At 62.4% G+C, this 57,507-nt stretch carries 50 protein-coding genes and 1 pseudogene (1 of these 51 only partly in view); 28 read left to right on the top strand and 23 right to left on the bottom strand.

The window, feature by feature from the left end; genetic code table 11:
- Both QRN45_RS00250 and mobF read right to left on the bottom strand, forming a co-directional pair.
- Positions 1-112, bottom strand: partial view of a hypothetical protein gene (locus QRN45_RS00250; protein ID WP_284762071.1) — the 5' end (the start) only. It extends 995 nt beyond the left edge of the window; only the first 112 of its 1,107 coding nucleotides appear in the window; it begins with the start codon at positions 110-112; its stop codon lies off the left edge, out of view.
- 45 nt (positions 113-157) lie between these two features.
- Positions 158-4,774, bottom strand: a complete 4,617-nt coding sequence (gene mobF, locus QRN45_RS00245; RefSeq protein WP_284762124.1) for a MobF family relaxase — start codon at positions 4,772-4,774, stop codon at positions 158-160.
- Positions 4,775-5,212: 438 nt separating this feature from the next.
- Here mobF and QRN45_RS00240 point away from each other — a divergent pair, with 438 nt between their 5' ends.
- Positions 5,213-5,620 carry a hypothetical protein gene (locus QRN45_RS00240; protein ID WP_284762070.1) on the top strand — a complete coding sequence of 136 codons (408 nt, stop codon included), beginning with the start codon at positions 5,213-5,215 and terminating at the stop codon, positions 5,618-5,620.
- A 341-nt stretch (positions 5,621-5,961) separates the two neighbouring features.
- On the opposite strand, the gene QRN45_RS00235 is transcribed toward QRN45_RS00240, so the two are convergent.
- The 5 genes from QRN45_RS00235 to QRN45_RS00215 all read right to left on the bottom strand — a co-directional run bounded on the left by QRN45_RS00235 (position 5,962) and on the right by QRN45_RS00215 (position 10,743).
- Entirely contained in the window at positions 5,962-7,314 is a 1,353-nt protein-coding gene (locus tag QRN45_RS00235) for a ParB/RepB/Spo0J family partition protein (protein WP_284762069.1), read from the bottom strand.
- A gap of 535 nt (positions 7,315-7,849) precedes the next feature.
- Positions 7,850-8,002, bottom strand: a complete 153-nt coding sequence (locus tag QRN45_RS00230) for a hypothetical protein (protein WP_284762068.1) — start codon at positions 8,000-8,002, stop codon at positions 7,850-7,852.
- 200 nt (positions 8,003-8,202) lie between these two features.
- Entirely contained in the window at positions 8,203-9,213 is a 1,011-nt protein-coding gene (locus QRN45_RS00225) for a DUF4192 domain-containing protein (protein ID WP_284762067.1), read from the bottom strand.
- A gap of 630 nt (positions 9,214-9,843) precedes the next feature.
- A complete protein-coding gene (locus QRN45_RS00220; protein ID WP_284762066.1) occupies positions 9,844-10,275 on the bottom strand; it encodes a hypothetical protein in 432 nt (143 codons plus the stop codon).
- A 249-nt stretch (positions 10,276-10,524) separates the two neighbouring features.
- Entirely contained in the window at positions 10,525-10,743 is a 219-nt protein-coding gene (locus QRN45_RS00215) for a hypothetical protein (protein ID WP_284762065.1), read from the bottom strand.
- 34 nt (positions 10,744-10,777) lie between these two features.
- Here QRN45_RS00215 and QRN45_RS00210 point away from each other — a divergent pair, with 34 nt between their 5' ends.
- From QRN45_RS00210 to QRN45_RS00200, 3 genes are all read left to right on the top strand, one after another.
- Positions 10,778-11,086, top strand: coding sequence for a hypothetical protein (locus QRN45_RS00210; RefSeq protein WP_284762064.1), 309 nt, complete (start codon positions 10,778-10,780; stop codon positions 11,084-11,086).
- Between the two features lie 457 nt (positions 11,087-11,543).
- Positions 11,544-12,050, top strand: a complete 507-nt coding sequence (locus QRN45_RS00205; RefSeq protein WP_284762063.1) for a DUF5684 domain-containing protein — start codon at positions 11,544-11,546, stop codon at positions 12,048-12,050.
- Positions 12,051-12,172: 122 nt separating this feature from the next.
- Complete coding sequence (locus tag QRN45_RS00200; protein ID WP_284762062.1) at positions 12,173-12,862, top strand: quinone oxidoreductase family protein; 690 nt, start codon at positions 12,173-12,175, stop codon at positions 12,860-12,862.
- 913 nt (positions 12,863-13,775) lie between these two features.
- Here QRN45_RS00200 and QRN45_RS00195 read toward each other — a convergent pair.
- The 3 genes from QRN45_RS00195 to QRN45_RS00185 are packed head-to-tail and all read right to left on the bottom strand — an operon-like array spanning position 13,776 to position 18,752.
- A complete protein-coding gene (locus QRN45_RS00195) occupies positions 13,776-14,816 on the bottom strand; it encodes an Eco57I restriction-modification methylase domain-containing protein (protein ID WP_284762061.1) in 1,041 nt (346 codons plus the stop codon).
- 2 nt (positions 14,817-14,818) lie between these two features.
- Positions 14,819-18,106 carry a DEAD/DEAH box helicase family protein gene (locus QRN45_RS00190; RefSeq protein ID WP_284762060.1) on the bottom strand — a complete coding sequence of 1,096 codons (3,288 nt, stop codon included), beginning with the start codon at positions 18,104-18,106 and terminating at the stop codon, positions 14,819-14,821.
- Positions 18,099-18,752 carry a DNA methyltransferase family protein gene (locus tag QRN45_RS00185; protein WP_284762058.1) on the bottom strand — a complete coding sequence of 218 codons (654 nt, stop codon included), beginning with the start codon at positions 18,750-18,752 and terminating at the stop codon, positions 18,099-18,101. Before QRN45_RS00185 ends, QRN45_RS00190 begins: the two co-directional genes overlap by 8 nt.
- Positions 18,753-19,268: 516 nt before the next feature.
- Between QRN45_RS00185 and QRN45_RS00180 the strand changes: the two genes are divergently transcribed.
- Both QRN45_RS00180 and QRN45_RS00170 read left to right on the top strand, forming a co-directional pair.
- A complete protein-coding gene (locus QRN45_RS00180) occupies positions 19,269-21,452 on the top strand; it encodes an AAA family ATPase (RefSeq protein ID WP_284762057.1) in 2,184 nt (727 codons plus the stop codon).
- Positions 21,453-22,930: 1,478 nt separating this feature from the next.
- Positions 22,931-23,101, top strand: a complete 171-nt coding sequence (locus QRN45_RS00170; protein WP_284762056.1) for a hypothetical protein — start codon at positions 22,931-22,933, stop codon at positions 23,099-23,101.
- A gap of 304 nt (positions 23,102-23,405) precedes the next feature.
- Here QRN45_RS00170 and QRN45_RS00165 read toward each other — a convergent pair.
- Positions 23,406-24,841, bottom strand: a protein-coding gene (locus QRN45_RS00165) for an IS3 family transposase (RefSeq protein ID WP_284762055.1) whose coding sequence is annotated in 2 segments (ribosomal slippage) — positions 23,406-24,472 and positions 24,472-24,841 — 1,437 coding nt in all. Because the reading frame shifts where the segments join, the coding sequence is not laid out codon by codon here.
- 399 nt (positions 24,842-25,240) lie between these two features.
- On the opposite strand from QRN45_RS00165, the gene QRN45_RS00160 reads away from it, so the two are divergent.
- The 4 genes from QRN45_RS00160 to QRN45_RS20860 all read left to right on the top strand — a co-directional run bounded on the left by QRN45_RS00160 (position 25,241) and on the right by QRN45_RS20860 (position 28,335).
- Entirely contained in the window at positions 25,241-26,797 is a 1,557-nt protein-coding gene (locus tag QRN45_RS00160) for a competence protein CoiA (RefSeq protein ID WP_284762054.1), read from the top strand.
- Between the two features lie 52 nt (positions 26,798-26,849).
- Complete coding sequence (locus tag QRN45_RS00155; protein WP_284762052.1) at positions 26,850-27,023, top strand: hypothetical protein; 174 nt, start codon at positions 26,850-26,852, stop codon at positions 27,021-27,023.
- Complete coding sequence (locus tag QRN45_RS20865) at positions 27,020-27,418, top strand: 8-oxoguanine DNA glycosylase OGG fold protein (RefSeq protein WP_350309747.1); 399 nt, start codon at positions 27,020-27,022, stop codon at positions 27,416-27,418. Before QRN45_RS00155 ends, QRN45_RS20865 begins: the two co-directional genes overlap by 4 nt.
- Before the next feature lie 275 nt (positions 27,419-27,693).
- On the top strand, positions 27,694-28,335 hold the full coding sequence (locus QRN45_RS20860) for a DUF4145 domain-containing protein (RefSeq protein ID WP_350309745.1): 642 nt from the start codon (positions 27,694-27,696) through the stop codon (positions 28,333-28,335).
- A gap of 38 nt (positions 28,336-28,373) precedes the next feature.
- On the opposite strand, the gene QRN45_RS00150 is transcribed toward QRN45_RS20860, so the two are convergent.
- The 5 genes from QRN45_RS00150 to QRN45_RS00130 form a co-directional block, all read right to left on the bottom strand.
- Positions 28,374-28,634: a hypothetical protein gene (locus QRN45_RS00150; protein ID WP_284762051.1), complete on the bottom strand. Its 261-nt coding sequence runs from the start codon at positions 28,632-28,634 to the stop codon at positions 28,374-28,376.
- 120 nt (positions 28,635-28,754) lie between these two features.
- The gene (locus tag QRN45_RS00145; protein ID WP_284762050.1) at positions 28,755-29,012 is read right to left on the bottom strand and encodes a ParB family protein; all 258 of its coding nucleotides are present in this window, start codon (positions 29,010-29,012) and stop codon (positions 28,755-28,757) included.
- Entirely contained in the window at positions 29,009-29,614 is a 606-nt protein-coding gene (locus QRN45_RS00140; RefSeq protein WP_284762049.1) for a DNA-binding protein, read from the bottom strand. Before QRN45_RS00140 ends, QRN45_RS00145 begins: the two co-directional genes overlap by 4 nt.
- 142 nt (positions 29,615-29,756) lie before the next feature.
- On the bottom strand, positions 29,757-30,431 hold the full coding sequence (locus QRN45_RS00135; RefSeq protein WP_284762048.1) for a single-stranded DNA-binding protein: 675 nt from the start codon (positions 30,429-30,431) through the stop codon (positions 29,757-29,759).
- Positions 30,431-30,715, bottom strand: coding sequence for a glutaredoxin family protein (locus tag QRN45_RS00130; RefSeq protein ID WP_284762047.1), 285 nt, complete (start codon positions 30,713-30,715; stop codon positions 30,431-30,433). Before QRN45_RS00130 ends, QRN45_RS00135 begins: the two co-directional genes overlap by 1 nt.
- A 633-nt stretch (positions 30,716-31,348) precedes the next feature.
- On the opposite strand from QRN45_RS00130, the gene QRN45_RS00125 reads away from it, so the two are divergent.
- The 4 genes from QRN45_RS00125 to QRN45_RS00110 all read left to right on the top strand — a co-directional run bounded on the left by QRN45_RS00125 (position 31,349) and on the right by QRN45_RS00110 (position 36,084).
- Positions 31,349-32,359, top strand: a complete 1,011-nt coding sequence (locus QRN45_RS00125; RefSeq protein WP_284762046.1) for an ATP-dependent DNA ligase — start codon at positions 31,349-31,351, stop codon at positions 32,357-32,359.
- A gap of 176 nt (positions 32,360-32,535) precedes the next feature.
- A complete protein-coding gene (locus tag QRN45_RS00120) occupies positions 32,536-33,267 on the top strand; it encodes a hypothetical protein (protein WP_284762045.1) in 732 nt (243 codons plus the stop codon).
- A 626-nt stretch (positions 33,268-33,893) separates the two neighbouring features.
- Complete coding sequence (locus QRN45_RS00115; protein WP_284762044.1) at positions 33,894-34,598, top strand: SOS response-associated peptidase; 705 nt, start codon at positions 33,894-33,896, stop codon at positions 34,596-34,598.
- Positions 34,599-35,112: 514 nt separating this feature from the next.
- Positions 35,113-36,084 carry a hypothetical protein gene (locus QRN45_RS00110; RefSeq protein ID WP_284762043.1) on the top strand — a complete coding sequence of 324 codons (972 nt, stop codon included), beginning with the start codon at positions 35,113-35,115 and terminating at the stop codon, positions 36,082-36,084.
- Positions 36,085-36,235: 151 nt separating this feature from the next.
- Here the strand turns inward: QRN45_RS00110 and QRN45_RS00105 are convergent, their stop codons facing one another.
- The 3 genes from QRN45_RS00105 to QRN45_RS00095 all read right to left on the bottom strand — a co-directional run bounded on the left by QRN45_RS00105 (position 36,236) and on the right by QRN45_RS00095 (position 38,529).
- Positions 36,236-37,534 carry a Y-family DNA polymerase gene (locus QRN45_RS00105; protein WP_284762042.1) on the bottom strand — a complete coding sequence of 433 codons (1,299 nt, stop codon included), beginning with the start codon at positions 37,532-37,534 and terminating at the stop codon, positions 36,236-36,238.
- Positions 37,527-37,958 (bottom strand): LexA family protein, encoded by a 432-nt coding sequence (locus QRN45_RS00100; protein ID WP_284762041.1) that lies wholly within the window; start codon positions 37,956-37,958, stop codon positions 37,527-37,529. The genes QRN45_RS00105 and QRN45_RS00100 overlap by 8 nt, the downstream gene beginning before the upstream one ends.
- A gap of 64 nt (positions 37,959-38,022) precedes the next feature.
- The gene (locus tag QRN45_RS00095) at positions 38,023-38,529 is read right to left on the bottom strand and encodes a hypothetical protein (RefSeq protein WP_284762040.1); all 507 of its coding nucleotides are present in this window, start codon (positions 38,527-38,529) and stop codon (positions 38,023-38,025) included.
- Between the two features lie 135 nt (positions 38,530-38,664).
- Between QRN45_RS00095 and QRN45_RS00090 the strand changes: the two genes are divergently transcribed.
- Both QRN45_RS00090 and QRN45_RS00085 read left to right on the top strand, forming a co-directional pair.
- Positions 38,665-38,814 (top strand): hypothetical protein, encoded by a 150-nt coding sequence (locus tag QRN45_RS00090; RefSeq protein ID WP_284762038.1) that lies wholly within the window; start codon positions 38,665-38,667, stop codon positions 38,812-38,814.
- A 64-nt stretch (positions 38,815-38,878) separates the two neighbouring features.
- On the top strand, positions 38,879-39,544 hold the full coding sequence (locus QRN45_RS00085; protein ID WP_284762037.1) for a hypothetical protein: 666 nt from the start codon (positions 38,879-38,881) through the stop codon (positions 39,542-39,544).
- 395 nt (positions 39,545-39,939) lie between these two features.
- Here the strand turns inward: QRN45_RS00085 and QRN45_RS00080 are convergent, their stop codons facing one another.
- On the bottom strand, positions 39,940-40,722 hold the full coding sequence (locus QRN45_RS00080; protein WP_284762036.1) for a DUF5677 domain-containing protein: 783 nt from the start codon (positions 40,720-40,722) through the stop codon (positions 39,940-39,942).
- Positions 40,723-40,905: 183 nt separating this feature from the next.
- Positions 40,906-41,469, bottom strand: coding sequence for a recombinase family protein (locus QRN45_RS00075; protein ID WP_284762035.1), 564 nt, complete (start codon positions 41,467-41,469; stop codon positions 40,906-40,908).
- 1,179 nt (positions 41,470-42,648) lie between these two features.
- On the opposite strand from QRN45_RS00075, the gene QRN45_RS00070 reads away from it, so the two are divergent.
- Both QRN45_RS00070 and QRN45_RS00065 read left to right on the top strand, forming a co-directional pair.
- Positions 42,649-43,419, top strand: coding sequence for a ParA family protein (locus QRN45_RS00070; RefSeq protein WP_284750799.1), 771 nt, complete (start codon positions 42,649-42,651; stop codon positions 43,417-43,419).
- Positions 43,416-43,895, top strand: a complete 480-nt coding sequence (locus tag QRN45_RS00065) for a hypothetical protein (protein ID WP_284762034.1) — start codon at positions 43,416-43,418, stop codon at positions 43,893-43,895. The genes QRN45_RS00070 and QRN45_RS00065 overlap by 4 nt, the downstream gene beginning before the upstream one ends.
- 88 nt (positions 43,896-43,983) lie before the next feature.
- On the opposite strand, the gene QRN45_RS00060 is transcribed toward QRN45_RS00065, so the two are convergent.
- Positions 43,984-45,825: a MarR family transcriptional regulator gene (locus QRN45_RS00060; protein ID WP_502870685.1), complete on the bottom strand. Its 1,842-nt coding sequence runs from the start codon at positions 45,823-45,825 to the stop codon at positions 43,984-43,986.
- Positions 45,826-46,691: 866 nt separating this feature from the next.
- Positions 46,692-47,024, bottom strand: coding sequence for a helix-turn-helix domain-containing protein (locus QRN45_RS00055; protein ID WP_284750796.1), 333 nt, complete (start codon positions 47,022-47,024; stop codon positions 46,692-46,694).
- A 256-nt stretch (positions 47,025-47,280) separates the two neighbouring features.
- On the opposite strand from QRN45_RS00055, the gene QRN45_RS00050 reads away from it, so the two are divergent.
- The 10 genes and pseudogenes from QRN45_RS00050 to QRN45_RS00005 all read left to right on the top strand — a co-directional run.
- Positions 47,281-47,760, top strand: a complete 480-nt coding sequence (locus QRN45_RS00050) for a hypothetical protein (RefSeq protein ID WP_284762033.1) — start codon at positions 47,281-47,283, stop codon at positions 47,758-47,760.
- Positions 47,753-48,835, top strand: a complete 1,083-nt coding sequence (locus QRN45_RS00045) for a CHAP domain-containing protein (RefSeq protein ID WP_284762032.1) — start codon at positions 47,753-47,755, stop codon at positions 48,833-48,835. Before QRN45_RS00050 ends, QRN45_RS00045 begins: the two co-directional genes overlap by 8 nt.
- 5 nt (positions 48,836-48,840) lie before the next feature.
- Complete coding sequence (locus tag QRN45_RS00040) at positions 48,841-49,356, top strand: hypothetical protein (RefSeq protein ID WP_284762031.1); 516 nt, start codon at positions 48,841-48,843, stop codon at positions 49,354-49,356.
- A 49-nt stretch (positions 49,357-49,405) separates the two neighbouring features.
- On the top strand, positions 49,406-50,608 hold the full coding sequence (locus QRN45_RS00035; protein WP_284762030.1) for a MinD/ParA family ATP-binding protein: 1,203 nt from the start codon (positions 49,406-49,408) through the stop codon (positions 50,606-50,608).
- An 11-nt stretch (positions 50,609-50,619) separates the two neighbouring features.
- The gene (locus QRN45_RS00030; RefSeq protein ID WP_284762029.1) at positions 50,620-50,964 is read left to right on the top strand and encodes a hypothetical protein; all 345 of its coding nucleotides are present in this window, start codon (positions 50,620-50,622) and stop codon (positions 50,962-50,964) included.
- Between the two features lie 3 nt (positions 50,965-50,967).
- Complete coding sequence (locus QRN45_RS00025) at positions 50,968-51,750, top strand: hypothetical protein (RefSeq protein ID WP_284762028.1); 783 nt, start codon at positions 50,968-50,970, stop codon at positions 51,748-51,750.
- Entirely contained in the window at positions 51,737-53,533 is a 1,797-nt protein-coding gene (locus tag QRN45_RS00020; RefSeq protein WP_284762027.1) for an MFS transporter, read from the top strand. The genes QRN45_RS00025 and QRN45_RS00020 overlap by 14 nt, the downstream gene beginning before the upstream one ends.
- 45 nt (positions 53,534-53,578) lie before the next feature.
- Positions 53,579-55,144, top strand: a complete 1,566-nt coding sequence (locus tag QRN45_RS00015) for a hypothetical protein (protein ID WP_284762026.1) — start codon at positions 53,579-53,581, stop codon at positions 55,142-55,144.
- Positions 55,141-56,823 carry a putative type IV secretion/conjugal transfer ATPase gene (locus tag QRN45_RS00010; RefSeq protein ID WP_284762025.1) on the top strand — a complete coding sequence of 561 codons (1,683 nt, stop codon included), beginning with the start codon at positions 55,141-55,143 and terminating at the stop codon, positions 56,821-56,823. Before QRN45_RS00015 ends, QRN45_RS00010 begins: the two co-directional genes overlap by 4 nt.
- Positions 56,820-57,507 (top strand): annotated as a pseudogene (locus QRN45_RS00005) (type IV secretory system conjugative DNA transfer family protein); the annotation flags it as partial. The gene QRN45_RS00010 and the pseudogene QRN45_RS00005, both read left to right, overlap by 4 nt.

The raw sequence follows: 57,507 nt of genomic DNA, 5'->3' as shown, positions 1-57,507 counted from the left end.
AGCTGTTCCCTGGCGCACGCACGCTCTCGTCCACGAAGACGACCGGCCCGGGGGTACGCGCGTAGAGGGTCTGCAGGCGTTCTTGTGCTGCGCGGCCGCGAAGACTCCCCATGCTCACCTCTTTGCTGTTCTGACCGGTCCCGCCGGTCTGAACAGCCTACAGGCGCGGGCCGCGGTGCCCGGTGGACGGTCCCCCGGCAGCGGGACCGTCCTGCTCGCGACGGCGCTGCTCATCCTCGGCGGCAGCTTGCTTTGCGCGTTGCCGGCGGAGCCGTTCCACTGCGGAGGAACCGTCCTTGCCGGCCCCGGCCGCACGTGACGCGGCGAGGCGTTCGGCAAAGGTTCCCGCCTGCTGGACGGCTGCGGTCTTGTCTGCTTCCTCGCTGCGTCGACGGGCCGCGATGTCCTCCAGTGCTTCTTTGACCGATTCCGGCCGGTCCTCCGTATCATGGCCGGCTGTGGACCGGTTCCCGCGTACTTTGCGGGCCAGGGCGGCGATGCGTTCGGCGCGTTCCTGGGCCGGGCTCAGCTGCGCCTCGGCGCCGCGGGTTGCCTGCAGGTGGTCGACAACGTGTTCGGCCGGGGTGGGGGTTTCCTTGACAAGGGCCTCGATCTGGGCGGCTTCGGCCATGTGTGCAGCGTCCGAGGCCGTCAGGGGTTCTTTGGCCGTCTGGGCACTGTACTTGTGCATGGCCGTGACCCGGGTGGTCAGCTCCGCGCCCGTGCCGCTCTCCCGGTGTTGGGCGGGAACGGGCGATGTCTCGGACACCGGCACGCGGTAGGTGTCGCGGTAGGTGGAGATTTCCACGGCGAGCTGGCGCCACTGCTCTTGCCGTGCAGGGTCCGAGGGTACCGGGCCCAGGGCAGTAGCCCAGGCCGGTGGCTCGGCGGCGAGCTGTGCGCCCAGCCTTGTGGCTTCGTTGGCCATGAGCTCACGCCGTGCTGCGAGTTCCTTCCGCCACAGTGCCGGGGTGTCCTGGTGGTTCACGACGTCGGCCGGTGCCATCCAGGCCGGCAGCCTGTCATCTGCTGCTTCCCGGGTAACCGGGGCCGGCAGTTGACGGCGCAGTTCGATTTCGGCACGGATCCTGGACTGGATCTGTGCCGCGGCCTGGATCCGGGAGGCGTGCTCATCCCGGGCGTAGTTGGTCACTGCGCCGCGCTCGTAGGCTTCATCGGCCCGGGCTTCCGGGTTCATCAGCTCACGCAGCGCCTGTTCCTTCTGCAAGGAGGATGCACGCCACCGGGCTTTGCTGGTTGCGGCGGTGTCGTTGATCGTCATATCGGTGCGCAGCTGCTGCGTCGCGGCGGTGATCCGGGCGGCCAGGTCATCGTCGCTCAGGTGGCCGTGCAGGCGCCGCTGCCACGGGGTGTCCTTGCGTTCGGCCAGCCAGCCGCGCAGCAGGGTCTTCCGGTCCAGTTCTTCCATGGCCGGCGTCCTGGATGCTTCGGCCTTGGCACGCATCAACTCACCGGCGGCGCGCTTGTCCAGACGGGCCAGGACGTCGTCGCTCATGGATTCCAGGGGCCGACGGCCCGGTTCCTGGGCGCGCTCACGCCACCGGGCGAGGCGGTCTTCGACGCGCCAGGCCAGCACCGCCCCGGGATCGTCGGAGGCGTCGAAGTCGCCTTCGTTGATGCTGTCCTTGAGCAGGTTGCTGATGTTGAAGCCGTCGTTCTCCGCGTGCCGCAGGTGCGTGGCCACGGCACCCCACGCGGTGGACTTGGTGAAGCCGGCGGCTGTTCCTTCGCCCAGGACACGGGCGGCGAGGTTGGCCATGCGCAGCTCGTTGGCCTGATCATCGATGTCCCGGTACGCGGCGGACATGTCCGGCAGGGAGCGGGCCTGGGCGCGGGCGGCGTCCATCTGTTCGTGCGCGGTCAGGTTGGAGTCGTGGTTCGCGGCCACATTGGCCAGGACGCCCTCGAGGGTTTCGCCGTCGGCCACGACGCCGTAGAGCTTGTTGGACTCCCGTCCACGGGAGGCGGCGACGTAGGCCAGGGACCGGGACAGGCCGGAGCTGATGAGGGCGTGCGTGGTGTCGCACGTGAGGCCCTGCGTGCGGTGGATCGTCGCGGCGTAGCCGAGCATGGTGTGGACGCGCACGTACCCGGCCGGCAGGGTCAGCGTGCCCTGGTGGCCGTGGTGTCTGACGGTCAGCGAACCGTCCTTGTGGGCCTTCACGACGTCCCAGACGTCGTTGTTTTTCACGAAGTCTTTGCCCCGGTTGGTGGAGAGCCGCCGGTTGTTCTCCCGGGTGACCACAATGTCCCCGGCACGGGCGGTAAGGCCATCGCGCAGCATCGCGGCCGGCTTCTTCGCGTCCAGTTCACCGGTGGCGATCTTGTACGCCTGGGCGCGGGCGTTCAGCTCGGTGACGGTGGCGTTCTCGAACGCCATCATGATCGAGTGCTTGCCGGCGTTGGTGTCTTTCTGCCACGCGTGGAACACCAGGGCGGTCATGGTTTCGGCGTCCCCGCCGAGGACGCGGCGGTTCTGCCGGTAGAACGCCCACGGGTCATCCGCCCCGGTTGCCGGGGGTTCGCGCAACGCCAGGGTCGCGGCCGCTTCGGCCTCGTTCGGGGACCCGTCCGCGTTGCGGAAGCGGTGCAGGTCTTCCAGGTACACGGCGCCGACGGTGTTCTTCAACAGGCGCAGCGCACCACCGGATGCGACGGCTGAAAGCTGCTGGTCATCGCCCAGGGCACGGACCACGGCACCATGCTGGTCCGCGATCGTCACGGCCGCCGCGAACAGCTGGGTGCCGACCATGCCGGCCTCGTCAATGATGATCACGTCCCCGGGTTTCGGGGTGGTCTTCTCATCGGCCCGGCCGCTGCTGTGGGCGAGAACGAAGGAGTCGATCGTCGTCGCCGTCGCGCCCAGTTCGACACCCATCACGGCGGCCGCGACGGCTGTCGGTGCGAGACCGAACACCCTGCCGCCGGCGGCGCGGACGGTGTCGGCAGCGAGTTTGAGCGCGGTGGTCTTGCCGGCACCGGCAGGGCCGACACCGACCATCAACAGCCGGTCGCTGGTGGCGAACTCCCGGGCCATGCGCAGCTGGCCGGCATCGAACTGCCTGTCCTGCCTGGCCAGCGCGGCGTCGAAGGATTCGACGGTGGCCGCGGGGATGACGACGCGCTGCGCGGCGGTCAGAAGGCGGTCTTCGCTGTGCAGGATCCCGGCCGAGGTGTACAGCGTGGCGTTGGCGCGGCCGTACTTGGATGCGCCGTTGGCCAGGCGCAGCTCCGTCAGTTCCGGGACCGGGGTTTCGGGGGTGATGCGCAGCGAGTACTGGTCGATCGCCCGGGCCGTGACCTGCTCCAGCAGAGCATCCGGGATGGGCAATTCGCCCAGGCGGGAACCGAGCCGGCGCAGCGCCTCGGCCTCGATGTGGTGTTCTCCCCACACTCCCCTGTCGCGTTCCAGACGCTCGATGATCGCGGCCGCTTCCACGGCCGGGTTGAGTTCATCAGCGTGCGAGACAAGCCAGCCTGGCTTGTCCTGCTCGGCGGCATCGCGGGCGTCGTGACGGTGCGCGCGGGCGTGTTCCAGCGCCTCGGGGCCGACCGTCACCCCGGGGATGGATCCAAGGTCCTGCATCCATTCCTCGACCAGGACGGAGAGCTGCCGGGCTTCCTTTTTGGACGGCCTGGTGTCCAGGGTTGCCTGCTGTGCCAGGGCGATCAGCTGCTTCTTGGAGGGCGCGTAGCCGTGCTTGTCGATGAACTCCCGGGCCAGTTCATCCAGCACCGGCTTGATGCCTTCGCGGCGGGAGGAGGCGGCGTCGATGGCGGCGACGTCGACGCCGGCGATCTCGATCACGGGCCGGTCCCCGGTAACTTTACGTTCGGTCAGGCCGAGGCCCAGGCGGGCGCAGATCTTCTCCATGACCAGCCGGTTGTACCGCTCGGATGCGACGACGTTGAACTGGTACAGGTGCCGGGCGTCCAGGCTGGACCATTTGCCGTCAACGCCCAGGACCTTGTTCGACACCACCACGTGATCGTGCAGCTGGGGATCCCCGGTGCGGGAATCGTAGTGCCGGAACTTCGTGTAGATCAGTCCGCCGTCGACGTCTTCCTGGCGGACGCCGTTGCGGCCTCGGCGTGTGAACGTCGCCTCCTTTTCGAGGAAGGTCATGGTTTCGGCGATGGCCTCGTTGTGGGCCGCTTCGATCTGTTTGCGGGCCTCATCACCGCCGGTTGCCCACAGGACGGAAGCGGATTTCGCGGGCGCGAACACGAGGTCGAAACCCGCCACTGCCTGCGAGCCTGGCGTGGTCTGGGCGGTGACGAACCGCCCGAGTTCTTCCTTATCCTTGGCGTTGCGGCCGTTGAGTTCACGGAAGTACTGGGCGCCTTCCTTCATGCGGATCCGCCGTCGCGTATCGGCGTCAGGATCGGCATGGTTCATGCGCTTGTAGTCGCCCATCGCGACGGTAATCCGCTGCTGCAGCTCGTGATCTTTCTGGGAGAACTGCTTGAAGCGGGAACCCAAACGCACGTCAGCATTCTTGTCTGCTTCGACCATGGCTTCGGCGTTCGGATGGATTCCTTCGCCGAACAAGGCTGCCATCTGGGCCTCGGTGACCTCACCCGAAACGTCCAGGTGGGCCGCCCCTCCCCCGCCCCACTGACCGGGAGGATTGCCGTCCACCGTGTAGTAATCGCCCAGCTGACGGCCCGCCGAGCGCAGCTCATCACCGCTGGCGACTTCACGGGTGTAGTACGTGTATCCGTCGCCGGCACTGAGCTTGTGCACGGTCATCACGGCACCCAGCATAGCGCCCAAAACGCCTCACATATCGATGATGCATGAGGTGTGACAGATATTGGTGTTTTTCGTTCTGTGGAATCGGTTGATGTGAGGTACGAGCGGAACTCGATGAAACAGAACGAAAAACGGTAGGATCGGGCCATCAAGTCTTTGATGCGGTTCTGCACATGAGAATGGGCGGTGGGTAACACGCTTTTCCGTTATCCACGGTCCGTTCGATTGTGTAGAACCGCCGCCCGGGTTATCCCCGGGTGGGCAGGCGGAGAGACCGTCCTTTTCTCGAAAGCTGTCCACGTGGGGGAAACCCGGGCACAACCAGCCCGAGCGTAAGCGAGGACCGATCCGGCGCACGCCGCCGGCCCTGGCCCTGACCAGGCGCTAGCCGTTAGGTCCGGGGGCGGATAACCCAAGGGGAAGGGACCCAAAGCTATGGCAACACCACGGAAGTCTGCGCAGCAGTTGGCGGCCCGCGAGAAAGCCCGTACCAAGGCCAAGGAACTGACGGAACGTCACGAGCGGCTGATCGAGATGGCCGCAGCGTTCTTCGAGCAGCAGGAGCATGCCGAGCTGTTGCGTACGGAGGCAAAGAAGAAAGCAGAAGCCATCCTGGCCAAAGCTGAAGCCGACGCCCAGAGCGCCGTTCAATCCGCAGCACAAACAGTCAAGGCGATGCTGGGCGCGGGAGAAGCCAAGTCCGCCGTGGCGGCACGGCTTGGCCTGAGCGGTGCCGAAGTGAAGCGGATGATTGACCTGGTCACAGAGCGTCCGGAGCCTGCAGAGCCGGACGGGGTGCAAGGCCCGGAGGTTACAGAGCCCGGTGACGTGGAGGCCGCGTAGCGGGGCTTCGCCGTCCCACCTCTGAACCATGTCGCTTAAACAGAAAAGGCCGGCTCACTGAGCCGGCCTTTTCTGCTCCTCGGCAAAAGGAAATCTCCCGTTAGCTTAGCTGAGGATCGGTGGCCCGTCGCAACTCATCGGTGGGCATCGTTGCCCCTGGTTGCGCGGCTGTGGGGTGCGGGATCGGGTAGCCGCGTTGAATGGCGGTCCGCCGCTGGTGAGTGGCTGCTGTGGTTCGCCCTGGGCGGCGGACCGCCCGCCGATCGGGAGGTTCCCTGTCCCCTCACGGTGAGTGGCCGGGGCCGTGCCGGGCGGGTGGGGTTCCGCCCGGCACGCCGGTCTTACTTCGCCGTTTCTTCCTCGGTGGGCTTGTCGCTGTCGAGGATGATCTGCTCAACCTCCGACGGCGTGTAACCCCAAGTGATCAGCTGGTTCAGGTAGTCACGGTGGGTCTGGGACGGGGACCGCCACGAGTCCTTCGCGATCGTCTTCTCATACCCTGCACAGACCAGCGCGATCAGAGAGAACTCGGGCCGCGTTGCCGACTTGGCGACGTGGTCCCGGAGCGGGTTCCACGCCCAGCGGTCGCTGTCTTCGAACTTGGCTCCGATCATTTCGGCGGCCACCTTGCCGTCGTAGCCGCTGGCGACTTCGGGGTGGTGCGTGATCGCGTGGACGGTGAAGTACTGCCATCCCTTCGGCGCGGTCTTGCGGGCCAGCAGGGTCTTGACCCAGTCGCGGCGCACGGTCGTCGCCGATTCCATGGCCTTGTTGTTGGCAATCAGGGTCTTGCGCTCGGCCTTTTGCTCATCGGTCATCGGGCCTTTCCGGGCCTGAGTGCCGCCGTCGTAGCGTTCGTACTTCGGGGTGAAGCCCTGTTCTTTCCAGCCGGTGATGACAGGCTTCGCGTTGTGCTGGCCCCGGTAGTCGGTGCTGATCACGTAGGCGTTGGCGTCCTCCTCGGTGGCCGGTTCACCATCTGCCCGGTTTGCCGCTGAGACATACAGGTTCTCCTCGTCGGCGTAGTTCCCGGCGTCCTCCACGATGGTCTTGCCTTGGGCTTGCAGTTCCTCGATCAGCGCGGCGAGGGCGGCGGCCCGCTCGCGCTCGTCCCGCAGCTGCTGGGCTACGTGGAACAACTGCTCGGGTTCGTCCATGATGACCGATTCCAACTCAGCGATTGCTTCCTCATCCGACTCAAACTCGGCCAGGATCAAAGCCTCCTCGATGGTGCATCCCTTGCCCAGCGCAGAGGCTCCGGCCTCGGATGCCTTGGCCTTCAGCGCTCCCTCGACGGTCGTCTTGGTCCGGCCTGTTTTCTTGGCGATCTGGGCGGCGGACACGCCGATGAGGGAGAGCTGGTGGTAGGCGTCGGCCTCGTCGGCGTCGGTCAGTTCGGCGCGCTGGATGTTCTCCACGACCTGTGTGACGATGCGTTCGGCTTCCTCCGGGGAGCCGATGATCATGACCGGGATGCTGTTCCGTCCGGCTTCTACGGCGGCCCGGGTACGGCGCTGTCCCATCAGGACGTGCACGGTGCCGTCGTCCTTGCGGTGGGCGATCACGGGTTCCATCACACCGTGTTCTTTGATGCTGGCGATGAAGTCAGCGGTCAGGGCGGCGTCCTTGCGGACGTTGACCTCGACGGTCAGCGTGGCGGGGTCGATCATTTCGAGCGTGGGCGTGGTGTTCATGGTGTTGCTCCTTCTTTGCCGAGAAGTCGGGTGAGTGGGGCGGATCAGGTGACCGGCCAGCGTCCCCTCTCCCCCGTTGTTTTTTGGTTGCTGGCAAGCTTGCTTGCTCGGCGGCCGACGGAGCCCTGTCTACCCTTGGGCAAGGCGCGGGAATATCCCGGAGGAAATAAGCGACGAAGGAGCGCCGGAGGGAAATTCCTGCGCCGCAGGCCCCGACGAAGGAGGGGCTAGACAGGGTGGAGCGGACGCCTAGAATCCGAAGGACAGCAACCAGAAAACGTCGTAGACAAACAGGTGCTGACGGGCAGGAGCTCTGCGACGGACCGCCAGCACCCAACAGCCGGCCACGGAGCTTGCGGAGTGGACGCCCCAAGGGGGTGCGAGCCCCGCGAGCATGCTCTTCCCCAGGTTCCCGCGGTCTCGGGCCGGCGAGGGAGCGGTTAAGGCGAAAGAGCCGGCGCTTTGAATGCGCCGGCTCTTTCTGTTTTCCCTCGGAAAAAGGAAATCTGTGGTGCAGCGTCGATGCTGCTGTGGGTTACGGCTGCTCGAGCCGGTGGTCTGGTACGGGGAAGTCTACGGGCCCGGTTTCCGGGCCTGCCGTGAGCAGGCGCAATTCCAGCAGGTCTTCGATCTGGCTGGCATCGGGGCTGACGGTGTCGTCCTCGGTCATGCGGAACTCTGATGCCATGGCGGGGTTTCCTTGCCTGGGTTTGGGACGGGGCTGTCCTTTCACCCTAGCGGCGGATCCTGCACATTGTCTGGAATTGGTGCTGCGCCCGCGCCAGCGTTGACGGCGGCCGGGGGAGCGCAGCGGAGGAGGCCGCCGCCGCATCCTGGAGGATCGGCAAGGCCGGACCCCGGTGGGGGCCCGGCCCTTGGTTCTTCCGGTTACCGGATGGTCGGTGTGTAGGACATGGCCTTGTTCCGTGCGCAGTCGGCAACTACGCCACGGTTGAGGAGCTCGGTCAGCAGCGAGGCCAGCCGGTAATCGGTGACGTCTTCCATGGCGAGCTTGAAGTACCGTGCGGCGAAGCTGGACTTGCCCTTGAGCCATTCCAGCCAGCCGATCAGGCAGAGCATCGGTGCGCGCTGGCCTTCCGGGGTTGCCTTCATCAGTTCGAAGGCGATTTCCTGGGCGCGGTCAACGCGTGCCCAGTCCGGACGGGCAAGGACCACGCCCAGCAGGACGGAGGTGAATTGCTCGGGCGCGGTGGTCATGACGTCGGCCATCAGGTAGTCCCGGACCGTGGGGTGCTGGAACGCTCCTGCCAGTTCGTGGGCGCGCCCGGCGGTCAGGGTTTCCGGGTTCTGAAGGACGTCGGCCCAGATGGCCCGGCTTCGGTCCAGTTCCTCCGGCCATCCTTCGGGGGTGTGGGCCTTGATGGTTTCCCGGACTCCCGCGTCTCCGGTGAAGGGAACAGGCGCGGTGAATCCGGCGACCAGGCTCCCCCGGTAGATCAGTTCGGCGTTGCCGTTGCTGGTCGTGATCGCCTCCAGCGGTTCATCCGGGCAGCATCCGGGGTCGGTGCACAGGTAGTTCCGCCACGCGTGGGAGGTGACCATCCATGCATCCTTCAGCGGCATCTGAGCGGTGGCCAGCTCGGTGCGCAATGCGTCGACGTGCGCCCAGTAGGGGCGCGGGTTGTCGGGGCTGTTCTCGTCGGTGTAGATCACGAGGAGGGCGCCCGTGGCGTTCTCGTCCGCGCTCAGGTGGCTGACGAGCGTCAGGGCGTAGCCGCGCGGATCCGCTGCGAACGGTGCGTCCACGCGCAGGGTCGCGCCAAGCCGCGTTCCGTTCATGGTCAGCACGACGAAGGATTCCTTGGGCTGTTCCCCCAGTGTATGCGGGATGAGCGCGAGGATGTCGGCCGGGTTGGTGAAGCTGATGAAATCGCTCATGGTTGTGTGTCCTTTTCCGAGGATGTGGTGAGGGAGCGGCGTGACCCGGCCAGCTACTTCCTTTCCTCCCCCGTTGTTTTTTGGCTGCTGGCGAAGCTTGCGGAGCTGTGGCCGACGGAGGCCTGTCTACCCGCAGGGCAAGGTCCGTGGAATCTGCGCAGGAAATAAGCGACGAAGGAGCGCCGGAGCCGATTCTTCGGGCCGCAGGCCCCGACGAAGGAGGGGCTAGACGGGGTGGAGCGGACACGTACAATCCGAAGGACAGCAGCCAAAAAACGTCGTAGACACAACAGGGCCAGGGGGTCCGGAGCTCTGCGACGGTGCGCCCTGGACCCAACAGCCGGCCGCGGAGCGGACGCCCGATTACCTGGGTGCAGCGCAGCGGAAGCCAAGACTTGCCCGAGGACGCGGATGGATCCTCCCGCGCCGGCCATCCGCCAGGGCAGGCCGCCGGCATCAGCCACCACGCGCGGCCCTCATGCGGACGGCGGTCCGTCGCCGGTGACCACAGCGGCAGCCGGCCACGACGACGGACCGCCCCAGCGCGGAAAGTGAGCCTGCCGCGGCGACGGAGGTTCTCGGGGTGAGGTTCCCCGCTCCGGTCGGAGCGGGGAACCCCTTCGCCGGTGGTTAGGCGGCGGTGAAGACGGTGCACGGCTGGCGGTACCGGCTGGGCAGCTCGGCCGCCGCCAGGGGCAGGTCTTCCGGTCCCTGGGCCTGTCCGTTCTTCCAGTGGAAGAACGCCTGTTCACTGATCGCATCCCAGAACCGGGCCTTGGTCCTGTAGAAGGTCGTCCGAACGTCGCCCTCACAGTACGTAGCCATGCCGAACAGGTTGCCGATCTCATCGGCGGTACGGATCCCGGCGACCATGACATAAGGCCACTGACCCAGGTCCCAGCCATCGCAGCCCCAGCTGGGGATCACGGACCAGCCGTGTTCACCGATGAGTTCCATCCAGTCGTAGCCGCCGTTCATGTGGTAATCGCCCAGCACAGTAACGCCGTCGATGGTTTCGCCGGTGTCGGCTGTGGTCACCGTCTTGATGGTGATTGCGTTCATGGTGTTGCTCCTTCTTTGCCGAGAAGTCGGGTGAGTGGGGCGGATCAGGTGACCGGCCAGCGTCCCCTCTCCCCCGTTGTTTTTTGGTTGCTGGCAAGCTTGCTTGCTCGGCGGCCGACGGAGCCCTGTCTACCCTTGGGCAAGGCGCGGGAAATTCCCGGAGGAAATAAGCGACGAAGGAGCGCCATAGGGAAATTCCTCCGCCGCAGGCCCCGACGAAGGAGGGGCTAGACAGGGTGGAGCGGACGCCTAGAATCCGAAGGACAGCAACCAGAAAACGTCGTAGACAAACAGGTGCTGACGGGCAGGAGCTCTGCGACGGACCGCCAGCACCCAACAGCCGGCCACGGAGCTTGCGGAGTGGACGCCCGAAAGGGGTGCGAGCCCCGCGAGCATGCTCTTACCCTGAGCCTTGTCAGACTGGGTTGGTACCGTGGGGCTGTCCCGCCTGGTTTCCCCCAATCCCATGCGGGACATTCTTGTCAGAAGGAGAGATGGGACTGTGGGACTGCGAAGCCTCTTCATCCGGCACCGGACCCCGGTTACAGAAGATTCCTCCCCTGCCGCGGTGGCCACACCCAAGGAGGAGCGCGAGCCGTTGACACCCGCACAGCTGGCAGATTTGAGAAAGGCCTGGGCCGAGCTCAACCACGCGGCCGAAGATGCCGGCGTGAACACGTTCCACGCCTGCACGCGTGACGGCAGCTCTTGGGAGGACGACCCCGAGGCGGTGCGCCGCATGGCGGCCCTGATCAGGGGCCTCCCCCGCGCAGACGAAGCTGCATCCACGGACGGCGACCCGGCCCCGTAGGGATGGGGCTGTTAGGTCAGTGGCGTACTGAAAGATTGGTCCCATGAACAGGATTGGGACCGATGAGAGGCAGTTGGCAGCACAACGAGCCGGCTTCTCAGGCGCTCGGGGGGCTACCGTCGGGGTCACGGGCGGCGATCATCACACTCACCACCGGCGGACCACACCAACCGTCCCCTAGACCCCTCGAATCGTAAGGATGCCACCCTTCACGGGTGCACAAGGAAGTCAGCCTGGCGACAGGTTCCTAAGAAACAGACCGCCTCGAGACATACCCCTCCCTACGGATACAGTGCGGGCACGGGCAGAATCGTGTCGCGGAAATCTCAGAAAGTTTTGGGTGAACCGGCATCTTGAGCACCGTTCCAGCTCCTTGGTTCTATGGGGGTCCGATCGCCCGTAGTGGACTACGGCACAAGCTTGATCGCTTGCTTGGTGGACGACGGGTTCTCTCCGTGTGTCGCAGGCTCCAGACGCCTTCCTCGCCGCGCGCCTCAGCCGGCAGATCCTGGCTATTGGCAAGCTCACAGAGATGACCAAGCACCCCTCTCGGAGCGTCGCCGTGATCCACCGCGAAGGACAGAAAGCCCGTCAAAGCCGCCGAACCGACCACCACCAGGACCGGAGGACCGAGCGTGTCGGCCATCCCTCATTGCCGACCTGGCCAACGTTCATGACCGCATCACCCGTCTGTCTCGCGAAAACGCCCAACTCCGCCAGCGTCTTTCCGAGCATCTCGGTGAACAATGTGTCGAGGTCCTTCGGCAAGGACGCCGGCTACACGGTGGGGCTGTTCTTCCTGCCCTGGGTCTTTGCGTCCATGCTCTCCTACGGGCAGGCGCGGTATTGGGGCCCGAGCTACGTTGACCCGAGCTTCGCCTATCGGGGCTACCCGCAGCCTGGCGGCTACCCGCGACCAGGTACACCCGGCCGCCGCCCCGAAAGCGGGCCGGGAACGGAATAGCGGTGCCTTGCGCGGGGTTGTTGCAGGTATGGTATGACCAGCTACGTGGCAGCCACCGCCTTCGGTGGCCCTGAAGCATTGTCCGTTTTGAACGAGACCCTGGGCGAGCCGGGCCCATCTCCGTGGGGGACAAGGTCATCGTGTTCCGCGCGCCGGGGGCCTACGCCGAGGAACTTCTGGTTCCCGCCGGGGCCGTGCTGCCCAAACCCGCCACCTTGGACTGGAACCAGGCCGCGGGCCTGATGCTCACCGGCGTCACTGCCACCCACGCACTTGCGGCCACGGCGGTGGGCGCCGGAGACACCGTGCTCATCCACGGCTGCGCCGGCGGGGTGGGCATCATGGCCATCCAACTGGCGGCCGGCCGGGGTGCCACGGTGGTTGCTACGGCAAGTCCGGCGAACCACACATTGCTAGCGGAGCTGGGGGCCATTCCGGTGGCCTACGGGCCCGGGCTGGCGGACCGCGTGCGGGCGGCGGCGCCCGGCGGCGTCGACGCCGCCCTGGACCTGGTGGGCACGGACGAGGCCCTGGACGTGTCGCTGGAACTGGTGGCGGACCGGGACAGGATTGCCACCATTGCCGGGTTCAGCCGCGGATTTGGGGCCGGCATCAAGGTGCTTGGCGTTGCGCCCGGCGCGGACAACGGCGCCGCCATCCGCGACGCCGCCCGGCTGGAGCTGGTCCGGCTGACGGAGGCCGGAGCGCTCACCGTCCACGTGCAGCAGACCTTCCCGCTCGCGGAGGCCGCGGCGGCGCACCGGCTGCTGATGGACGGCCACGGGGCGGGCAAGGTCATCCTGGTGCCGTAGCCAGCGACCCGCTCCGCCGCCGTCGGGCTTTGGTGCAGGCATGGGGCTCCGGCCTAGGCTTGGCTTAACCGGCCACCCCCCGACGGGTGTAATCACTAGGCCCACGCTAGAGTGGCGCCCGACGACGCCTGACCTGCACAAACGAGGTCGGTTCCTTGCCGGAGTCCCGTCGTACCCCGAGAGAACTAAGGAAACGGGACACCGTCCCCCGCAACTTTCCGCCGTCATAACAAACCCCTACCCCGGAAGTCCGAGAAATCATGGCTGTGCAGAGCAATGATTCCCGGATCAGTTTTGATCCAGTCGGCGCCACGCCTGTGCTCTGGAATAACGCGGAGTGGCATGATTCGAGGCGGCTCGCGCCACAAGCGGACACCAGCGATTAGTCGAGCATCCCGGTGATGGATCCTCCCAACGGGGGGCAGGGTGACAAATAGCGCTGCGAAAAGACCGCCATTTATCGTTGCGAGTCACAAGGCGGTCGGGCATCCCAGTCCCTACAAGGCACAAAGGGTCGTATTTGACCGTCCGCCGTCCCCACAGGGGGGCCATCTGCAAGATGTAGTGGCTAGCTTCAGCGACTGAGAAATCAGTACACCATTGAAACGTCCCACCGGCTGCCCTTCGAGCGCGTTGATTTTGCGCACCAACTGCACCCGGTGGACGTCTCGGTCATAGTGAAAGCTTTAGAAGACAGACTTGACCATGGGGTCCCTCCAGACGCTGTGCAGTGCCACCTTGGTACTGCGGCGCTGACTCTAGGGGGCAGCACCAACAGTCTTATGCTCGTTAGAGGAGCACCTTGGTGCCGGCCACAATCTTGGGCTCATCGCCACGCTTGGAGGTCTTGCGGACGCTCGGCGCCCAGGAGAGTCGGGTAGGGCGCATAACCTCTGGCACGCCTCTCCATCGGTCATTCCATCGGCTTGACCTGGGCCTCGATAAAGGCGATCTCGTCGGCGTCGAGCCCGCACTTGGAGTACAGCTGCTGGTCGATCTGCGGGATCGACTTCGACCAGTCGATATCCGACACCGGCGTGAAGTCCTGCAGCGGGACGTACTTCCACTTAATTGCTGAGTTGTGCTGCGTCGTTTTAAGAACCCCGAGCATCGCGCGGGCGAACTTGGTCTTCACGTACTTCGCGCATGCCTCTGCTTCTGCTTCCGTATCGAACCGCCCGATAGACATGAACGTCTGGGTGAACCCAGTGCCCGGCGCGGCCACCGACGGCACTCCAACGACCCTCCCGGACTTAACAGCCGCTCCATCAGCGCTGGCGATGATCACCTTGTACTTGTCCACAACTTCCGGAGTCATGAGGTAGTCGCGGCGAACCCACCGCACTTCCCTCTTCCGATTCGCGAGGCCGAGGATCTGGACGTACGAACTACCGTCGTTAGGGTCGGTCTTCAGGCAGACCTCGTCCATTCGTTCGAATGTGTTCGTCTTCAAGCGGAGGCCACTCGAGGCAGGGATGCGCTCACGCAGTTCAGGGTGGTCCGTGAAGACACAAGGGTTCCACGTGCACGGGTGCTCGGTGATAGTCGTCGCAAGAGATGTCGTCGATCGCGCCGTGACAGCGTCGACCAGCGACTTCACCGTATCCGGGACATGTGAATGGTTTCCGATGGGGCCGATGACACGCGTGGCATCGCGATACGTGACGACGATCCCGCCGTCGATATCGGTTCCAGGAAAGATCGCCGACGAAGAGGACTCAAACAGCGCCACGCTGAGGTGCTCGTCGGACAGAACCTTCTGGTTCCAGGATTTCGGGGTCTGGCCCGCGTTCGAAAGGAATCGCGCGGGGGTCACCAACACCGTCCGTTCCGAGATCTCGAAAGCCGCATCCATGAACAGGTGATAGATCGGCGGAGACTTCGTTCCATTATCGCCAATCAGATCATCCTGGTAGGGCGGGTTGCCGATGACGACGTCGAACTTCTTACTCATGATCAGTGCCCTTCCGTCAGCATGTCGTCGACCATCTTCTGCCGCTCTTCCGGGGTCATCCGGACAAGGTTCCCAACCCGGAAGTGACCGGAGCCTTCGATCCATGCCTTGCGCTCGAGGACACCGCCGGAGACAGCCTCTATTGTGATGCGGTGAAGGATCTCATTGTGACTCATCTCGAAGATTTGTGAAGTCAGGACGTGCCGCAGCCTCTCCTCCTGATCCGGGAACACCGCGGCGAGGCCGGTGTCCAGACGTCGCACGATTTCCATCAACAACAAGCCTGCAGTTGAGAACGTGTCAGCGAAGGTCGTGTTCGGGTCGGTGAAGATCCCCGGGTCCTTCTCCCCCAGGGTGTCGACCATCTTCTTGACTGCGGATGGCGGGGTGAACACCATGGACGTCTTCTGCTGTGGGATGTAGGCGAAGATGTTCTCGGTCTGTGAGTCGTCGAAGTAATCGGCGAGTGATTCTTTCTTGTTCAGGAATTCCTGGACGGCCTGGTCGAAGACCGTCTCGTCGAAGAGGCCCGGGATCCTCGTCATGGTGCCGTTCTCCTCTGTGACGTCCCGGCCGTCGCGCAGTAGACGGAACTCGGCCTCGCTGATGCCCGTGATCTCCTCGAACACGTCGTCGGGCGTGTAGTCGTCGAAGTTCGACAGCCGGAGGCCCCGGTCCCCGTATGCCATGAGGAACATGGGGATCGTGCGGGCGAAGCCCCGCAGGTGGGAGCGGGCGTCGTCCATCGTCTGGTCTGTGCGCTTCTGCTCCTTTTTGGTCTCTTCGCGAGTGACCACTTCGGGTACAATCTCCTCCATCGTCTTGTCGACGATGGCCAGGACGTTCGCTCTTAACGCCTCGTCCTGTTCGGCCTTCTTGGCCTCGACAGCCTGGGCCTCGGCCTCCGTGGCTGCGTTCTTGAGCTCGTCCTCGATGTGCTTGCTTGCGATGTTGTGCTCGGTGTAGGCGCGCTCGATCTGGTTCTTCACGGCCTGCTCGGTGCGCTGGATGTCGCGATGGGCTTGCTTGGCGGTGAGCCCGTAGGCCTTCGTCAACTCTTCGCGCTTGGAGCGGGTCTGTTCGGTCACCGCCTTGGCGATCTCTGTCGCCGCCGTGGACGCCGGGGCGTCGGGCTCGGGGGTAGGGATCTCCTCGATGCTGTAGACGGGTTTGCCGAGCTCGGAGACCTTGGGGTTGATAACGGTTTCCACGTCGACCTGGACGTTTCCGTCGGGGTCAGTGATGGGCGGCGGTTGTGGGATGTCGAGGGGCTCCCCAGTGTTAACCTTGCCCTGCTTCGCGGTGGGCAGCTTGTCCAGGATCTCCTTGAAGTGCTCGGAGTACCGGAAGATGCCGGCCACGTTCGCAAACAGCAGGTTCGACAGGAAGCCGCGGCGCACGACCTCGCGGGCCTTGAATACCTGCGGGAACGTCAGGACCTGGGTGGCGTCGAGCTCGATCATCCGGCCCTCGGCGTCTTCACCCAGCACCGGGAAGAAGTTCAGCAGCCGGCGGATGTTGTCCTGCCGCGCCTGCTGGTCGCCCGAGGGGTTCGGGTGCAGGTTGTTGGCGAAGGCGTCGAAGATCGTCAGCGTGCGTTCGGGCGCGAAATCGAAGATGTATGCGTTCTGCTTCTGGAAGACGTGCCCGCCGCGCTCGAACGTGCAGGGGTTCTGCGCCCGGAACGCCGCCTGCATGTACTGTGCCGGAGAGGACAGGTTCGACAGCATGATGACGGCGGTCCACTCCGGCACTGTGACGCCTGTGGTTAGCTGCCCGACAGACAGTGTGATGGTCTTACCGCCCGACTTCTCCGCCTCGGTGATGGCCGTGCGCACCTTGTCGAGGGACTTGCCTGCTGCGACCGGGTCGGTCTCGTCCGAGCGTCCGTCGCCGGCTGCCAGGATGATCGTGTAGTCCTTGAAGACGTCGTGCTTCTTGAGGAGCTTCTCGATTGCCTTGGCGGAGGCGACGCGGTTGAGCAGCCAGAAGGAGTGGCGAATCTCATCGCGCAGCTCGGGCGTGGAGAACGGGTACTTCTCGTTGGCCGCAAGGCAGTCGAGGAACTTGATGACCTCAGGCTCGTGTTCGAAGAACCCATTGTCTTTCGTCGAGAAGAACTCGTTAAGGTCGAACGTGTAGTCGATGTTCGCCGCGTCCTCGTCGATAGCGACGCCCTCGGCCAGACGGTCCGTGATCATCCGCGAGATCTGGTAAGTCAGCAGGTTGAGCGTCGGCAGCGCCGCGTACGGGTTCTCCTGGCCGTTGTCCTCCCATTGCTGGCGGGCGGTCTGCTCGTTCTCGTAGGTCCAGTTGAAGATTTGGTCCTGGTCGAACTTGCCGACGGCCAGTGCCTTGAACGGCGTGCCCGAAAGGTGCAGTGTCCGTAGGCGCTTGATCTGATCGAAGGCGACGTCGGTCTTGGTGGTATCGATGCCCTCGTGGGCCTCGTCGATCACCAGCAGATCCCAGTCGAACTGTGTAATGTGCTTGAGCTTGTCGTGCGAGCCGCCGAAGTACTGCGAACCCTTCAGGTCCTGCAGCGACAGGAACTCCACGATGCGCGGGTCCTCATCCTGATGGTTTAGCGAGAAGGCCAGCCACTGCTCGCGAGTCATGGGCGTAAGCCCGGACAGGGACGGCGACTCCGAGACAAACTTGAACGTCGTCCGGTGGCCGATGAAGCGGACGAAGTCGTCGAACCAGGAATTCGCTATCGCGGGGCGATTGGTGACAACCAGGACCCGCCGGACGTCCAGGGTCGACATCAGGTCGTACGTCGTCAGCGTCTTTCCGAACCGCGGCTTGGCGTTCCAGAGCACCTCGCTCTGCCCCGACCGGAAAGCAGCCACTGCCTGGTCGACGGCCGCCTGCTGCTCGGGACGCAGGACATAGTCATCCTCCACGCCGGTGCTCGGTACGTGTGGGAAGTCCTGGCCGGCGAAGTCGTTGAAGTACTCTATTGACCTCTTCGGCGCGATCTCAAAGTGATGCCACTCCGTGCGCTTGGGCTGGGTCTCGCGCTCCACACCTTGTTGGCGGAGATACGCGTGGAAGTCCTTGTCCGTGAAGCGCCCACCGGCTTCAGACGAGAAAAAGGCTCGGCGAACCCACACCTTCTTCTTCTCGACGGACAGCTGGGATGCTTGCTGTGCAATCCGGGCGTCGGCGCTCTCCTGTTCCGTGTACCCGATCTTCTCCCAGCCGACGTACTTGGGGATGTCCGGCGTCGTCCACGAGTAGATAAGCGGAGTGATCTCACGGAACGTTCTGATATTCGGACTAGGCACCGGCCCTCACTTCCTCGTGGACCTTATCGATCCGGCACACCTGATAGCTGTCGTAGATGGTGAAGTCGAAACCGCCGTCATCGCGCAGAGAGGCGAGGGTGAACGGCTCACGCTGCACCATGCCGGGGGCTCCCTCGATCCGGTTCCACCACGAGAACTGGATGTCCTGCCCCTTCGGGGTCTGGCCGGTCAGGGTGTTGCCCAGGACGATGTTCGTCTCGATGAGAAACGCCGCCGCCCCGTGCAGGTCGGTGTCCGGACCGCAGGGAGTGCCGTGGGCCTGGTGGAAACCCAGGAACTCGGCGATCATGATCGCCTTCGCGTCCTGGTGGTTGTCCTCCAGCAGCTCGATGCCGTAGATCGAGGCCAGTGCGAACAGCGACTCCTCCGGCCACTCCTCGACCGGGTACCGCTTCTCGATAGCGTGGAGCTTGCGACGCAGGATCGCGACCAGGAAGTTGCCGTCGCCCGCTGCAGGCTCAAGGAAGGTCTTGTCGACGAAGTCGCGGCCGGTATCCAACTCCTCGCGGACCAAGTCGAGCATCCGGTTGACCATGTGACGCGGAGTAAAAACCTCACCGTAGATCTTGACACGATGGCGCGACTTCATGACCTGCTCCTCGACAATCGTCTCTGTCACCATCATTGGTGCCACCCATGCCGCAGACGATGAGCAACGGAATCCGTAGCGGCGGGGTCGTCTGCCGACTTGTCGAGCAAGTCCGCGGACCGGTCATCTCGTGATGGCGACACATGCACTCCAGTTTCTGCAAGCCTAGGCTTCGGGCGATGAACGGCTGGGAACCAACCGGAAGGCGTTGTCAGCACAGCGCCAACCCTGCCCAACATTACCGGCGAGATTTCGGAATCCGTCCTTTTGGACGCTGGAACCGAAGCGCGTCCAGGAGGCTGGCTGCGTAGGGAGTCCGGTCGCAACACTATGCACGGTGGATACCTCAAGGCCAGGGCTACGCGGAGGGACTCAGAGTGAGATCCGGATCGGCTGAACAGGGATTTCACCGCGGCGCGGCCAAATGCCGTATTCGTAAAACCCGGTATGTTTCATAGAAGGTTCAAGTGCGACGAAAATCGTCGAACTTTAACCGCGAGTCGGTACTGGCAGATCAAAGCAGATCGTCATGAAATATATTGGGGGTGGGCCATGACAGAGCCCGAGATTGACACTGTGAAAGTGGAATCAAACGTGCCAGCTGATTATCAAATCAGGATCAAGGATTGCAACAGTATCGGCGAGGCGCATATCTCCCTTCGTCGGTCATCTCTAAACATCAAGTACGGGCCCAACGGCCTCGGCAAGAGCACGATCGCTCGAGCGCTCACGCTACGTACCGAGGGCGACGGAAACCTGGATGAACTGACCCCCTTCAAGTACCGGGCAGTAGCCGACGGCCCGCGACCGGTCGTAGAAGGCGCTGAAGAAATCAACAGTGTGCTTACTTTCAATGATGCCTACGTATCGCAGTTTGTGTTCCAGCCCGACGAAGTTCTCAAGAACAGCTTCGAGATCTTCATCAACACAGACGATTACAAGCAGGGACTCGAAAAGATCGAGTCCCTGTTCCAGTCTCTGAAGGCGACGTTTGCGCAGCAGACGGACTTCAACGAAGCTCTGATCAGCTTCATTGAGCTGCGTGATGCTTTCAACGTTACAAAGACAGGTGCAGTCGCCAAGACCAGCCGAGGATTCAAAGCCCTGGGAGTTGGCGGCAAGCTCAAGAACATTCCAGCGCCGTTACAGGGCTACAAGGGTTTTCTGCAAAGCAGTGATCCAGCGGGTTGGATCACCTGGCAAGCGAAGGGGAAGGCTTTCCTCGATCTCTCCGAAAACTGCCCGTTCTGCTCGGTCCAGAGTGTTGACAAGGCCACGGCAACGCAGGTCTCTGCGGAATACGAGTCCGCCGCTGTCAAGAACATGAGTGCGCTGCGGAACGCCTTAGATAAGCTCGGCCGCTACTTTGAGCCCGGCTACCTAAAGCAGCTAGAAGCCTTGACGACGTCCCTCACTGAAATCACACCAGAGGAGGGCCTCTTCCTTGCCACTTTGCGAGGGCAGGTGGAGACGCTCCTCCTAAAGCTTTCCACGCTGCAAGGACTGTCGTTTCATGCCCTTCGAGACGAAAAAGATGTGGGGGCCGTTCTAAATGACCTCAAGGTGGATCTGTCCCTACTACACGCACTCAACTCGGACGCAACGACGTTGGTCGTAGACCTAATAAACGGGAAGCTTGACGAAGTTGCCATCCAGATCATCGATGTTCGGCGCAGCATCTCAGAACAGAAGAGGAGGGTTGCTGGACTCATTCAGGTCAATCAAGCATCGATAAATGAGTTTCTCAGTTCTGCAGGCTATCGATACTCGGTCCGGATTGAGGCCACCGGAGATTCTTATCGCATGCTCCTGGAGCACAAGGATGCTCCCGGACATCTCGAGTCTGCGTCTAGTCATTTGAGCTATGGCGAGAAGAACGCCTTCGCGCTCGTGTTGTTCATGCATCATGTAAATCGAGAGCAGCCGGACCTGGTTGTGCTGGACGATCCGATCTCCAGTTTCGATAAGACGAAGAAGTTCGCAATCCTCCACCAGCTTTTCCACGGTAAGAACAGTCTCCGTAATGTCACATCGCTTCTTCTTACTCACGATATCGAACCGGCCGTAGATATCGTGCTGACTGGAACCTCCGGTCAGTTCACGGCGGCAGATCCTGCTGTGCACTTCCTTAGCGGCCGGTCAGGGCTGGTGAGCGAGAAGCCCATCGAGGCCAGCGATATCAGCACGTTCTCCCAGGTATGCGACTCCAATATTTCGTCAGCCAGCGATGATGCCATCAAGTGCATCTACCTGCGACGTCGATTCGAGGTGCACGGTTCTCGCGGCGGTGAGTACGACCTCCTATCGAGCCTGCTTCATCTGCGGGAGGTTCCGACACAAAAGACGGGAGCCGACCAGACGCCACTCACAGACGAAGGCGTCCTCGAAGCGAGCGAAGCAGTCAAAGAGCACATCCCTAGCTTCGACTACGCACGGATCCTCTCGGAGCTCAAGGACGCCGTTGCGTTGAAGGCCAAGTTTGATGCTACGGACGTGGGCTATGAAAAGGTGCAACTTTTTAGAATCATGTCCGAGCTAAACCCCATCGCTCTGAAGGGCGATAAGGTCTTTACGAAGTTTGTCAACGAGACCTATCACATCGAAAACGAGTATGTGATGCAGCTCAACCCAAGAGACTTCGACGCTGTTCCGGAGTATGTCATCGCTGCGTGCACAGCGCTTGTAGAGGGCGCATCGGTGGACGACGGGGATTCGGAGGACGAGGCTGCAGCCTAACTGACGCGGGGTCCCGATCCCGACCACGCCACATGCTTCCGATGTAATGCGGAAGGGCCGGCCCTTCCCGTGTTTACCTTCGCAAAGGAAAAATGTGCTTCGCCCTGGGCGGCGGACCGCCCGACCTCCGGAAGCTTCCTAGTCCCTGCTTGGGTGAGTGGGCCGGGCGGCTGCCTTGGGGGTCAGCCACCCGGCTCACGGTCCGGTTACTCGGTGTCAGTACTCTGCTTGTCGATGATGAATTTCTTCCACGGCGCTTGCGGTGTAGCCCCCAGGTGGTGAGCTGGCTCAGGTAGTGGAAGTGCTGCTTCTCGGCGCTGCACCATGAGTCTTTCTGGATGGTCTTTTCGTACCCGGCGCAGATCAGGGCGATCAGGGAGAACTCGGGCCGGGCGGTGGTTTTGGCGGTGTGGTCCCGCAACGGGTTCCAGCCCCACACGTCGGTGCCTTCTCCGGTCCTGGCCCCGATCATCTCGGCAAGCGAAGAGGGCCAGACGCCAACTCTCCTGACGCCTGGAGAGCCCTCGCTGCCCGACATGGCTGACGAGCGGTGCGCGGAGGCTCTAAAGGCTCTTGCCCAGCGTGAACCTGGCTCAGCAGCTCGCTGCTCCTATGCCCGAGCACGATGTCAGTCGGTTTGCGTACTTGACGAGAGCAACCGAGCCGTCCTCGGACGATGAGGCGGAGTCGAACGAAGATGAAGAGACCGAAGAAGACTAAGGAGATTCGCCGTAGCCATCGAGTCGAGCGCCCATGCGTAAGGCAGGGCACCGGGACGAGCGGATCCTAGGCATGCAGATTCTCACGGCCAGTGCCCTGCTCTCGCTTGAAGTCTTGGCGAAAGCAAACGCCCGGTAAAGGATCCTTACGGGCGCGTATCACTGAGTGATACATCAAGGGACAGCAGTGCTATTGGGGCAGGACCCCAAGAGCTGCGGAAAATGCCTTTCTCACTGGGTATCCTCGAACGCCGTCGTACCCGAACTGCTGTGGTTCGCGCGATCGCTGGCCACCATCACACAGTTGTTCGGAATCCCTCAGGGGCAGTCGCACTCCCACCAGTTGTCGCCGCAGATGCTGCACGTGATTGGTGCCGCACCAGGGCATGGCTCAATGTGGCGATAACGCGTCACCCGCCCAGACGAAGAGGTCGCGATTTCCTGACCCGCCTCGATCGACGAGCCGCACCGGGTACATGTACCGCTACCGTACTGAGCAATGAATCCAGTTTCGCGCTGCTGCATAGTCGCGAGAGTAGCAGAGTGTGACCGCTGCTCAGGTTGCCAGCGATCTCGGAATGGACCGAGCAACGTTTTACAGACGGTCCCGAGCCACTTACAAACTAGCCGCTTCCCATTAGAGCGATACCAAGCGATCACAGAACCGCCGGCAAGACGGGACACTGCCAGTCCCTCCGCGTTATACGGCATCCCCAGTACTTCATGTGTGGCACCCAAGTACTGACGTACTCTGCTCATATGGCTCACAGCACCGAATCAGCAGAAGACGATTACGAAGACCTGCATGCCACCGTGGTGGATGCGCTTCGTTACCAGCTGGAAGGCGAGGCCTTGGACCACGCCGCTCATGAGGTACTGGCGCGCCTGCGCCAGCGCGGTCTGAACATTCCGTCTAATAAAGTGGCATAGGACCAGTGGGCGCTGTTTCAGTAGGACCATGAGTCGCTTCGAGCTGGGTGGGATGTCTCTGGAGGAGTTGCTTTCGCTACGGAGAGCGATCGATGCCGAATTCAAAGCCCGCGGACACAGCCGAACGGCATCTTCCCTCGCTGGCGAACTCATCGAACGCGTCGTCTCCGTTGCCTACAGCGGGCAACTCGTTCCGGTCGGGGCGAAATCGGTGGACGTTGTTGCCAATGATGGGCGTCGGCTCCAGGTAAAGGTTCGTTCACTGCCGAACGGAATTTTTCAAGCTGAACGGTACCAACGGGAGTTAGGCGGCTAACTGTTCGGTGATTTCCTTGGGTTGGTTGATCCACGCTGGTCCTGGGAGCGCGAGGATTTTGGGATCGGTGGTGGTGGCAAAGCGTTCGGGGTGTTTCGCGCGGGCTGCAGCGAGCGTTGCGGAGCGTTCCCTGGCGACGCCGGCGGCGTGGCCGTAGTGGACATTCGCGGGCGTGTGGAAGCCGATTCCGGAATGTTGGTGGTGATGGTTGTACCATTCCACGAAGCCGCTGATGAATGCCCCGGCGTCGTGGACGGACGTGAAGCGTTCGGGGAATTCGGGCCCGTATTTCAGGGTCTTGAACAGCGCCTCGCTGTAGGGGTTGTCATTGCTCACCCGGGGCCTGGAGTGAGACCGGGTGACCTCCAGATCGGAGAGCAACGCAGCCACGGTTTTGGACGTCATGGATGTTCCCCGGTCCGCGTGCACGACTTGGGGGATGCCGTGGATTCCGAAGATTTCCTTCATCATTTCCACGGCGAGAACCCCGGATTCGGTGGCGTGTACGTGCGCGCCGACGATGAACCTCGAATGGATATCAACCATCATGTAGCAGTCAAAATACCTCCCTCTGACCGGGCCGGCGAGCTTGGTGATATCCCAGGTGTAGACCTGCCCCGGGGCCGTGGCGAGCAGTTCAGGAACGGCCCGGGGCGGGTGTTTGGCCAGCCGGCGGCGTTCCTTGACCATCCGGTTTTCCTCCAGCACCCGGTAGAACGTCGATAGCGATCCCAGATAGATCCCCTGATCCAGCAGCTTTGCATAGACCTGCATGGGTGCCAGGTCCACAAACTCCGGTGAGTTCAGTGCCGCCAGAATCTCGGCCCTCTCGGCGGCGCTGAGCTTGTTCTGCGGCACCACCGGCGCATGGTCCCGCGGCAGAGCTGGTTTGCGGTTCGCGGTCGTCCGGGAAACACCCGTCAATGATGCTGCCCGGCGCGTGGGGATCTTCAGTTCCAGCATCGACCGGTACGTGGCCATCAGCGTTTCTTGGACCGGGGCTCGTCCGGCATATCCTCTGAGGCGCTCTCTAAGAACGCCTGTAGTTTTCCCATCAGTTCCAGGGCCGCCTCGGTCTTCTTCAACCGGCTCTCACTCACCTCCAACTGGCGGCGCAAACGCGCATTCTCAGCCTGGTCTGCCGACAGCTTCCCGATCGATTCCCCGGCCTTCTTCCCGGCCAGAACGCCAGCGTCACGCAACCGCCGCCACTCGGTCATCTGCGAGGAAAACAGGCCCTCCCGGCGCAGGAACGCACCACCCTCATTGCTCTCGCACGCGTTCTCGTACGCGGTCAAAAACTCGAGCTTCTGCACCGGGGTGAACGAACGTCGAGGCCGCGGACCACCGGCCCGGGGCCCGGAACTACTACGACTACTCACAGCACTATCTTCGCGTACTGCGCTCAAAACCGGACTGGACATGATTATTAGATTCCTGGTTCTCGCCCCACGCGATTAAACGGACTTGCTATGAGCCCCGGGTACCGTTCCAGCCTGACACGTAGGGGAAGGGCGATTTACGGCATTGGGCGTTTCGCCACTTCGACTTTGATGCTGCGATTGTCGTTGCGATGGATCGTGAAACTTCTGCGATCGATTGGGCCCGAGAGCTCTCCAACAACGAGGTACGGACCATTGCACGGCCCCATCGTACCGATGGCTGGCGACTTCGAATGGCCCCAGCACGAGATGCTGGCGTGAATGTCACTGACAAATTGCGGCGGGCCTTCCAGGATCTGGCTTAAGCTCACTCGCTCTTCAGGTTCGGCGCGGCAAGTGCCGGGATCGGCGGTAAATTGGCGATCACGGATGTGCAGGTGAATGGGGGCTTCTGTGCAGTTGGTGGCGTACCTAAATGGTGAGCGGATCGACGCAACGCATATGGCCCATGAGCCATGGCGCGCGCTCGTGAACGACCCCAACTATAAGAGCCTGGTGCTAGTCGAGTGCGGGCTACGCGCCAGCCGGGTCACGCTTGGGAGCCTGCAATTCTTCAGGCACCACCGTGACGTGGCATGCTCCATCGAGCACAAATCCGAGTCGGAGCAACACCTCACAATGAAACGGGCGCTGAAGGAAAAGATAAACGCGGCCTCTGGCTGGCGCGCCGAGGTCGAGCATGCCCATCCGGAGCGGGCATGGATCGCTGATGTCATGGCTATCCATTTCAGTGGCAAGCGACTCGCTTTCGAGGTACAGCTGTCGCCGCAGAGCGAAGACGAGTACATTCGCCGATCACAGCGTTACGCAGACGACCGCGTTGGGGTGGTGTGGATCGTTCCCGACAACCTCGACTGGTTTCGCGTTCAAATGCCGATGATCGTGACGGGATTCGGCAAAACCAGCGCCCTGTCCGGGCCGCCCGAATTACTTATGGAGCTGGCCCACTTCCAGCCGCTGTTCGGCAAAAGGGCATCCGTAGGGGCAGCACTGGACGCTATTCTGGACCCGTCCTTCCGCTGGCCGTATGGAACACCAGAGCACCAATTGGATGAGATCTCCAAACTGGAGGAGATGAAGGCAAAGGCTGCGGCTGAACACCAGGACAGGCAAATACGGCTGGCCGAGGAGAAGCGCCTGGCCGAGGAGAAGGCGATGCTTCAAACGGAAGAACTTGCCGCCCGGTTCATCGCGTGCGCCGCAACTCCGGCCATTGGCGCCGCGCGACCGGTCCTCGCTGCGAAGCGCATTTGGGCCAGCGAAGTCCGCTGCCTGGAGGCCTGCCATCCCATGCTGATCTGGCGGCTCACGGAACCAACACCGATGGGGACGTCCGGCGGCCCGATGTGGCGGCCTACGACGGAGAACTTCGACAACGTGCGTGCACATGTCGATACATGGTTGGCCGCCGCCGGGAGCAGCTTGGCCAAAGCGAAGGTCTTTCGGGTGAATGGCTGGCCTGTACGCCGGACGTTCGTGTGCCCAGAATGCAACCAAATTATTCAGGGCCGCTGGGTGTCCGCGCTCCCACTGGCAAAGTGGACGCTCATCGCAGAATCAAGCGTTTCCAGCGCCGAGGCCCGCACCGTGGTGTATCGCAAGCCGCCCGCCCAATCGAATCACGCTCAAGAGAAACCACGAGCGGCACGGCCGCCCGTGCAGGTCGAAGAGAGTGACTGGAGGTTCATTGGTCCACGCCGCAAACCGTTCTGGGTGACGGAAGCCGGTACAGGGGAATTGCCTTATCCCCTGGCCGCCAAGAAGGCTCATGCAGAAAGAATGGAGCAGCTCAGAGCAAACCCCCGGTACCGCGTCAGCCCTAACGGATTCCGATTCGAGTGCACAGACTGCGGAGGAGAGTTCGAGGACGACAAGGAGGGCATCCATGCTGACGGGGGCTGCCTCATTCCTGGCGCCCGTAGATTGGGCTGGCGGTAAATGCGGAAGCCACCTGCCTGTCAGTGTCTGCCAGCCCCCGTAGAGTCCTCCCATGATCAACGAAAATGCGCCCTTGCCCGAAGACATTTTCGCGAAGCTCCCCGGCGCCGCTGCTGTGACGAGCCACGCAGTATCCGTGGATAGTGACCGTTGGCAGCGCGCGCTTACGGCACGCGGCTTGCCGCCAGCTGAGGGGAAGCTCGCAGCGCAAAGCGTATATCGGTGACCCGCAAGGAAGTATTCGACCTTGGGGATCAGGCTCCGACGGTCGCGAACGCTTTCCAGTTGTTCTATTACTCTCTGGCTTGGGGCTTGGGTACGCGCGCACCCCGGCTTCATCAGCGGTTAGACGGACTAGCCGCTCATCAGGAAAAAGCCGGGGAGCTTCTAGTGACAGCCTGGACTTTGGTTAGGGATGGAGCCTCAACCGGCGAGGCCTACGGCACCTTGACAACAAATCAAGGCGCTGGGCGAATTCCGTGGTTTGGGCCAGCGTTCTCCACCAAATTCCTCTACTTCGCCCAGGGCAGTACCGCGCATCCACGCCACGTCATTCTGGATCAAGTTGTTTCAAAGAATCTGCGCGCGGACGCGTGGCCACAAGCTCCGACGGCAGGTTAGTGGCCAGAGACGTACGAAAGGTATTCCGGTTTGCTGGGGCGCTGGGCAGGTCAAGCAAGCGAACGGCTTGAGTGCACTCGGCGGGTCCGACCCGATGAGATTGAACTGGCCATTTTCAGGCGCCATCGGTCGAATGGATAGGGGGTTTAGGAGCCGAGGATAAAGAGGAAGGTTGCCGTCCTTTCCAGCACTGCACTGTCTGGCACAACACTCCGGACGGCAACTGCGGGGTGTCGAGTGCGAACCGTTCCGAGGCATTCTGCGAACATTGGGGGATGGTTGACACGAATCCGGACTCTCTCCCGACGCCCCGCGACCCCTCGGGACCGTGCCCATGGTGCGGGAGGGTCTCTAACTTCCATGTGGGCCAAGAAACAGCACTTTCGGTCACCACCACCGAGGGCATAACCTATCCCGATCGTAAAGTTACGGCTCTTCAGTGCCAGGGATGCGAGAGGGGCACTGTCGTCGTCACGACCAATTTTGGGCAAGGCCTCATGTGGTGGCCGGTACCTGGTGCTGGCATCTTGGACCCCCAAGTCAATGAAGGCGTGGCCTCGGCATACGACGAGGGGATGCGGTCTCTCGCTGTGGGGGCAAACCGCGCGGCAGCAGTTATGTTTCGTTCTGCCCTCCACTTATTCGTCAAAGACAAGGGCAGCGTCAAAGCTCAAAGCGAGAGGCATCTGAAGTCTGCCCTGACGCATATGAAGGACGACGGTGATCTTCATCGTTCGCTCTGGGATTGGGCTGACCACCTCAACCAGCTAGGGAACGAGGGAGCCCACCCGGAGGACTATGACGACGTGACCGAAGCGGAAGCGACGGGCCTAGGCAAATTTGTACGGCACCTCATCAGGCATGAATACGAAATGCCGGCTCAGCTGCTCCGCGACCAGGGCTTACTTCAGGAATAGGCACTCAGTCCGCGTCTTCGCGGCGGAGACCGTGCAAATCAAGAGGCTGGGCGCTGTCCGCTTTCGCGGGCACGATCAATAAGGCCGGCGAACACCCACAAGGTACTTTGGTCGAAAGCCTTCACCGCCCACTCAACAATGCGCACATCGTATGCACCAAGAGGCAAGCCATCCACAGCTTCACGCCACCGCGCTTCCGCAGCGGCAATGGTGTTCCCGCCGTGAAGCTGGGCAGCCTCACGTATTTCCGCATTTGGTTCTGAATCGTACGGTCCCATATGAGTACTGCTTTCCCTCATGGCTTCTAGTTCTCCTTAAAGATGCGTTGCCAAGGATCAGAGGCCAAGCTTTGCTTTGGCTGTGGTCCAGTCGGTTGCGATGGCTTGCTGGGCGCCCGCGAGAGTTATACCCGCTGCGCGTCACTGCCGGTGGCGGGCTTCTTCTTCTTTGGAGCGGCGCCCGGTGCGGGCACTGCCTGGGGGCAGTGGTTCCCAGGGTTTGCCGTTGTTGTGGCGTCGCTGGAGCCGGCGGATCTCTTTGAGGGTGGCTGCCTCGATCAGTTCCGAGATGGATGCGTATCCCTCGAGGTGGCCGGCGGCCGCGAAGGCTGCCCGGACCTGGCCGGCGTCCGCGGTTGCGAAGTACGGGGAAAAGCTCTCGGGTTTGGCCTTGCTCACTCCCCCGCGCCCTTTGTCTCCGGGGAGACGCGCTGCAGCAGGGCGTTGTGGACCTGTTCCAGGGTGGTGGCGCGGACCTCGGCTGTTGCGAGTCTGCGTGCTGCGTCCGCGGCTTCCTTGACGGCGGCACGCTCGGCTTCCCGGGAATCCTCGAGCTGCTTGCCGATCACGGCGAGCTGGCGCTCCAAGGCGCCCCGTTGGGCCTCGAGCCGGGTGATTTCCTCGGAGTGGGCAGTTGCGGCGGCGTCTTTGTCGGCGCTTGCCTGGTCCAGGTCGGCGACGAGTTCGGCGATTTCCTGGTCTTTGTCTTTGCGTTCCTGGGCCCAGGCGGCTTCGACGGCGGCGTGGCGTTCAGCGGCCAGGGCAGATGCTTCGGCCCAGCAGGATCCGGCGAGGCGGGCTGCCTGTTCCAGCAGGGTTGCGGGGGTGGCGGCGACTTGGCCGCCGGCGGCCTGTTTTTCCTCGGTCCATTCCTTCAGGTACCGGGTGGCGTCGGCGTTGCTCACGCCGGCGGCCGCGCGGACGGTGGACACGGTGGGCCGGCGCTCGGCACTGATCTGTTCGGCCGCGGCGTAGACGCGGTCCTTCACGCTCGACGTCATCAAAGCAACCTCTTCAATTGTGGATCGTGGATAGTAGTAGGAGTAGTAACGATACTACTCCTACTACTACGGATTTTGAAGCTTAGAACGGTGGTTCGGAGTCGGGTCCGCTGCCCCAGAACCCGTCGCCGCTGGTGGTGGTTTACGGGGCAGCCCACGGGTCGCCCTGCGGGACCGACCGGGCCGCGCTCTGGTTGTCTGGTCCACCGGCGTCCTGCCCGGATGGATTGCTGCTGCGTTGGGTGCGGGTGATTTTCGCCTTTGAGTACCTGAGCGATGCTCCGACCTCTTCTACCTCGAGCTCAACGACGGTGCGCTTCTCGCCTTCCTTGGTCTCATACGAGCGGCTCTTCAGCCGTCCGGAGACGATGACACGCATGCCCTTGGTGAGGGATTCCGCGACGTTCTCAGCCGTTTCACGCCAGACTGAGGCCCGGAGGAACAGGGTTTCGCCGTCCTTCCACTCATTGGACTGCCGGTCAAAGGTACGCGGGGTTGACGCGACGGTGAAGTTCGCGACGGCGGATCCGCTGGGAGAGAATTTCAGTTCTGGGTCCGCTGTCAGATTTCCGATCACTGTGATGGTTGTTTCGCCGGCCATGATGTGGACCTTCCTTTGGGTGTGGTTGAGGGTGGTGGCGTCGGTTTCAGGGGTGTCTTGGACGGTGTCGTACCAGGGGGCCGCGGGGTCAGGTTCCACGAGGTAGGGGTCGATGAGGGGGACGTTGATGGTTCTGGAAGGGTTGGCTTCCTCTCCGAACCAGTCCCGATCAGGGTCGAACCGACGGGGGCTGAGAGCAAACCGCTCGGTGTCCATCAGGCTGCCTTGTGGTGCATGGCTGCCTGGACCAGCTTGTCGCGGCGCAGGCCTGCCCAGTGGTCTTCGTCATCGGCGTTGTTCACCACGACGGGCGCCTGGGAGTAGCCGAGTTCCTGAGTGATGTATTCCAGCGCTGCGGGGACTTCGGTGATGTCCACGGCCTGGTAGGTGATGCCCTTGGACTCGAAATAGGCCTTCGTCTTGTCGCAGTTCGGGCAGGCCGGCTTGGTATAGATGGTGTACTCGGCAACCATTTCGGCGGCGAGGTTCGAGGGAGTCATTTTCAGCACCTGGTTTCGTATCAAATGAGTTGCGTTCGTCTGGGTGACTTTCTACCTCAATTCTACCGTTTTTCATATGAAAAACAATGGCTTTTTCCCTTATTTTCCGGGGTTTTAGAGGCTATTTTTGCACGTCGTTGAATTATTTTTGGTGGCGCCCAGGCGGCCCGCGGTACCCTCACATCCATTGACGTTTCGTGCAGGCGACTCCTGACCAAAGTGACGCTTTGTGCAGGGGACTTCGAACACCAGATGTCCATACCCGTCTGCACAACTCCCGTACTTTCAGGGCAACTTGTGCAGACGACTTCGAAAATGACAGTACGTGAAGGTGATCATCGCAGCCGGCGACTGTGGTAATCACCGCCCTCAACCACGGCGGGAGCCCCCTGAGCGCATTCAAAGCCGGCCCTGTGCCCGTGGTGGGTTAATGCACCCGTCCCTGCCCGCTCCCCCGCTGGTGCTCATCCCGGCTGAAAGAAGCCCGTCCGGTGCGTTTGGTGAGCCGGCGACGGCCGTCCTGTTTTCTTGCCCTCCGGCCTCAACACGCGCGGACAGTCCATGCCGATCTCTGTCCTGGCCGGAATGCACGGTCGAGAAAGGTGGGGATTGGATGCGATTTAGACTGGCGTCATGGCTGAGAGCGTGCCGCGGTCGTTGCAGCCTCCTGTCGCTTTGGCGTTGGCGAAGGCGGTGGAGGCCATCCCGCCCGCCGGGGCTTTGCCCGGCGAGCTTATCTTTGAGCCCAAATGGGACGGTTGGCGCGCATATGCCCTGGTTCGAGCCGAAGAGGTGTTGTTGTTTTCCCGGCAAGGCAAAGACCTTTCCAGGTACTTGCCTGAGCTCGTCTCCGCTCTCACCCAGCAGGCGCCTCCGGGCTGTGTGATCGATGGTGAGGCCGTGGTCTGGTCCAAGGGTCGGCTGGACTTCGAGGCCCTGCAACGGCGCCTGGTCACTTCCAAGGCAGGCCTCGCCGGGATGGTGCAGGAACTGCCGGCGTCCTATGTGGCGTTCGATCTTCTTGCGGTCGCCGGCCACGACATCAGGGAAGTTGTTTGGTCCCGCCGTCGGGAGCTTTTGGAAGAACTCGCCCGGACCTGGGTTCCGCCGCTGAACCTCTCTCCCGTCACAACAGACAGGGAGCTCGCGGAGCAGTGGTTCCGGGACCTGCCCTCCACAGGGGTGGAAGGGTTAGTGATCAAGAGCAGCGTCCAGTCCTACATCGGCGGAAAAAGGATCTGGTTAAAGGTGAAGAGCCGCCGGTCCGTGGACGTCGTCCTTGCGGCCGTCATCGGACCGCGCACCCAACCCAGGGCCGTGGTAGTTGGTCTTCCGTTTGATGGGCGTTTGCGGATTGTCGGTCGTTCCACACCGCTGCCGGCTCATGCCGGCCGAGACTTGGCCATGCACCTGCGAGCACCCCGGGGCGATCATCCCTGGCCGGAAGAGATCACTGAGAGCATGCTGGACAGATTCAGCAAGGAAAGGGGCCCGGTGCATTTGACCCTCGTGGAGCCGGTGGTGGTGGAAGTGTCCGCAGACGTAGCTTGGTCAGGCCGCTCTTTCCGGCATCCAGTCCGGCTGCTGCGTGTCCGCCCGGAGTTGCATCCTGACGAGGTCTCGACACCCTTTGATACCCCCTGAAAAGCGGGAGATTTTGGTCCCAAATGTAGGAGTGCCAGGCCGAACGACTCGCTGATAGCCAGCGTTTTGATTTAGGTCATGTCTCGCACGAGCCATACGATCACTACGAGGGCCCGGAGGATCTGGGGGCAATATGTCGGGGTCGGTTCGTCTCCCGCACGAATTAGGGGGAAGCCGTGAAGCGCATCGCGACCACAGTTGTCATCGCGGGAATAGCCCTGGCTGGATGTGCTGCTGTAGAAAAGGACGCAAGCTACAAAACACTGAATGACCTGGGTTCTGCAGTGCAGACAGCATCCGGCGAGAAATGCGATGCAAGGTCAACCAGCTCCAATAGCATGACCAAGAACGGCTGGGATCAGGAGACCTGCGGCAGCAACACATCCATCGCCCTGTTCGCGGACCAAGAAACGCAGAAAACAGTCAGGCTTAAAAACCCGGCTGATGCCGGAAAGACTCTTCTTGAAGGCCCGAACTGGATTGTCTGGTCCCCGACGGACACCGCCCGGAAGATCCAAGAAAAGCTGGGCGGCAACTTCCGGACGGCCCCCCAACAAATCACCGTGACGATAAACGTCCTCGTTCACGCCCCTTACGGCGGCATCCTGCGCGTGAGCGATACACAGAAGGGGCCGGGGCGCTGGTGCTACGGCAGCAGCGCCGGCACCGGCCTACTCAAAGACCTTGGCCCGGACAGCGAAGCGTCCATCACGTCACAGTCCGGGCTGTTCAAGAGCGCCAAACTAACGAACAGTGTTGTCGTCGATGGAGACTGCCGGATGACATACGTTATCCCAGGCATCACCACAGAGGACGGACCATACAAGGTCCAGGTAGGCGGACGAGACGCCGGTTCCCGGACGGAAACTGAACTTCGTTCCGGCCTAGAGCTTCAGATCGGGAAGTAGCATCTCCGTACTGCGGGGAGAATACAACCTGCGGCTCCGAATAGCGGACTCCGCCAAGTGTCCGACCGGACGCGGACACAGCCGAGGTGCAGTTCCCCAGCTATCTCCCTAATGAGCTATCGGCCCTTTAGGATTCCTGGCGGCTCGCCCGGGATCCTGCGGCGCGCCGATGCTTTTCTGTGGATGGCCTGATTCCGGTTGTCCACAGCGACGGGCTGGACAGTCAAGGTTGCTGTGGGTATCGCGTGCACAAGGGCCTGTGGACGCTATAACGCCGCCGGCCGACTGTCGCTCCTACCTCCTAAGATGGACCCCCACGGGCGACGGAGAAGGAGAAATATGGAGGACCAACGGCGACCGCGAGCCAGCGTTTGGCAGATTGCCGGCGTGTGGATCGCAGCCGCAGCGTTGCTTCTGAGCGCAGCGCGGATGGGACTGGATCTGTGGCAGCTGTCCGGGCGCTGAAGGGGAGCCGTTTCACGTCCGGCCCGGTCCTGTGCCGTACATGTCTGCGGGCGCTGGTACAGTGGTGCAGTCCCGCCGGTACCCCCCATTCCGGCGGGACATTCTTTGCCCTGGCGCCTCCGGGCACCGTGCTTTCTGCGGTGTTGCCGCAGAATAGGGACATGTGCGGACGCTATGCCATCGGAAAATCAGGTGAGGATCTGGCCAAGACGCTGGGGGTTCATTTCCCATCCAGCGCGTTGGCCTGGGAGCCGACGTACAGCCTGGCCATCACCAATTCAGCACCGGTGGTGCGGGAGCGGCTGGCGGACGGCGGGGAGCTGCTGCGCGAGGGTGCTTTGCTGCGGTGGGGTGTTCCTGATCCTGCCCCGGAACGGTTGGGTAAGCCGATGCAGAACGCCCGGCTGAGCTCGATCCACTTCTTTGAGGTCTGGAAAAACCTTTACCGCGCCGGTATGCGTGCATTGGTGCCTATGAGCGGATATTTCGAGTGGATCGAAACGAAACCGAAGTACAAAGTGCCGATCTTCATCCACGACCCGGCCGCGCCGCTGCTTTTCGCCGCCGGCCTGTGGTCGCGGGATGAGACATTTACGGTCATCACGGTTCAGGGGAAGGATGCAGCGGGGGAGGTCCATAACCGGATGCCGCTCTTTCTGGACCCGGAGCTGATGGGTTCCTGGCTGAACCCGGAGGCGCTTGCGCCGAAGGACGGAGCAGCGTTGCTCAGGGATGTCCGGGCCGGTTCAGACATCATTGCCTCCAAGCTCAACACCCACCCGGTCAGCCGGGAGTTGAACAACGTGCGCACGGCTCCCCGCGAAGATCCGCGGTTGCTCGAACCGGTGGACCTGGCAAGCGCTTAACTGGTGGCAAAACGCAGTGAGGGCCCCTTTCCAAGGGGGCCCTCACTGGCTCAAAACGCCTACGGCGTGAGGCCTAGCCTCACACGAGCCCCTTTCCGATCCAGGCGATTCGGCTGGTACTCCTCCGCAGGTAACCTGAAATACCGGTGAATCAGGCCGTCTTGCGCTACAAGGTGTCCCACTGAGGCTCGCGTACAGGCCACCTAAGCCCAAGGTTTACGGGTTCCGGGTGCTTAGTTCCTGCTGCGAACTTCAACGGTGCAACTTGATAAAATCAACATTAGCACATGGAAAATCGAGCATCCCGCGTGTTTCAAAGGCTGGAAGGTGCGTTGTTAGTTCTTGTTGCGAAGTTATAGCTACATTAGCTGCCGTGTTTCTGTTACCATAGTTGACGAGTAACCTAGTTGTTGACCGTAGAAGTATGTAGGACATTACGAATACCGTGCATGCCCGTAGAGCAGCCTCCTCGTCAGCAACCGAAAAAGTCGCGGGCGAAGCGGAAGATGGAGCCTTGGAACAAGCAACAGAAGTGGATGAGCAAGCCGTTCTCCTGGCGCAGGCTCTAGAACTCTCCAGATTGACAGCCGAGGTCGTGGATAAGAGCCTAGGTGCGCGCAAGGCGGTGCCAATTCGCAACTCTTTCGTCCGCAACGACAACCCCGATGAGGATGCGCCGTTGAACAAGCTGGTGTCGGGCGGAGGTGGCCGCGGAGCTGCTGTTCCCGTGATGCTCTACGTCGCCCTGATCTGGAAGTGTGCGAAGAAGCCCTTTGATGTGAAGCTCCCCGCACGGCAGTGGGCCCAGCTTTTGGGTCTGCCTGACCCTTCCGGCAAGGGGGCCCGGCGAATCGCCAACGCTTTGCAGACACTGGAGGGCCTCCAGCTCATCAAGCTCGACAAAGTGCATGGTGAGGCATCGAGGGTCACTCTTCTCGATGAGTCAGGCGACGGTTCCGACTACAAGCTTCCATCGACGGAATATTCCCAGGGTGGGTTGAAGCGAGACCTGTATTTCAAGGTATCCAGCAGGCTGTGGACCTCGGGCGAGTTCCAGCAGCTGAGCGCTTCTGGGTTGGCGATGCTGCTTATCCTCCTCGAGGAAGGCGGGTACAAGCCCAATCAGAGTCCATTCCTCAAAGCCTTGCGCGCCCGCCCCCAGGGACGCGAAGTCTGGTTCACCACCGAGAACTTCCCGGCCAGATATGGCATCAGCGCTTCCATGCGGTCTCGCGGGACCAAGGAACTCGAAACAGCCGGGCTGCTGGACACGCATCGTCGGCCGGTAGGCCCTCCGGGAACTGTGGTGTCGTTTACGACGGAAAAGGTCCGGAAGATCTATGTGCTTCAGGGCAACGCCGTAGTGGAGGACAAGGAGACTGAGGCTAAACGTGTGAAGGCCTTCACGAAGAAACCTGTTCCCAAGGGAAAAGCCATCGTCGACGAAAAGAGCAAACCGCCGCGGACGAAGCGGGCCAAAGAGTAGTCGACCGTCCGGCTCCGGAACATTTCAGAAACCCACACTAAAGGGTCTTTTAGGGTGATTAGGGATAATGGGAGTAATGGCGCAATCGCGCCCTCTAAGGCGAGGGTGTGGAGTGATTCCCGGATTTTCGGCCTTGTTGGCGTTGGAGCCGTCAAGCAGCCTTGACGATCGGCAGTTCGTCCCAGTGGGTGGTGTATCTGGGGGAGAGCATGTCGCGTTTCATGGTCCAGTCCGGGCCGCCCTTGATACCGGTGTGGCCGAGCCCGATGGATCCGCGACCATATTTGCCGGCTACTAGCTCCAGCAGCGGGCCGATACCGCGTTCTTCGTGGACGTTCTCGAACGGTTCCAGGGGCTTTTGGTTCCCGCTGGGTCTCAGGTCGGTGACCATGATCCCGGCGCGGACGTATTTCACGCCGTCGTTGATCTTGGGAATGAGGGCGTGGGCCGCTTTGGTGAGGATCACCGGGTCGGCGGTGGGCATCGGGAGACCGACGCAGACGGATGGGTAGGACGTGTCGCCGGGGCTGTAGTAGGAGGTGCCGGCGAAGGCTGTGAGCACTTTGGCTTGAAGGTCGTGTTTGGCCAGGCGGGCGCTGGCCTGTTGCGCGTACACGCTCATGACCTGGCGCATGTCGGTCGCCGTCGTGATCGGTTTGGAGAAGGACCGGGAGAAGATCAGCTGGTCCCGTCCTATCCGTTCTTCCTCCATGGGGATGCAGGGGGTTCCCTGCAGCTCGAGGACGGTGCGCATCATCACCACGGAGAACTTGTCCCGGATCGCTACGGGATTTGCCCTGGACAGGTCAAGAATCGAGTAGATCCTCATTGCTCCCAGGCGTTTCGTGAGCCTGGTTGCTACACCCCAGATCTCGCTCACGGACAGGCGGGACATGAGCGCTTCGCGCTCGGCCGCCGGTACGGATTCCCACCTACACACACCTTCGAAGACCGGGTTGTGCTTGGCCCATTTGTTGCTGAGCTTTGCCAAGGTTTTCGTCGGGGCGATGCCCACGCAGACGGGCACGCCGACGTGCGTCCGGCATGCGTCCTTCATGGACCGGCCCAGGGCCAATAGATCCTCTCCTGAGCCTTTGACGCCCAGGAAGCACTCATCAATGCTGTAGATCTCCTGCCAGGCGGAATACCTGGCCAGGAGCTCCATGACGCGGGCGCTGATCGATCCGTAGAGCTCGTAGTTGCTGGATCTTGCCTGGAGTCCCCATTCCTTGGCCCTGGGGGCGAGTTTGAACCACGGCTCGCCCAGCACGATCCCGAGCTTCTTGGCCTCATCTGAGCGCGTCACGGCGCAGCCATCGTTGTTCGACAGGACGATGAGCGGTTTGCCCTCAAGGGAAGGATCGAAGATCCTCTCAGCTGATGCGTAGAAGCAGTTGACGTCGATGTGGGCGATTTCCTGCATGCGGCGCATCACCGCCGGCCTAGACATAGTGAAGGCACCTGATCGCAACGCCCCAGATCCGCAGATCCGAGAGTTCCTGGACGCGGATCGGCGGGTACTTGGGGTTGTCGGCCTGGAGTATTACGCCTGCTCTGGTGATCAGCAGCCGTTTGATGGTCAGTTCGCCGTCGAGGATTGCCACCACCACGGACCCGTCTTTGGGCTCCAGTGCCTTGTTCACGATGAGTTCGTCGCCGTCGCTGATGCCGCCCGGCTCCATGGAGTCCCCGCACACCCGAACGATGAAGGTACTGGTCTTGTCCTTGATCAGGTGATCGTTCAGGTCGAGTTCAGAGGAAAAATAGTCCTGGCTCGGAGAGGGGTAGCCCGCGGGGACGGCTACCGGTGCTACCGGGACGTGCCCCGGAGGCGCCCCCGCGTCTATCATGCGAGGGTCCAAAGCAAGACTCATGACACACCTTTATTCGAAAATATGTTCGAATAAAGTCTAGTCGCTCACCCTGACATTTCACCGCTCAGGGTTGCCGGTCAGGGACAGCCCGACGCCAATAAGCCACTTCCGCAGTCGTAAGAATCTCGTAGATCCTCTCTGCTACGAACTTGCCAAGGAAGGGACGTTCCTCGGTTTCCAGGGTTCCCAGAGACTCGACTGCGGCCGCCAGGAGTACGTCATCCTCGACCGAGGGTTCAACCCAGTCCCGGACTCCATCGTCGGTCAGCTCTTCCCAGGTGTAGGGGGAGGTTGCAACGGCTTCGCGGACTGCCGTGAGGCGCTCCCGGAGGTTCGCGCTCCGGGACTTTGTGTAGAGGCGTGTCTGGTATTCGTCAGAGGTCACGGACACTAGAGCCCGGCTTGTTGGTGGATGCGGGGCGGTGTGGGTGACCTGGTAGCCGGTCAGGATGTGGTGCCGGTGGTGGAGTTGCTGACGGATTTCCCTTATCCGGTGGCCGGGGCGTGGCGTAGTTACAGCGGATGTGCCGTTGCTCTTGTTGCTGTCCCCGATGTCGTTGAGTTGTGGCATTGTATATCCCGGTGCCGTGGGCCACGGTATGCGCCTTTCCCTCATGATATTCCCGGTGGCGGCAGCGTTGAAGGGAACAATATGCTGCGCATCCCACCCCAGATCTGGGCGAGAGGTTAGGAATAGGATTTGCGGGTGGAAGTTATCTTGACCGTGGAAGCCGACGACGGCGCGACAAGCAAAGTCAGCGGCACAGCCGAGACATACGAACAGGCTCTTGCCGAGGCGCGGAAGCTTACGCCGGAGGGCAGCAAGGCCATTGTGATCCGAACGGACCAATACTAGGGGCGGGTTATGAAAAGCGCAGTCCAGCTAAGCTGACACTGACTTTTCATATGGAGGCGATGACATGGGCGTTTCAGCCCGCTTTGGAGCCAAGGCTCCCGGATTCTTGGCCTGCACGGTGCTCGTTATGGTTGTTATGACATCCTGCTCCATCACACCGGCGGCCGTTTCCAGCTCAATGCCAGCTGTGCCGGCAAACACCTCATCGGCTCCTACGCTTAAAGCCCCTGACCCAGCAGGCAGCGGCCTCGTCACGCCGGTACATGCACGGTGTGACGTTGGGAATAAGGTGCTTCACTATCTGGCAACTGGAGACAACGGCGGTGACCCTCAGCTCGACGTCGTGCTTTCCAAGGATGTCGGCGTCTCGGCTCCTCAGGCCAGGGCAATTGCGGACCAGGAAATACAGCAGTGTGACGCTGCGATGTCCAAGCAGGAGGCTTCCCAAGCATCCGCCGCCGCCGCGGCCGCAGCAGCCGCATCGGCCGCGGCAGAAGCGCAGCAGCAGAAAGCAGCTATTCAAGCCACTCAGACGAAATCCTGTGCCGCGATCGGGGGGAAGGTTGACCCCGACTGGGGCTGGTGCGCTTCAACTGTGCCGGGCAATCCGAGTGGCAAACCGGGCTCTGACTGTAAATACGCCAACGTGGCATTCAACTCAGACGGGACACTTGCGACTTGGTCGTACTCCACCACGAAAGATTTCTACCCAGGCTGTTTCCAGCTCTGATCCCGCCAGGACACGTTCAGGCGTCAGGCGGGTCGTCGTACGGGCCTGGCGGGCTCAGGAACACGTCGACTGTTGATTAGCCTTGTTGGCGGATTTCCCTGATCCGGCCCGTAACGAACATCGGAACAGTATCCGGCGCTAGCGGTCTGTTGCTCCTGCAATGGTCCCGATTAGACAAGTAGGAGCACATATTGGCTCGTTTCAACCAGGCTCTAGGCGTCTCGTAAGGGACTTTGCCCGCTCGAAATCTGTGAATGACTTGTAATACGTGGTTGCGGGACAGCAGCGGCCGAGAGATTGCTGAGCGACCTTTCTGTCTCGTTGGGTTGTCTTGCATCCCTGGGGTTACGAGACACACAGAGCGCGCAGACATCGGACCCGGTGATCGGGAATAGTCAGCCCGGAAGCCGATCAAATAGGGTGATGTCGTGCTGGCTGCTGATGGTGTCAAGCGCCGCCTTCCGCGGGTGCGTCTGGCTGATTCGATCCCAGGCTTGCAAAGCGTTGAATAGCATCGTGACTTGGAAGCCGAGCACGATCGGCCATAGAGCGAAAGCCTGCTTGTCTTTGAACGCGAGACCCAGCGGGGCCTCCGCGCTGTGCTCAACCGTTTGAAGGTAGTCATCATTCAGATTTGCGCCCCCGTGTGACGTCTTGGAAAGCAGACGGTAGTAGGCATAGAGCCATACGCCGGAGTCGACGGACGCACAGCGGTCGAAAAAGCTCTTCGCCTCCTTTTGACGAGACGCTTCAAGCTCTTCAATTTCCGCGTCGATCATCCTGATGTCTGCTTCTTGATCGACCGGCCTGTTCTCGATTTTCAGCAGCGCTAAATTCAAGTTCTTATAGTCAACCGTGGCCCGGTGATAGGACGCTTTCCCTGACCCCGGAACGATCGTCAACCAAACGGCGGTCACCGCGCACTCCATCGTCAGCCGCACAAGCGGCACGGACTCGATTCGAAGCCCCGAGTCCGCGAGCACGAGTACGGCGCGAGTGAGCCCGACCGCATGTTCAATCTGCACCCGAGCAGAAACCCCACGCTCCCAGTCGCCGTCTTCAAGGACAGGTACTTCGGTCTCTACTACCTCGTCCCAGATGGACACGAGGCGGCGCAGAACATCGACGGACCGGTCGCTCGGGGGGATCTGGACGCCGTCGGCAGAATTCGCGATCATCGAGCCACAATATCTTCTCCACTGAGGGCCCAGCCTCCACCGCACTGCGCCCAAAGGGTGTCTCGTAAATGAAATGCCACCCATGGCTTACAAGGCAAAGCAGCTGGCACTTCATTCCACCTCAAGGCCCGGCCAGCGCACCTGAGCCCTTAGGGCCCGGTCCTCCTGAAGGTGTCGTTTGCTCTACTGGGGTTCCGGTTGAAGGTATTGGTAGACGGTTTGGCGGCTGACCCCGAATTCCCGGGCGAGTGCGGCTTTCGCCTCTCCGGCGGCGGCGCGCCGTACCAGGTCGGCCGCCTGCCCGGCGTTCAGCGCCTTGCCCCTGCCTTTGTAGACGCCGGCCTTTTTGGCCAGCGTGATCCCTTCACGTTGCCGTTCCTGGATGAGGGCCCGCTCGAACTCCGCGAACGCCCCCATCACGGAAAGCAGGAACGTCGCCATCGCGGTGTCGTCTCCAGTGAAGGTCAGGTTCTCCTTCACGAACCGGACCTGCACCTTCTTGCCGGTCAGCCGGCGGACGATGGCGCGCAGGTCATCGAGGTTCCGGGCCAGGCGGTCCATTGAGTGCACCAGGACGGTGTCGCCGTCGCGGGCGAAATCGATCAACGCATCCAGCTGCGGGCGGTTTTGGTCCTTCCCCGACGCGCGGTCCATGAAAACCCGGTCGAGATGCTCGCCGTCGAGCTGCCGGACCGTGTTCTGGTCCAGTGTGCTGACCCGTATATAGCCGAAAGTCTGCCCAGTCATTGTTTCCCCATAGTGTCAGGGAAACTCTAAGAGCCCGCCACCCATGTGTCAAGAAATGCCACTTTGGACCCCAGCCTGACACGTATCCATTGGGATCGTTTCACGCCGGGTTTACGTCCGTTTGGGGTATACCTCAATCGGACACACACTGAGTAGCCGTTGCACTAGCGACACCTCCCCGCTGCCGGGGACATCTCCCCCGTGGCGTGGCCAGCCGATCCAATACCTTGCTCCCCCACGGCTGGGCGGTCCGCCGGTCCAGAATGGTTCGCCCGATCCTCCCAGTACAGTTCCAGCATGGCCGTATTCACCGCTCTACGCCGAGCGCACCCGGTCCTTCACAGACGCACGGACATCCGCGCGGCGGCCAGGACTCCGGCTTCGGCCTGAGCCTGTTCTCGGTCCGCCTGGGCGGCAGTAAGCCCGGGAACCACGCCCGACGCCGAACCTTGGCCATTTCTCCTCTAGCGCCTGCAAAGCGAGGTGACCACCTAGAGCTCGTTGTGCATCCTGCGGACCCCCGTCGAGCTCCCCATCGCCTCTCCACCACCGCGGGTCCCCGTACAGGAACGTCGGCAACGTCGAGTAGGGCCGCCTCGGTCGAGCTCAGCCAGGAAAGTACCGTGACCCAATGGACTTGCATCCATTCACGCTTTCATTCATGCATAAACGAAAGCTTTCATGCATGCATGAAAGCTTGCTTGCTGGTCGAATGACCGCAGGGGCCGCAGGTTCGAGATGTATAAATGAATGCATTGTTTCATTCATTCATTCGGTCCTTCCTGCATTCATTCAAGAAAGCTGTCATGCTGTCATGCATGATTTCGTACATGCATTCTTGCAAGCATGCATGAAACCCTCCCGGCCAGCGACCAACCGGTGGTGGCTGCGCGGAATTAACCCGGGCGTGTTAAGGATTGCAGTCATTCATGCATGAAAGCATGCTCGGTGACTCGAATGCTCGGCGGGAGAAGTCGCGCCCCACCCGAGTGGGGGCGCCGAGGTCGTCTGCGTCTTGAATGACCGAAAATCAGCGGGTTTCTGGAGGAATGTAAACATGCATGAAAGAAAGAAATCATACTGGAAGGAAAGATTGCTTGCATGACATCTTTGTCACAGTAGGGGGGCAGGCGGCGTGGCTGCTTGTAACGCATACGTGCGTCAGGAATGCTTTCAAGCATGCAAACAATCATGGTTTACAGCGAGTCGGGTGGTGCCACCAAGACGACGACTGCAGTATCACTGGCGGCCGTCACCGCCGCTTCAGGGCGCAAAGTTGTACTTGTCGACCTCGACCCGCGGGCCGCGGCCAGCAAGTGGATCGGCGTTGAACCCAAAGAGGAAGGTCTGCACGTCGGCGCCATCCTGGGGGACGCCGATCCGGAAGGCTGGGCTGAAGATCTCGCTGTGGAGAGCTCGTGGTTTCCGAACTTTCGTGTCGTCCCCTCGGCCCGCAGCGTCTCAAATCGTGAGGCTGACCGCGCTGACCATGCGGAGTTGCGCTTACGCACGTCACTCATCGGGATAAACGCAGACGTCGTCATCATCGATTGCCCGAACCGCCAGGGTGGCCCGTTGACGCTGTCTGCCTTGAACGCCGCCGACACAATTGTGTACGCAGCAGGAGCCACCGTCGATGGAGTGGATGGTGTTGCAGGCGCCCGCAAGAGCGTCGAACAGTTCCGGATGTCCCGTAAGCGGATCGGCGCCCCGGACAATCTGCAGGAGGCTGGCATCGTCGTCGGCGCCGTCGCTTCTACGGTCATGTCACGCATCGCGGTGTCCAGCATCGATGAGCTTCGGCAAACCGGGATGCTGCTCACCCCACTCGTCCCACACCGGACCATTGTCCAGGAGATGCGTGTAACACAGGAATGGTATGGCGAGTACCGAAAGGGCCTGCCCGTCGTGGAAGCCTACACCGAGTTGATGAAAGAGATCGTCAAGTGAGCGATGACTTGAAAGAACGCCCGCCCGTCCTCAAGCGCAGGCCCCGGCCGGCGGCCGATGAGAAGGTCGATCCGGTGGACTACTCGCCGGCGGCCCCCGCCCAGGCATCCGACGCCACTTTGGCACCGGTCGTCGCACAGGCTGCCGAGCCTGACGCCAGTAGGGTAGCGCCGGTGGTTAAGTCGGAGCCAGACACCACGGCTCCAGCGACCCAACCGGTGACGGTCGAAACGCCGGTGGCCCCACCGGCCGCGACACAGGCTGTTAAACAGGCGGCTCCCGTCCGCCAACAGGCCAGGGCTTCGACGAGCACCAAGAAAGCAGTCAATACAAAGACTAGCCGCCGGGAAGTGACATACCCGTTCAGCACGCGGCTGGCCCAGAACGTTGTGGATGTGCTTTACGCTGCGGCTGACGAAGAAGGCATCTCGGTCCGCGAGGCAACCGAACAGGCGATTCTTAGCCGCTGGGGCTGATGAAGGAAAAGCGCTGATGAGGTTCTAACGGACATGAATGAATGAAATCTTTCATGCATGAAAGAAGATCGACCTCGCGCTGCCAACTCTAAGAGGCTCTTGTGAAAGCAAGGTCCGTGAGGGCCCACTCATCGGGTGGGCCCTCAAACGTCTCCCAGGGATAGTCTTCGCCAGGGGAGAGCAGCTCAGCGACGGTATTGACGTTCTTGGATAACCACTCCCTCCAGAGGATTCGGTCGTTCTTGTATTTCTGAAGCTGCTCAGCGACGGCCTCCAGGACGCCGAAGTGTTCGGCAAGCTCCTTCAGCGACGTCGTGGGCACCACTGACCATGCCCTTTGCTTGTTTCGAACGATCATGTTCCAAGCAGCCATCACGTCGAGCGCTTCACTGACAGCGGTACGTGAGAGACGGGTGATCCGGACGACGTCCGCCGTTGCCAGGCCGGGGGAGTGCTCGAGTGTTTCGTACACGAACGCCGCCGGCAAGCCCAATTCCCTGAAGACAGGACGGAGGGCATGGATTTTCCCCTTCCGCCAGGTCAGGTCTTCGGCTGCTGTCTTCACCTCCTCCGGCACCGTCAGCATGTAGAGATCCCCTTTGGTACCGCGGCCTTCTTCTACCAGTGTTACCAAGGGATCTTTCTCGCTGCGCAAGGCTCTCAAATGGGATCCGACCGTTGTGTGGTCCAGACCGGTGGCCACCGCGATGGACCGAGCGCCGAATTCCACAAACCTTGACGCTGTCTTGTGAGCAGCTTCCCCCAAAGAACGCAGTACCATCCGGCGGGCAAGTCCGGTTCTGGAGTCGGCGTAAGCGTGTTCCTTTAGGTGGAGTGCATTGCGCCAGGTTCTGATGAACCGATGTTCGGCATCGGGATTCGATGAAATCGGATTTCCTTCAATCCCTTGGGGCTGTGTATTTGGCTGGCTTGTGGGGGATATACGGGCATTGTTCTTTCCGTTCCTCGCTTCCTTGTTTCTGCTGAGGTAGCGGATAGCGTTCGTCCAGTCCCGTCGCAATGCGGGGATGCGGTGGCGGGATGTATACCGGGCATAGAAAGAGGCCAGCCCGGGCCAGCTCCCCTGCAGAATCCGGCGCTCGACCTCGACCAGCTCCATGCCGGCTGCTGCAGCGCCGGCAACAATGGCCTGGCGGGCTTCCGAGTCGGAGGCGTACCGGTTGGCGTCGTAGAGCCCGGTACGTGCCATTTGCTGCATGGCCCGGGACATTCGGCCTGCAAAGTATTGGACTCCTGGTGCATCGACGGCCGTCGGCATGTACGTCTGCTCAAGGCGCAGTGCACGTACCGCGGCTATCTCACTGGCCAGATCATCGTTCATGGCAGACCAGATGGAGATCGAATTGGGGCGGCGGGCAACGTCGTAAGCCATGGAAAGTGACATGGCGAGCTGCTGGTGGCCGCCGTGCTTGTGCGGCGAACCGGGGGTGCGCATGCAGCCGTGAAGGATGTTCTGGTGCGGGGTCTTGTCCAGAGTCCGGTACCGGGTGCCCAGAGCTTCGACAAGATCACGTGCTTCAGAGAAAGTCACACGTTCAGCCAGCGGGATGTAGACGTGGCGTCCGCCGTTGGGCGAGTAGTCCTCAATCCAGCGGGCTCCGCAGCGGTGCAGCCAGGCCTGGACAGCCCGGACGTCGGCCTGAACCCAGTCAGTGCCTGCGACAGCGGAGTCGAAGTCAAGGAAGATCGCGGCACAAGTACCGTCTTTGCCGAAGATCCGGACCGCGGCAGGGAGGGCGGGGAGCGCCTCAGTCAGGGCACGTTCGTGCTTCTGCGGGTAGGTCTTTCCGGCGTCCTTGGAGAGCCGGACGCGCGGCTGTCCGGCGAGCATGGGTGCAAGTGCAGCCCACAGTTGTGCGGGGTCATTTGAATCGCGCGACACGCCAACGCCGAAGGCAGCTGGCAGCACGATCGCGTGCTGGGGTACGATAACCTTGTTCCTGTCGAATGGAATGACAAAGGGCCAGTCCTGCCAGACTGGTTTTATAGCAGCAAAAAGGTGGGCCTGTGAGGGTCAACCACTCGACTTACTTACTGTCTCGCCGGCCAGCAATCCAGAAAGTAAGTCTCAATCTTCGTCGAAGGCCCGCTTAATGCGGGCCTTCTTCTTTTATGAGGCTAAGCGCCTAAGGGGCAACTCCTCCTGCTGAACTATTGCGTGAAGGTTGGTGTTGGCCAGGCGTTGGTCGACCAAGTCGGACAGCCAGTCGCTTACGTACTGGTACCCCTCAGCTTTGGCAATGAGGTCCATTGCGTCTGCCTTCGGTGTAGCGATGCGGAATCCGACGAATTTGCGGTCGCCTTTGGAGCGCCTGCCTGTGCGGGTTATTGGTGCCATCATCCCTGTCCTTTGAACTCGGCAGTTGAAAGCCGCCGTTGCTTCAATAGATTGGTCGGGCCGAATGTCTTAGTGGACCCTGAGAGTCGAATTGCTGGGTAATTCGGCATCTCTGAAACCGAAACTATCACCGAGGAGTGATCTATCCCGGCATTGAAACTGAAACAGCTTTCGGCGTGTTGAAACAGAAACACGTGCCGAAATCAACATCATCCTCACTAAGTCCTCGTGCCTCCTCCAGTGGAGAGTTAGCCCCTTTCGGTCACTCCGACTCCGTCCCCGCCTGAGCGCGCCGACGGACAATGATGGCGTGGTCGTGTACCGGCCGTAGGGGAAGCTGAAGTTGGCTGGACGTCTCGGTGAAGCCCCTCTGGTTTCGGTACTCCATCTTGCCTGAGCGCTCAATTACGCGACTCAAATCATGCGGTGAATCCCAGCTAATCGACAAGCCCGAAGGACCTGCCCAGGGCCTCGTAGTGGCGGCGGAGCTCATCCGTGACCACCGAATATTTGACCCGCCGCCCGGTGCGGTCTTCCACGGGAAGCACTCGCGCCGGGTCGGCAACGACCACCCCGGCGTCCGCGAGCTGATACAGGTGTGCTTTGACTGTCGGACGACCCAGCCCCGTTCCGTCGGCAACCTCGGCCGCCGTGGCGGGGCCCTTTTCTGTGAGGAAGCCAAGGACGGCAACCTTCGCGTGATTGCCGCCGAACGCGTCAATTGCCGCCTCCAGGGAGGCTGGCGCTTTCGGTCGGACATATCGAGGCATGAGTTATATCTTGCCCCAACCATTTGAACTTGGTCATACGCAGAGCTTAGCGCATAGTTAAACTATGCGCTAAGCTTGTCATACCGATCGACCTGTTTTATGACGTGTTTGTTTCGCGCAGCCGGTGGGATGGGTCTCGCTTGGGGGATGTGACAAGAACATACCGGCGGTATGGGAGAGACTTTGCCCGGTTCCAATCGATGGATTTTGTCGGGACCGACTGGTAGGGAGTGATCGTCCGGAGCAAGGGGGAGTGATGGAGATGGCAAGTTTGTTGCCTTTCGGGGTGATGTGGCCGGCAACACCGTTCCTGTCAGACCGTGCTGCCGCCGAACGTGAAGGGTTCGCCGGATGGATCAACAGCCTTGACGTCCCGGAAGACCATCGGAAGGTCCTGACTGTCATGTTGGGGATGATCGATGACAACGAGCTGGTGGATGGCCGCTGCGCCGGTGTGACGTCCGCGACCGAGGTCGCGGGACGTGCCGGTGCCCTGGGTGATGTTGAGGCGGTTCTTGGGGAGTTGGTCAGTACCGGGAATCTGACCCTGCATCCTGCGGCGGAGGTCTTCGGAGACAAGCGCCCTGGTGTCGTTTTCCGGCTCCGCCGCCCTGATGTGGTCCTGACGGTCGAGTCGGCTGGTCAGCTGTGGATCGCTGACGCTTGGCCCCGGAGGAGTGTTGCCGCCATCCCGCTGACACGAGCGCTTGCAAGAGAACGGGCCGGCAATGGTTAAGGCCGTTGGTGCTGCGCTCGGAGCGATTCTGGTTCTTGTCGTTGGTGTTGTTGTCGTGCTCGATGACAACAACAGCGACACCCCTGTTGCTGCCGGCGCCTGCTCACCGCTCGTTGATGCAGCCGGACGGGCGTCGGGATCCCCGGCGCCGGATGGGAACATCGCCGGCTATTCCGGAGTGCAGCTGGAGAACGCGGACAAAATCATCGCCGCCGGCAAAGCGCTGGGCCTGTCCGCGACGGGCCAGACCATTGGGGTGATGACCGCGATGGGCGAGTCTTCCCTGAAGGTCCTGGACTACGGGGATGGCCCGGGTCCTGATTCGCGGGGATTGTTCCAGCAGCGGGCCAACGGATCGTGGGGTTCGTATGCGGATCGCATGGACCCGACGATCAGTGCAACTAATTTCTTCAAGGCACTCCAACGGGTTTCTGGGTGGGAGTCGCTTCCTCCGACAATCGCGGCGAACCGTACCCAGCGCAACGCGGACCCCTATCACTACGCCCCGTTCTGGGGACCGGCAACCGAAGTGTATTCGGCAAGGGCCGGGAGCACCGTCCCGGCATCCGGTTGCACGAGCAATGCCGGCACGGTGGGGGAGGGCGATGACTACCCGAACGCGGGTAAACCTCACTGCATCATCGAAGCCGGTTACACCTGCCCTGACGGCAGCTTGAACACTGCTACCTCGTTCTATTTCCGGGAGTGCGTGGACTTTGCCTGGTACCGGCTGATGCAGCAGGTGGGCCCGGGGGCGAAGTTCACGCCGGGATCCATCGGGGCCGGGAACGCGGTGACGTGGAAGGCCGCCTGGGACCGGCAGAGCTGGCCCACGAGCAAGACGCCCGTCGTTGGGGCGATTGCCTGGTTCGACGCAGGTTTCCAGTCTCCGAATCTTTACACCGGGCCCATGGGGCACGTGGCTGTGGTGAAAGCAGTCATGGGGGACCGGATCATCATCGAGCAGTACAACGGCATGGCCCCGCCCAATGACCACCGGTATTCCACGATCGAGGTTCCCGCTGGCTTCGCCAGCGCCTACCTGTACATCCCGAGCAAAGCAGATCAGAGGTAACCACCATGCTGCCCACCAACTACATGGTCGCTGCCGCGGTCGCCGTGGCCGTCGTTTTGGCCGGCTGCGCTTCCACGGCACCGGCCAGCGACTCGACACCTACCCAACAGGCCCAGGCTTCATCCGCTCCGACGGTGGGCGAACACCCGCAGGTCGACCCGAATGCCCCCGCTGCGTCTTCGGTTGCCTGGGACCAGTCGTCCAAGGCCGCCGCTTTGGACCTGGCCACCAAAGCCATGACCCTGTACGCCCGCCCCTCGGTGGGGGAGGAGAAGTGGTTCGCCGATTTGAAGCCGCTGCTTACCCCGGCCGCGGCGGAAGACTACGCCTATGTTGACCCGTCACTGATCCCGATCAGCACCTTCGGCGCCGGGGATCTCTCGATCGACGAAAGCAACGGGTACGCCGTCCTGGCACGGTTTGGATCCCCGGCGGGGACCTACGGTGTGCAGCTGCACCGCACCGGCAAGGACGCCCCGTTCAAGGTCGTCCGTTTCGTCGTCCCGGAAGGTGCCAAATGAGCACGGCGCCGGCAACCCACCATCACGCATCCATGAAAGGAACCATTCGATGAGCACGAACTGGCAGGGGAGTGAGCGGTCCAGCCGTTCTCCCATTAATCTGACCGAGCCCTACACCGAGACCGAGACCGAGGCCGAGGCCGCTGCTGCTGTTCCGGAGCCGGCGCTGAAGGTTGTTGCGCCTTCGGCCGATCAAGCCCCCGCCGCTGAGGAAATCCCGTCAATGATTGTTGACCGGTCCGAGACCGAACCGTTGGTGCGCGGCCGGCGCAGTGCGGCGATCCTGCGCAAGGAGAACGTCGATGACCAGCTGCCTCCCACCACGGGCTGGCAGGCATTCCTGCGGGCGGTGAGCTTCGGATTGATCAGCCCGAAGGTCGGAGCCGCGGAACTGGCCCGCCGTTCCGATATCGCCGCAATCCAGCGGATTTACTCCCGCCCGATGAATATCATGGTCGCCCAACCCTTGGGCGGTATCGGGAAGACCACGTGCAGCATCGGCCTGGGCTCGACCTTCGGGATCCACTCCGCGCTGCAGACTCTGGTGTGGGACAACAACGAGACCATGGGAACGGCCGGTGTCAGGACGAATTCCAACGACTCGACCCGCACGGTCTGGGATTTGCTGCGGGTGTTGGAGTCCTTCGAGACCGTACAGGCCCGCAAGGGCGAACTGAGCTACTACACCCGGCACCAGGGCAACAACGGCTTCCACGTTCTGGTCTCGGACGAAGACCCGGACCGCATGAAGTCCATCGGCGTGGACGAGTTCAACCGCCTCCACACGGTGGTGGCGAGGTTCTACGACACCATCATCGTGGACACGGGCAACAACACCCGTTCGGCGAACTGGCTGGCAGCCGTCGAGGTGACGGACCAACTGGTCATCCCGACCACCCTCAAACGCAACGCCGTCGTCTCGGCCCTGAGGATGATCGAGCAGCTGGAATCGATGTCCGACCACACCGGCAATCCCCGTTACAAGGACCTCGTGGCCAACGCCGTCGTTCTGGTCACCCAGGGCGCGGGCTGGAAGGAAGCCACCGCGGAACAGAAGAAGCTGCGCGAAGCACTCAGCGCTGCGGTCCGGACCGTTGTTGACATCCCCTACGACACGGCCCTGGATACAGGGTCCATCATCGACTGGCAACTGGTCGGCGACCCGGCCAGGCGCGCGTTCGAGCGGGCCTCCGCCGAGATCGCCAACGGCCTCCTTGCCGTCGATGCCCCTACCGCCCCCACCGCCCGCTAGGAAAGAAGCCCATGTTCACTGCCTTGAAATCCGAAATCATCATCCGCTCCGCGGTGCCCTTCGTAGACAACCCCCTGGATTGGACGAAGCCGAACTTCGACGTTTTCGGCGTGAAGTTCAAAAACGCCGCTTCCCTGATCATCGGCGGCATCTGGGGCCTTGCCTTGGTCCTGGTCGCCGGAGCGTTCCTGTGGAACCTGGCCAAGTGGGGCATCGCCCGCAAGCGCGGGCACACCGATGACATTGCCGATGGTGCCGACGGGGCCAAGAAGACCGCGATCTCGTTTGGCTGCACCGCCGGGGCCGGCGTGATCCTGGGCTTCATCCTGGCGCTCGTCGGCGCGATCGGAGGATAGTCGATGCGCGGACGTTGGAAACTCCTGATCGCCGTGGCCGTTGTCATCGTCGCGGCTGTCGCCTCGGCGCTGGTCATGAGCCTGCGCCCCGGCTCCCCGGCCCCGCCAAGCTCACAGCCCGGGCTTGGACCGTCCGGGAAGCTTGGCTTCCCGGTCTCCCAGCTCGCAGTCGGCCAGGGCGGGACGAAGACCGCAGCCGACGGGAAAACCCCCATCGGTTACGACGGATCCTGCGACTCCGCGGCCCAGGCAGCCGCCAACTACCTGCCCCTACGGGCTGATTTCAATGCGAAGACGTGGGAAACCCAGAAGAAAGCCCTCCTGCAGGTCAGCCTCCCCGGCCCGCAAAAAGATCTCACACTTCAACTAAACGACTCGAATGCCATGAACAAGGCGATGCAAGAGGGTGGATTCGACGGGGGCTGGATAGACCGCTCCGATGTGAAGGCCGGCGGACTCTACCGTTTGGCATCGTGTGAGGCGAAAAATAGCGCCCTCATTCAGGTGTTTTCTGGGAGCCTGACCGCGCAGGTCACCACCGCTCCTCGTCCGGCGTTCTCGACAGCGGAAGTCGAGTTGGCGTGGGACGGGGACTGGAAGTTTGCGAACGCCTTCCAGCCCTCTGGGGATCCGACGATGGGAGGTCGGGTTAAGGACGCAGGTCCTGCCATGCAGCTAGAGGGTTTTTCCCAGACCCTGCCGGTTCTGACGGCCAAGGATCTCAATGCTCTGTTCCAGGGCAAGGGTCGTGAGGGGTGGATTGAGTATGCGAATGCTACGCGCTAACCGCATCAGGGCCATCGCGTCGTTTCTGGTGGTGTTCCTGAGTCTCGGAGTGGTAAGTGCCCAGGCAGCCTACGCCGACGATGGCCAGCCCACAGCGGGCCAGACTTTGAACTCAGACCAGGCCAAACGACTCGCCGGTCTGCCAACGGAGCAACGCACCACGATCCGCAACGACATGAACAAGCAACTCGCCAAGCAGGTTTGTGGTGTTTTCGCTTTCAATGCGTCCATGACCGGGGCTGATTGCGAGAAGGTGTCCGCTGACGCATACGGAACGTTCCTAACCACACCTGAGCAATCGATGGCATTCGACCAAACGAAGGACGGAAAGCCGTTCTGTGCCGGCTTGACTCAAGTCAAGGCTCCCCAGGCGGCAATCCTCACATGCACGGCCGCTGAGATGTGGAAACAGTACGCTCCGGTGCTGGGTGCTGCGACGCGGGTGGCGTTGCAGCTGTCTCCGGGCGGGCAGTTCGTGTTGGGCACGGTGGACACGGTGGCGTTCATTGCGAACGCGAAGGACGGGTTTGAGAAGTTCGCAAACACGGTCAAGGACGAGGCGGTGAAGTCCACGAACGAGGTGATGAACAACCTCCTGAAGACCTCTGCCCTGTCGATGGATGACGAGTTCCGCAATACCTGGGCGGCGTTCGCGGCCGTCGGCATCGTCGTTCTGGCACTGATGTACTTCAAGCTCTGGAAAGACGTCTCCAACGAGGACGTGGACCTTGAGGAAGCCCAGAAATCGTTGTTCTGGTACGGGCCCTTGTCGATCATCCTGGTGCTGTTCGGGCCGGCGATCGGATACCAGCTCAATTCCTGGATCAGCGGGTTGACCGAGGCGTTCAGCGGCTGGACCGCAGGCCATATTGCCACGTTCATGGAAGTCATTGCCCGCTTCGCTTCCTACCAGTCCAACGGCGTGTTCGGACCCTTGGTCGCGGTCGTCGTCTATGGACTGTTGTTCCTGGGCGCGTGGGGCCTGCTGGCGATGTTCTTCCTTCAGCCCTTCGCGCTGTACCTGATGGGGGTCGGTATCGCCGTGATGATCGGCTTCATGATCCATCCCGAATACCGGCAGCGGGTGGCCAAGACCGGCACCTTGTGGATTGCCATCGGCTTGTCCAAACCGGTCCTGGTGCTGCTGATGGGCGCGGTCTTCACCTTCATTTCCACCCGCCCGGCCTTCCAGGGCGGCGGCACCGACGATGCGATGGTCAACGCGGCCAGTGTCTTCATGGCCGGGTCCGCGATGCTGCTTCTGGCCTTCTCGCCGGCGCTGCTATTCAAGTTCGTTCCGCTGCTGCCTTCATCTGCGACGGGTCTGGGCGCCGGCCGCGAGTCCGTGGCCGGCGCGGCGATGGTTGCCGGGGCAGGTGCCGGGGTTGATGCGCTGATCCGGAACCGCCGGATCGCCCACAACCGTTCCGCCGATCCTGGGACCAACAGGGGATCCTCGACCCCGTCCACCCCCTCCGGGAACTCCGGCGGATCCGGGCAGGGAACGGAGCCCGGCCCGGACGGCCGGAACATCGGCCAGCTGCAGCGCGATGCCAGGACCAGCACGAGCGGCTCCGGACAGGACGGGGCCGGGCAGGAAGGGGCCGGGCAGGGGCGGAGGTCCGGTGCCGGGGCTGTGGTCCGGGGGTCCGGGAAGATCGCGGCCGGAGGGGCGGCGGCGTTCCTGCTGGCAGGCCGGGAAACGGCCCGTCAGGCGGGGCTGCGCGGGAAGCGGTCGACGGGCTCGATGGTCCCGGATACCGACCACATCAGCGGCCGCTGACAGCGGCCAAAAATGATTCTTTTTCGAGCGGGAAGCGGGTAGGTCATGGCACGGATGGTGGTGATCGGCGGTGAGGTCGGCGGCCGCGGGTTGTTCGGCGGCAAGCGGACGCCTCCGGAATGGGCGGGCCTGGGCGTCGCCGTCCTCGTCACGGTCATGGTGTTGCTCTCGGCCGGGCCGATTTCGGTGCTTTCGCTGCTGGGCGCGGCAGCGGTGCTGCTGACCGGTGTCGTGTTGACGACACCGAACAAGTTCTCCGGGGACCGGTCCCTGGGGGCGTTGTTCGTGGAGGCCCGGCACCGGAAGCATCGCCGGCGCAAGGGCACCGTGAACTTCACCCCGGTGAAGGACCGCCCGCAGACCCGGCGAGTGAAGGCCCCGAAGTCCCGGCGGGAAGAGGCCGACGAGCACGGCATGATCGATGTTCCTCTCCGGCACCGGAACAACGCACCGTTGATGGTCGGTAACGTGCGCCACTTCGTGTACGACTCGCCGGAGGGGCCGATGGTGATTTTCCGTCACCAGGGCAAGATCAAGAAGCCCTACTACACGGTGACCTTGGAGACGCTGGGCACGAGCTCGGGGATCCGCGAAGAACACCGCGAAGATGCCGGGCACATCGCGCACGGGCTGATGCTCTCCCGTCTGGCACGCCGGCAGCACCTGGTCAGCCATGTCCAGTCCCTTGCCCGTGCGGTGCCGGTGGACTCCGCGGATCACCTGTTGTGGATCCACCGTCGCATCCCTGCCGGGGTCCCGAAGGTGTTGTTGACGTCCTATGGAGAGTTGTGCGATCTTGTGCAGTCCAGGGCTGAGCAGCACCGCAGCTACGAGACGTTCCGGATCCCGGTCTCGGAGAAACTCTCCCGCAAGGCCCGCGCCCTTGGCCCGGGAGATCTCGGATACGGCAAGGCCATCTACCAGGAAGTCCGCTCGGCGATGTCCCAGGCCGAGATGATGGGCTCCGTTCAGGCCTTCCGGCCCTTGGGGCCTGAAAACATGGCGGCGTTGCTGCGTCACCTGCAGGACCCGGGCTTCGACATTGACGACACCGCCGGCGCGGACCTGATGGACTGCTGGCAGCACCTGGACGGCGCATCCTCGCCCCATTCGGTCATCGTGAACGGTTCCTGGCACACCCGCACCGGGTATGTCCCGGCCACTGCGTTCAGCCCCGAAGCGATCCCCGTCCAGGCTCTGAAGGCCGTGATCAGCGGAATCCAGCCGGCCGTGGTCCACAGCGTGTCCGTGGTCATTGAACTCCAGGATGCGCGCGCGGCCCGCGGAAAGGCCCGCTCACACGCGGCCATGGACCGGGCCCGGGGCAAACAGGTCGCCAAATCCGGTGTCGTGACCGACGGAAGCGAGGAGGTCCTGCTCAACGCCTCCCACCAGCGCCTGCTGGACCTGAAACCCGGCTCCGGCCACCACGGCGCCGCCTACGGCCTGTACATCTCCTACTCGGTCGAGCACGAGGACGAGATCCTGGGCACCGCCGACATCATCGAAGCCGCGGCCGCCGACGCCGGGATTGAACAAATCGACTGGCTGGACCAACGCAATGATCTGGCCCTGATCACCACCATGCCTTTCACCAGGGGGATCCGATGAACACCACCGACACCACACCCCGGCCGGACGCGGGGACCACCGCCGCGGTCAAACGGTTCTCGCTGCCGTGGGCTGTTGCCCGGAAGTCCCGGCGCAGCATCCGCGCGGCCGCCCAGGCCGGAACCCAGGCCGGACCGGACCGTGCCGCGCACATGAGACCCGAGGGTCCGGAACGGGCCAAGAACGCCAAAACGACACAAAACGGCAGGGCGGCGAAGAAGCGCGCCCGGAAGGAGGCCGCCGCCAGGGAGCGGGCCGAGCTGGACGCGTCCAACACTCCTCTCCGGTGGCACCATGAGCGGGCATGGAAGTTCGCTTCCACGCTCGGGTACTACGATCCGGCCGCCCCGGGGATCCTGTCCTCGACCCGGCAGATGGAATTCGCGCACATGGCCATCGCCTCGCCCCCGACCTCGCACCGGGGTCTGCTGTTCGGGGTGGACGCCGGGTCCGGGTGGATGATCGTCCACGATGTGTTCAGCTCCTACGGCGAAACCCTGGAGTCCCCCAACGTCTGCTACATCGGCGATCTGGGGCAGGGAAAGTCCTCGGCGATGAAGACCTGGGGTGTGCTGCGCCAGCTGATCCTGGGGCGGCGCATCGTGGTCATCGACAAGAAGTACCAGCTGGACATCAGAGCCGGTGAATACACTCCGCTGGCCAGGGCCCTGGGCGTGACGCCCGTGAAGTTCCGGATCGGCGGCGGCGGATCCCGGATCAACATCCTGGATCCAAGGATCGCGGCCCGCCTGGATGAAGAGGACCACGACAGCGAGGCGGCGGCCGAGACCCCGGCCGGGCAGTCGATGCTGCTGCGGGCCGTCACCGAGGAAGCCCTGGAACGCCGTCTGACGCCCAAGGAGGGCAAGGCTGTGCGTATGGCGCACCGGCAGGCGCTGGCCTCCGTCCGCGGAACGGGACGGGACGCGGACATCCGGGATGTGCTGGCGGCCCTTTACGCCCCGGATGCGTCGGCGGCTGCGGACGCGAACCTGACCGTGGAGCAGTTGAAGGAGTGGGGACTGGATCCGGCGTTCGAGCTCGAACGCATGATCGAAGATGACCTGGCCGGGCTGATCGACGGGCCGACCAGCCCGGACATCGAACTCAGTGGCGGGCTCACGGTCTTCGACGTGTCCTTGCTACCCGAAGACGGCCCGGCCCTGCCCCTGGTCATGACGATCATCAACACCTGGCTGGCGAACACCCTGTACCGGCAAAAGACGCCGGTACCTACCACTTTGCTGATCGAGGAAGCCTGGCACACCGTGCAGGGCTCGGTCGCGAAGGTCACCCGCCGCAACACCAAGCTCTCCCGCGCCTTGTCGCTCTCCTGCCAGTTCGCGTTCCACCACATCTCCGACATTCCCCAGGACAGTCCGGCGATCGCGATGCTGAAGGAATGTGGGACGGTGTTCCTCTACAAGCAGGGTAAGCGCGAAGACGCCGTGGCCTGTGCCAGGCTGTTCAACCTCCCGCCCGGGTCCGCGGACGACATCGGCAAGCTGCAGAAGGCCACGTGCCTGATGAAGATCGGGTCCTTGGATCCGTTCGTGGCCATTCACCTGCGCAGCCCGCTCGAGGTGGCCCTGACCGACACGGACAAGGCCATGAAGTCCGCAGCGACCCTGGACCTCGTCCAGGCACTCACCGAGCGGGAAGAGGAGGTCGTCGCATGAGCAAGCCGGTTTCGTCCGAAACGATTCTGATCCGGATCCTGGCCGGCAGTGCGGCCGTGCTGCTGCTCTGCGCGTTTCTGGCCTTGGAGATCGGGGAGTTCTTCACACCCACCGGCAGGATCTCCTGGAACCCGGTGGAGCTGGGCACAACCGTCAGGGCAGGCCGCTTCCAATGGCCGGCGGCGTCCACTTGGATTCTGGTTGTCCTGCTCCTGGCCGCGTTCCTTGGGGCCGTCTGGTTGTCCATGACCGTGTTCGGCGCGAAGCCTGAAGACAGCGGCCTTCCCCGGTACAAGGACCTTGAACACCGGATGGGGCGCAAAGCAGCTCTGAAGCAGGCCCGGCAGGCTCTCACCTTGCCCGAGGACGCCTCCGAGGAAGACATCATCGTGGCCCTGTGCAAGCTGGACGGGGAAGTCCTGTACGTGCAGCACGAAGACTCGATGTGGGTCTACGCGCCCCAGCGATCAGGCAAGACCTTGTGGCTGGCAGTCGGCATCGTCGTGGATGCCCCCGGCCCGGTGCTGACCACCTCGACGAAGATCGACCTGCTGCAGCTCACGGCGCTGCGCCGCCGGGAGCAGGGCACCGTCGAAGTGTTCGACCTGCAGGACATTTCCGGGTGGCCACAGTCGATCAGCTGGGATCCGGTGGCCGGCTGCGAGGATCCTGATGAAGCCCTGG

The sequence above is a fragment of the Arthrobacter sp. efr-133-R2A-63 genome (assembly GCF_030209795.1).
GTDB classification, from domain to species: Bacteria; Actinomycetota; Actinomycetes; order Actinomycetales; family Micrococcaceae; genus Arthrobacter; species Arthrobacter bambusae_A.
The sequence above is the reverse complement of the archived record's forward strand: the minus strand, read 5'-3'. Positions and strand labels throughout refer to the sequence as shown.

Coding starts and splice junctions, on each gene's coding strand:
- mobF (WP_284762124.1), bottom strand. CDS start 4,774: ATGACCGTGCACAAGCTCAGTGCCGGCGACGGATACACGTACTACACC.
- QRN45_RS00240 (WP_284762070.1), top strand. CDS start 5,213: ATGGCAACACCACGGAAGTCTGCGCAGCAGTTGGCGGCCCGCGAGAAA.
- QRN45_RS00235 (WP_284762069.1), bottom strand. CDS start 7,314: ATGAACACCACGCCCACGCTCGAAATGATCGACCCCGCCACGCTGACC.
- QRN45_RS00230 (WP_284762068.1), bottom strand. CDS start 8,002: ATGGCATCAGAGTTCCGCATGACCGAGGACGACACCGTCAGCCCCGAT.
- QRN45_RS00225 (WP_284762067.1), bottom strand. CDS start 9,213: ATGAGCGATTTCATCAGCTTCACCAACCCGGCCGACATCCTCGCGCTC.
- QRN45_RS00220 (WP_284762066.1), bottom strand. CDS start 10,275: ATGAACGCAATCACCATCAAGACGGTGACCACAGCCGACACCGGCGAA.
- QRN45_RS00215 (WP_284762065.1), bottom strand. CDS start 10,743: ATGGGATTGGGGGAAACCAGGCGGGACAGCCCCACGGTACCAACCCAG.
- QRN45_RS00195 (WP_284762061.1), bottom strand. CDS start 14,816: ATGAGTAAGAAGTTCGACGTCGTCATCGGCAACCCGCCCTACCAGGAT.
- QRN45_RS00185 (WP_284762058.1), bottom strand. CDS start 18,752: ATGATGGTGACAGAGACGATTGTCGAGGAGCAGGTCATGAAGTCGCGC.
- QRN45_RS00180 (WP_284762057.1), top strand. CDS start 19,269: ATGACAGAGCCCGAGATTGACACTGTGAAAGTGGAATCAAACGTGCCA.
- QRN45_RS00170 (WP_284762056.1), top strand. CDS start 22,931: ATGGCTCACAGCACCGAATCAGCAGAAGACGATTACGAAGACCTGCAT.
- QRN45_RS00160 (WP_284762054.1), top strand. CDS start 25,241: ATGGGGGCTTCTGTGCAGTTGGTGGCGTACCTAAATGGTGAGCGGATC.
- QRN45_RS00155 (WP_284762052.1), top strand. CDS start 26,850: ATGATCAACGAAAATGCGCCCTTGCCCGAAGACATTTTCGCGAAGCTC.
- QRN45_RS20860 (WP_350309745.1), top strand. CDS start 27,694: ATGGTTGACACGAATCCGGACTCTCTCCCGACGCCCCGCGACCCCTCG.
- QRN45_RS00150 (WP_284762051.1), bottom strand. CDS start 28,634: ATGAGGGAAAGCAGTACTCATATGGGACCGTACGATTCAGAACCAAAT.
- QRN45_RS00140 (WP_284762049.1), bottom strand. CDS start 29,614: ATGACGTCGAGCGTGAAGGACCGCGTCTACGCCGCGGCCGAACAGATC.
- QRN45_RS00135 (WP_284762048.1), bottom strand. CDS start 30,431: ATGGACACCGAGCGGTTTGCTCTCAGCCCCCGTCGGTTCGACCCTGAT.
- QRN45_RS00130 (WP_284762047.1), bottom strand. CDS start 30,715: ATGACTCCCTCGAACCTCGCCGCCGAAATGGTTGCCGAGTACACCATC.
- QRN45_RS00125 (WP_284762046.1), top strand. CDS start 31,349: ATGGCTGAGAGCGTGCCGCGGTCGTTGCAGCCTCCTGTCGCTTTGGCG.
- QRN45_RS00115 (WP_284762044.1), top strand. CDS start 33,894: ATGTGCGGACGCTATGCCATCGGAAAATCAGGTGAGGATCTGGCCAAG.
- QRN45_RS00105 (WP_284762042.1), bottom strand. CDS start 37,534: ATGTCTAGGCCGGCGGTGATGCGCCGCATGCAGGAAATCGCCCACATC.
- QRN45_RS00100 (WP_284762041.1), bottom strand. CDS start 37,958: ATGAGTCTTGCTTTGGACCCTCGCATGATAGACGCGGGGGCGCCTCCG.
- QRN45_RS00095 (WP_284762040.1), bottom strand. CDS start 38,529: ATGCCACAACTCAACGACATCGGGGACAGCAACAAGAGCAACGGCACA.
- QRN45_RS00085 (WP_284762037.1), top strand. CDS start 38,879: ATGGGCGTTTCAGCCCGCTTTGGAGCCAAGGCTCCCGGATTCTTGGCC.
- QRN45_RS00080 (WP_284762036.1), bottom strand. CDS start 40,722: ATGATCGCGAATTCTGCCGACGGCGTCCAGATCCCCCCGAGCGACCGG.
- QRN45_RS00075 (WP_284762035.1), bottom strand. CDS start 41,469: ATGACTGGGCAGACTTTCGGCTATATACGGGTCAGCACACTGGACCAG.
- QRN45_RS00070 (WP_284750799.1), top strand. CDS start 42,649: ATGCAAACAATCATGGTTTACAGCGAGTCGGGTGGTGCCACCAAGACG.
- QRN45_RS00055 (WP_284750796.1), bottom strand. CDS start 47,024: ATGCCTCGATATGTCCGACCGAAAGCGCCAGCCTCCCTGGAGGCGGCA.
- QRN45_RS00050 (WP_284762033.1), top strand. CDS start 47,281: ATGGAGATGGCAAGTTTGTTGCCTTTCGGGGTGATGTGGCCGGCAACA.
- QRN45_RS00045 (WP_284762032.1), top strand. CDS start 47,753: ATGGTTAAGGCCGTTGGTGCTGCGCTCGGAGCGATTCTGGTTCTTGTC.
- QRN45_RS00040 (WP_284762031.1), top strand. CDS start 48,841: ATGCTGCCCACCAACTACATGGTCGCTGCCGCGGTCGCCGTGGCCGTC.
- QRN45_RS00035 (WP_284762030.1), top strand. CDS start 49,406: ATGAGCACGAACTGGCAGGGGAGTGAGCGGTCCAGCCGTTCTCCCATT.
- QRN45_RS00030 (WP_284762029.1), top strand. CDS start 50,620: ATGTTCACTGCCTTGAAATCCGAAATCATCATCCGCTCCGCGGTGCCC.
- QRN45_RS00025 (WP_284762028.1), top strand. CDS start 50,968: ATGCGCGGACGTTGGAAACTCCTGATCGCCGTGGCCGTTGTCATCGTC.
- QRN45_RS00020 (WP_284762027.1), top strand. CDS start 51,737: ATGCTACGCGCTAACCGCATCAGGGCCATCGCGTCGTTTCTGGTGGTG.
- QRN45_RS00015 (WP_284762026.1), top strand. CDS start 53,579: ATGGCACGGATGGTGGTGATCGGCGGTGAGGTCGGCGGCCGCGGGTTG.
- QRN45_RS00010 (WP_284762025.1), top strand. CDS start 55,141: ATGAACACCACCGACACCACACCCCGGCCGGACGCGGGGACCACCGCC.